Annotated in this window: 53 protein-coding genes, 1 rRNA gene and 3 riboswitches (1 of these 57 running past the window's edge); of the genes, 14 read left to right on the top strand and 40 right to left on the bottom strand. The window is 36.8% G+C overall.

Annotation, left to right across the window (positions count from 1 at the left end):
• Positions 1–949: the 5' portion of a hypothetical protein gene (locus tag RTP99_RS18305; RefSeq protein ID WP_000972831.1), read on the bottom strand. The gene continues 323 nt to the left of window position 1, outside the view; the window shows 949 of its 1,272 coding nt (coding positions 1–949); it begins with the start codon at positions 947–949; its stop codon lies off the left edge, out of view.
• Between the two features lie 92 nt (positions 950–1,041).
• Between RTP99_RS18305 and RTP99_RS18300 the strand changes: the two genes are divergently transcribed.
• On the top strand, positions 1,042–2,151 hold the full coding sequence (locus RTP99_RS18300) for a mandelate racemase/muconate lactonizing enzyme family protein (RefSeq protein ID WP_000704458.1): 1,110 nt from the start codon (positions 1,042–1,044) through the stop codon (positions 2,149–2,151).
• Between the two features lie 14 nt (positions 2,152–2,165).
• The gene (locus RTP99_RS18295; protein WP_000217568.1) at positions 2,166–2,861 is read left to right on the top strand and encodes a hypothetical protein; all 696 of its coding nucleotides are present in this window, start codon (positions 2,166–2,168) and stop codon (positions 2,859–2,861) included.
• A 163-nt stretch (positions 2,862–3,024) separates the two neighbouring features.
• On the opposite strand, the gene RTP99_RS18290 is transcribed toward RTP99_RS18295, so the two are convergent.
• Complete coding sequence (locus RTP99_RS18290) at positions 3,025–3,732, bottom strand: M48 family metallopeptidase (protein ID WP_000233731.1); 708 nt, start codon at positions 3,730–3,732, stop codon at positions 3,025–3,027.
• 95 nt (positions 3,733–3,827) lie between these two features.
• Positions 3,828–4,346 carry a YehS family protein gene (locus RTP99_RS18285; RefSeq protein WP_001251708.1) on the bottom strand — a complete coding sequence of 173 codons (519 nt, stop codon included), beginning with the start codon at positions 4,344–4,346 and terminating at the stop codon, positions 3,828–3,830.
• 229 nt (positions 4,347–4,575) lie between these two features.
• On the opposite strand from RTP99_RS18285, the gene RTP99_RS18280 reads away from it, so the two are divergent.
• Positions 4,576–5,487 carry an endonuclease NucS domain-containing protein gene (locus RTP99_RS18280; RefSeq protein WP_001108405.1) on the top strand — a complete coding sequence of 304 codons (912 nt, stop codon included), beginning with the start codon at positions 4,576–4,578 and terminating at the stop codon, positions 5,485–5,487.
• Positions 5,488–5,590: 103 nt separating this feature from the next.
• Here the strand turns inward: RTP99_RS18280 and RTP99_RS18275 are convergent, their stop codons facing one another.
• From RTP99_RS18275 to rlmD, 3 genes are all read right to left on the bottom strand, one after another.
• Positions 5,591–7,609, bottom strand: a complete 2,019-nt coding sequence (locus RTP99_RS18275) for a GAF domain-containing sensor histidine kinase (protein WP_312366785.1) — start codon at positions 7,607–7,609, stop codon at positions 5,591–5,593.
• A 221-nt stretch (positions 7,610–7,830) separates the two neighbouring features.
• Positions 7,831–8,820, bottom strand: a complete 990-nt coding sequence (locus RTP99_RS18270) for a tRNA dihydrouridine synthase (protein WP_000566692.1) — start codon at positions 8,818–8,820, stop codon at positions 7,831–7,833.
• Positions 8,821–8,916: 96 nt separating this feature from the next.
• Positions 8,917–10,293, bottom strand: a complete 1,377-nt coding sequence (rlmD, locus tag RTP99_RS18265) for a 23S rRNA (uracil(1939)-C(5))-methyltransferase RlmD (protein WP_000105046.1) — start codon at positions 10,291–10,293, stop codon at positions 8,917–8,919.
• 121 nt (positions 10,294–10,414) lie between these two features.
• A riboswitch (purine riboswitch) is annotated at positions 10,415–10,516 on the top strand.
• A 202-nt stretch (positions 10,517–10,718) separates the two neighbouring features.
• Here rlmD and RTP99_RS18260 point away from each other — a divergent pair.
• The 3 genes from RTP99_RS18260 to RTP99_RS18250 all read left to right on the top strand — a co-directional run bounded on the left by RTP99_RS18260 (position 10,719) and on the right by RTP99_RS18250 (position 14,518).
• Entirely contained in the window at positions 10,719–11,915 is a 1,197-nt protein-coding gene (locus tag RTP99_RS18260; RefSeq protein WP_001200497.1) for a NupC/NupG family nucleoside CNT transporter, read from the top strand.
• A gap of 174 nt (positions 11,916–12,089) precedes the next feature.
• Positions 12,090–13,172 carry a polysaccharide deacetylase family protein gene (locus RTP99_RS18255; protein WP_001233718.1) on the top strand — a complete coding sequence of 361 codons (1,083 nt, stop codon included), beginning with the start codon at positions 12,090–12,092 and terminating at the stop codon, positions 13,170–13,172.
• Positions 13,173–13,288: 116 nt separating this feature from the next.
• Positions 13,289–14,518 carry an aminopeptidase gene (locus RTP99_RS18250; protein WP_000007361.1) on the top strand — a complete coding sequence of 410 codons (1,230 nt, stop codon included), beginning with the start codon at positions 13,289–13,291 and terminating at the stop codon, positions 14,516–14,518.
• Between the two features lie 45 nt (positions 14,519–14,563).
• On the opposite strand, the gene RTP99_RS18245 is transcribed toward RTP99_RS18250, so the two are convergent.
• From RTP99_RS18245 to RTP99_RS18195, 11 genes are all read right to left on the bottom strand, one after another.
• Positions 14,564–15,055, bottom strand: a complete 492-nt coding sequence (locus RTP99_RS18245) for a DUF4352 domain-containing protein (RefSeq protein WP_000891129.1) — start codon at positions 15,053–15,055, stop codon at positions 14,564–14,566.
• Positions 15,056–15,187: 132 nt separating this feature from the next.
• Positions 15,188–15,511 carry a DMT family transporter gene (locus tag RTP99_RS18240; protein WP_000263253.1) on the bottom strand — a complete coding sequence of 108 codons (324 nt, stop codon included), beginning with the start codon at positions 15,509–15,511 and terminating at the stop codon, positions 15,188–15,190.
• A gap of 47 nt (positions 15,512–15,558) precedes the next feature.
• Positions 15,559–17,010 carry an NADP-dependent succinate-semialdehyde dehydrogenase gene (gene gabD, locus RTP99_RS18235; protein WP_000358113.1) on the bottom strand — a complete coding sequence of 484 codons (1,452 nt, stop codon included), beginning with the start codon at positions 17,008–17,010 and terminating at the stop codon, positions 15,559–15,561.
• The gene (locus RTP99_RS18230; RefSeq protein WP_000225163.1) at positions 17,003–18,370 is read right to left on the bottom strand and encodes a sigma-54 interaction domain-containing protein; all 1,368 of its coding nucleotides are present in this window, start codon (positions 18,368–18,370) and stop codon (positions 17,003–17,005) included. Before RTP99_RS18230 ends, gabD begins: the two co-directional genes overlap by 8 nt.
• Before the next feature lie 116 nt (positions 18,371–18,486).
• Positions 18,487–19,851 (bottom strand): 4-aminobutyrate--2-oxoglutarate transaminase, encoded by a 1,365-nt coding sequence (gabT, locus tag RTP99_RS18225; protein WP_001093016.1) that lies wholly within the window; start codon positions 19,849–19,851, stop codon positions 18,487–18,489.
• A 154-nt stretch (positions 19,852–20,005) separates the two neighbouring features.
• Positions 20,006–20,749, bottom strand: coding sequence for an HAD family hydrolase (locus RTP99_RS18220; RefSeq protein WP_000416676.1), 744 nt, complete (start codon positions 20,747–20,749; stop codon positions 20,006–20,008).
• A gap of 145 nt (positions 20,750–20,894) precedes the next feature.
• A complete protein-coding gene (locus RTP99_RS18215; protein WP_000977677.1) occupies positions 20,895–21,800 on the bottom strand; it encodes a diacylglycerol kinase in 906 nt (301 codons plus the stop codon).
• Between the two features lie 469 nt (positions 21,801–22,269).
• On the bottom strand, positions 22,270–23,697 hold the full coding sequence (gene gatB / locus RTP99_RS18210) for an Asp-tRNA(Asn)/Glu-tRNA(Gln) amidotransferase subunit GatB (protein WP_001047674.1): 1,428 nt from the start codon (positions 23,695–23,697) through the stop codon (positions 22,270–22,272).
• Positions 23,698–23,711: 14 nt separating this feature from the next.
• On the bottom strand, positions 23,712–25,169 hold the full coding sequence (gatA, locus tag RTP99_RS18205; protein ID WP_000051445.1) for an Asp-tRNA(Asn)/Glu-tRNA(Gln) amidotransferase subunit GatA: 1,458 nt from the start codon (positions 25,167–25,169) through the stop codon (positions 23,712–23,714).
• A gap of 15 nt (positions 25,170–25,184) precedes the next feature.
• Positions 25,185–25,475 carry an Asp-tRNA(Asn)/Glu-tRNA(Gln) amidotransferase subunit GatC gene (gene gatC / locus RTP99_RS18200; RefSeq protein ID WP_000086999.1) on the bottom strand — a complete coding sequence of 97 codons (291 nt, stop codon included), beginning with the start codon at positions 25,473–25,475 and terminating at the stop codon, positions 25,185–25,187.
• Positions 25,476–25,616: 141 nt separating this feature from the next.
• On the bottom strand, positions 25,617–25,853 hold the full coding sequence (locus RTP99_RS18195) for a YiaA/YiaB family inner membrane protein (RefSeq protein WP_001254396.1): 237 nt from the start codon (positions 25,851–25,853) through the stop codon (positions 25,617–25,619).
• Between the two features lie 231 nt (positions 25,854–26,084).
• Between RTP99_RS18195 and RTP99_RS18190 the strand changes: the two genes are divergently transcribed.
• The 4 genes from RTP99_RS18190 (at position 26,085) to RTP99_RS18175 (ending at position 28,536) form a co-directional block, all read left to right on the top strand.
• Positions 26,085–26,567 carry a MarR family winged helix-turn-helix transcriptional regulator gene (locus tag RTP99_RS18190; RefSeq protein WP_000942476.1) on the top strand — a complete coding sequence of 161 codons (483 nt, stop codon included), beginning with the start codon at positions 26,085–26,087 and terminating at the stop codon, positions 26,565–26,567.
• Between the two features lie 77 nt (positions 26,568–26,644).
• A complete protein-coding gene (locus RTP99_RS18185) occupies positions 26,645–27,826 on the top strand; it encodes an ArsA family ATPase (protein WP_002026876.1) in 1,182 nt (393 codons plus the stop codon).
• On the top strand, positions 27,819–28,010 hold the full coding sequence (locus tag RTP99_RS18180) for a DUF3926 domain-containing protein (RefSeq protein ID WP_000544085.1): 192 nt from the start codon (positions 27,819–27,821) through the stop codon (positions 28,008–28,010). Before RTP99_RS18185 ends, RTP99_RS18180 begins: the two co-directional genes overlap by 8 nt.
• A gap of 58 nt (positions 28,011–28,068) precedes the next feature.
• On the top strand, positions 28,069–28,536 hold the full coding sequence (locus RTP99_RS18175) for an HXXEE domain-containing protein (RefSeq protein WP_011039940.1): 468 nt from the start codon (positions 28,069–28,071) through the stop codon (positions 28,534–28,536).
• Between the two features lie 175 nt (positions 28,537–28,711).
• Here RTP99_RS18175 and RTP99_RS18170 read toward each other — a convergent pair whose 3' ends face one another.
• The 3 genes from RTP99_RS18170 to RTP99_RS18160 are packed head-to-tail and all read right to left on the bottom strand — an operon-like array spanning position 28,712 to position 31,261.
• On the bottom strand, positions 28,712–29,566 hold the full coding sequence (locus RTP99_RS18170; protein WP_000721608.1) for a MetQ/NlpA family ABC transporter substrate-binding protein: 855 nt from the start codon (positions 29,564–29,566) through the stop codon (positions 28,712–28,714).
• A gap of 20 nt (positions 29,567–29,586) precedes the next feature.
• Positions 29,587–30,252: a methionine ABC transporter permease gene (locus RTP99_RS18165; protein ID WP_001261879.1), complete on the bottom strand. Its 666-nt coding sequence runs from the start codon at positions 30,250–30,252 to the stop codon at positions 29,587–29,589.
• The gene (locus RTP99_RS18160) at positions 30,242–31,261 is read right to left on the bottom strand and encodes a methionine ABC transporter ATP-binding protein (protein ID WP_000622992.1); all 1,020 of its coding nucleotides are present in this window, start codon (positions 31,259–31,261) and stop codon (positions 30,242–30,244) included. Before RTP99_RS18160 ends, RTP99_RS18165 begins: the two co-directional genes overlap by 11 nt.
• A gap of 123 nt (positions 31,262–31,384) precedes the next feature.
• Positions 31,385–31,491: riboswitch (SAM riboswitch) on the bottom strand.
• Between the two features lie 242 nt (positions 31,492–31,733).
• Between RTP99_RS18160 and RTP99_RS18155 the strand changes: the two genes are divergently transcribed.
• Positions 31,734–32,297: a cysteine hydrolase family protein gene (locus RTP99_RS18155; RefSeq protein ID WP_000844890.1), complete on the top strand. Its 564-nt coding sequence runs from the start codon at positions 31,734–31,736 to the stop codon at positions 32,295–32,297.
• 230 nt (positions 32,298–32,527) lie between these two features.
• Here RTP99_RS18155 and RTP99_RS18150 read toward each other — a convergent pair whose 3' ends face one another.
• The 7 genes from RTP99_RS18150 to pcrB all read right to left on the bottom strand — a co-directional run bounded on the left by RTP99_RS18150 (position 32,528) and on the right by pcrB (position 41,596).
• Positions 32,528–32,677, bottom strand: coding sequence for a hypothetical protein (locus tag RTP99_RS18150; protein WP_000521648.1), 150 nt, complete (start codon positions 32,675–32,677; stop codon positions 32,528–32,530).
• Positions 32,678–32,848: 171 nt separating this feature from the next.
• Positions 32,849–34,396 (bottom strand): L-glutamate gamma-semialdehyde dehydrogenase, encoded by a 1,548-nt coding sequence (pruA, locus tag RTP99_RS18145; RefSeq protein WP_000259559.1) that lies wholly within the window; start codon positions 34,394–34,396, stop codon positions 32,849–32,851.
• Between the two features lie 153 nt (positions 34,397–34,549).
• Positions 34,550–35,320 carry a TSUP family transporter gene (locus RTP99_RS18140; protein ID WP_000343961.1) on the bottom strand — a complete coding sequence of 257 codons (771 nt, stop codon included), beginning with the start codon at positions 35,318–35,320 and terminating at the stop codon, positions 34,550–34,552.
• Between the two features lie 95 nt (positions 35,321–35,415).
• Positions 35,416–36,609, bottom strand: a complete 1,194-nt coding sequence (locus RTP99_RS18135; RefSeq protein ID WP_000717040.1) for a CamS family sex pheromone protein — start codon at positions 36,607–36,609, stop codon at positions 35,416–35,418.
• Between the two features lie 16 nt (positions 36,610–36,625).
• The gene (gene ligA, locus RTP99_RS18130; RefSeq protein ID WP_000031447.1) at positions 36,626–38,635 is read right to left on the bottom strand and encodes an NAD-dependent DNA ligase LigA; all 2,010 of its coding nucleotides are present in this window, start codon (positions 38,633–38,635) and stop codon (positions 36,626–36,628) included.
• Between the two features lie 15 nt (positions 38,636–38,650).
• Positions 38,651–40,894, bottom strand: coding sequence for a DNA helicase PcrA (gene pcrA / locus RTP99_RS18125; RefSeq protein ID WP_011039939.1), 2,244 nt, complete (start codon positions 40,892–40,894; stop codon positions 38,651–38,653).
• Between the two features lie 12 nt (positions 40,895–40,906).
• The gene (pcrB, locus tag RTP99_RS18120; RefSeq protein WP_000272110.1) at positions 40,907–41,596 is read right to left on the bottom strand and encodes a heptaprenylglyceryl phosphate synthase; all 690 of its coding nucleotides are present in this window, start codon (positions 41,594–41,596) and stop codon (positions 40,907–40,909) included.
• A gap of 335 nt (positions 41,597–41,931) precedes the next feature.
• On the opposite strand from pcrB, the gene RTP99_RS18115 reads away from it, so the two are divergent.
• The 3 genes from RTP99_RS18115 to RTP99_RS18105 all read left to right on the top strand — a co-directional run bounded on the left by RTP99_RS18115 (position 41,932) and on the right by RTP99_RS18105 (position 43,546).
• Positions 41,932–42,309, top strand: a complete 378-nt coding sequence (locus tag RTP99_RS18115) for a YgaP family membrane protein (RefSeq protein WP_011039936.1) — start codon at positions 41,932–41,934, stop codon at positions 42,307–42,309.
• A 210-nt stretch (positions 42,310–42,519) separates the two neighbouring features.
• Complete coding sequence (locus RTP99_RS18110) at positions 42,520–43,365, top strand: SPFH domain-containing protein (protein ID WP_000660683.1); 846 nt, start codon at positions 42,520–42,522, stop codon at positions 43,363–43,365.
• Between the two features lie 16 nt (positions 43,366–43,381).
• Positions 43,382–43,546, top strand: a complete 165-nt coding sequence (locus RTP99_RS18105; RefSeq protein ID WP_001085173.1) for a type II toxin-antitoxin system antitoxin — start codon at positions 43,382–43,384, stop codon at positions 43,544–43,546.
• Between the two features lie 37 nt (positions 43,547–43,583).
• Here the strand turns inward: RTP99_RS18105 and purD are convergent, their stop codons facing one another.
• The 13 genes from purD to rrf all read right to left on the bottom strand — a co-directional run bounded on the left by purD (position 43,584) and on the right by rrf (position 57,599).
• Positions 43,584–44,855: a phosphoribosylamine--glycine ligase gene (purD, locus tag RTP99_RS18100; RefSeq protein ID WP_001101988.1), complete on the bottom strand. Its 1,272-nt coding sequence runs from the start codon at positions 44,853–44,855 to the stop codon at positions 43,584–43,586.
• A gap of 221 nt (positions 44,856–45,076) precedes the next feature.
• The gene (purH, locus tag RTP99_RS18095; protein ID WP_000745401.1) at positions 45,077–46,612 is read right to left on the bottom strand and encodes a bifunctional phosphoribosylaminoimidazolecarboxamide formyltransferase/IMP cyclohydrolase; all 1,536 of its coding nucleotides are present in this window, start codon (positions 46,610–46,612) and stop codon (positions 45,077–45,079) included.
• 24 nt (positions 46,613–46,636) lie between these two features.
• Positions 46,637–47,224 carry a phosphoribosylglycinamide formyltransferase gene (gene purN, locus RTP99_RS18090; RefSeq protein ID WP_000088595.1) on the bottom strand — a complete coding sequence of 196 codons (588 nt, stop codon included), beginning with the start codon at positions 47,222–47,224 and terminating at the stop codon, positions 46,637–46,639.
• Positions 47,221–48,261 carry a phosphoribosylformylglycinamidine cyclo-ligase gene (purM, locus tag RTP99_RS18085; RefSeq protein ID WP_001262431.1) on the bottom strand — a complete coding sequence of 347 codons (1,041 nt, stop codon included), beginning with the start codon at positions 48,259–48,261 and terminating at the stop codon, positions 47,221–47,223. The genes purN and purM overlap by 4 nt, the downstream gene beginning before the upstream one ends.
• Positions 48,262–48,363: 102 nt before the next feature.
• Positions 48,364–49,779: an amidophosphoribosyltransferase gene (gene purF / locus RTP99_RS18080; RefSeq protein WP_000879037.1), complete on the bottom strand. Its 1,416-nt coding sequence runs from the start codon at positions 49,777–49,779 to the stop codon at positions 48,364–48,366.
• The gene (gene purL, locus RTP99_RS18075) at positions 49,764–51,983 is read right to left on the bottom strand and encodes a phosphoribosylformylglycinamidine synthase II (protein ID WP_000055587.1); all 2,220 of its coding nucleotides are present in this window, start codon (positions 51,981–51,983) and stop codon (positions 49,764–49,766) included. Before purL ends, purF begins: the two co-directional genes overlap by 16 nt.
• The gene (gene purQ / locus RTP99_RS18070) at positions 51,967–52,650 is read right to left on the bottom strand and encodes a phosphoribosylformylglycinamidine synthase subunit PurQ (RefSeq protein WP_000666779.1); all 684 of its coding nucleotides are present in this window, start codon (positions 52,648–52,650) and stop codon (positions 51,967–51,969) included. Before purQ ends, purL begins: the two co-directional genes overlap by 17 nt.
• Positions 52,647–52,901: a phosphoribosylformylglycinamidine synthase subunit PurS gene (gene purS, locus RTP99_RS18065; protein ID WP_000278826.1), complete on the bottom strand. Its 255-nt coding sequence runs from the start codon at positions 52,899–52,901 to the stop codon at positions 52,647–52,649. Before purS ends, purQ begins: the two co-directional genes overlap by 4 nt.
• Positions 52,894–53,613, bottom strand: coding sequence for a phosphoribosylaminoimidazolesuccinocarboxamide synthase (gene purC, locus RTP99_RS18060; RefSeq protein WP_001170542.1), 720 nt, complete (start codon positions 53,611–53,613; stop codon positions 52,894–52,896). The genes purS and purC overlap by 8 nt, the downstream gene beginning before the upstream one ends.
• A gap of 88 nt (positions 53,614–53,701) precedes the next feature.
• A complete protein-coding gene (gene purB / locus RTP99_RS18055) occupies positions 53,702–55,009 on the bottom strand; it encodes an adenylosuccinate lyase (protein WP_000625677.1) in 1,308 nt (435 codons plus the stop codon).
• Positions 55,006–56,157, bottom strand: a complete 1,152-nt coding sequence (gene purK, locus RTP99_RS18050; RefSeq protein WP_000196798.1) for a 5-(carboxyamino)imidazole ribonucleotide synthase — start codon at positions 56,155–56,157, stop codon at positions 55,006–55,008. The genes purB and purK overlap by 4 nt, the downstream gene beginning before the upstream one ends.
• Positions 56,154–56,639, bottom strand: a complete 486-nt coding sequence (gene purE / locus RTP99_RS18045) for a 5-(carboxyamino)imidazole ribonucleotide mutase (RefSeq protein ID WP_000839371.1) — start codon at positions 56,637–56,639, stop codon at positions 56,154–56,156. The genes purK and purE overlap by 4 nt, the downstream gene beginning before the upstream one ends.
• Before the next feature lie 110 nt (positions 56,640–56,749).
• Positions 56,750–56,851, bottom strand: a riboswitch (purine riboswitch).
• A 632-nt stretch (positions 56,852–57,483) separates the two neighbouring features.
• Positions 57,484–57,599: ribosomal RNA gene (gene rrf, locus RTP99_RS18040) — 5S ribosomal RNA — on the bottom strand.
• Positions 57,600–57,671: the final 72 nt, after the last annotated feature.

The raw sequence follows: 57,671 nt of genomic DNA, 5'->3' as shown, positions 1-57,671 counted from the left end.
GTTCTTTATCACTTGTTAGTATATAAAAACAGTGGTCTATTGGATTATTCTTCGCGAAACCTTGGGCGATTTTAGCATTTTGCTCCGCTTCTTTCACAGTTTTTCCGTAACCAAATCCAATAGCTATCGTTCCTTCTATACTCGCAAATAAATTATTTATCATATTTGTTTTTATAATGGATTCAATATCACCACGAGTTGTATACAAAATGAACGTCATTTCATCAATTGTTTTAAATGAACCACGTAGTTCTTTTGAAATGACATTTAATTGCTCAAGCAAAACATCTCGTAATTCTAAAGAAGAAATAATACAAGCACCAACAGTAGCTGAATGGCTTCTTGCTAACTCAGCTTTTATTTTTGCATCTTTTAACCCATGTATAATAGATTGCTTTGGATCTATCATACGTTCTGAAGGAATACCTATTTTTTGAAGTTCATCATAGACAGCATGAATACTAGTTAAAGCTAAATGAGCTTCTCCAGATTGATATTTAGCTACATGAAAATCAATAACTCTATTTATTTCATCTTTACTCCACAGCATATTTTCATAATCAAACACTTGTGGACTTTCTTTTATACCGATATCCTCGAGCACATTTACAATAAATGAGCGGTCTACTAAATCAATTGAGATTTGATGTGGTTGAATACCTTGGTGATACATGACAGAAAGAATGGAAGATGCGATGGTTGTCTCGTCTTGCTGTAAGTACGTACTCGGAATTCGTAATTGTTCTCTTATTTCTTTTGCCATATAATAAGGTAAAGCACCTGAGAAAAAGATGAAATCACAAGGCTTTAAACGCTTTAATAGTTCAGAAGATTCTGCCGGATGAAGGTAAATATATGGATCAATTTCTATTTCTTCTATTTTATGAGCAATAGGTAAAAGTGTCTCCATAAACTCTTTTGAACCGACAACTGCAATTTTTATCATCATTTCTCTAACTCCTTATCATTAATTAACGACTATTTAACGTCAACTATATCAAATGTACAAAACCATTGTAAACAGGAAGGGGTCTTTATTCAATGAAAATTACAGCTATTCACCTTTATGCAATTCGTTTACCGCTTCGCGATCCGTTTGTTATTAGTTATGGTTCTTATTCTGATATGCCTTCTATTATCGTCAAAATGGAAACAGATGAGGGCATTATCGGGTACGGTGAAGGCGTCGCTGATGATCACGTTACAGGCGAATCATGGGAAAGTACTTTTCATACTTTAAAGCATACACTAGCTCCTGCCCTTATCGGGCAAAATCCAATGAATATCGAGAAAATACACGATATGATGGACAATACAATTTACGGTGTTCCTACTGCAAAAGCTGCAATAGATATTGCTTGTTTTGATATAATGGGCAAAAAACTAAATCAACCTATATATCAATTAATTGGCGGACGCTACCATGAAGAATTTCCTGTCACTCACGTCTTAAGTATCGCAAATCCAGAAGAAATGGCTGAAGAAGCTGCCTCTATGATTCAGAAAGGTTACCAATCTTTCAAAATGAAAGTCGGTACAAATGTAAAAGAAGATGTAAAAAGAATTGAAGCGGTACGTGAACGTGTAGGAAATGATATTGCGATTCGCGTTGATGTAAACCAAGGTTGGAAAAATAGCGCAAACACATTAATGGCACTTCGTTCATTAGGACATGTAAACATCGATTGGATTGAACAGCCTGTCATCGCAGACGATATTGACGCAATGGCTCACATTCGTTCTAAAACAGACCTTCCACTTATGATTGATGAAGGATTAAAGAGCTCTCGTGAAATGCGCCAAATTATTAAATTAGACGCTGCTGATAAAGTAAACATAAAACTAATGAAATGCGGCGGCATATATCCCGCTGTAAAACTCGCTCATCAAGCTGAAATGGCAGGTATTGAATGCCAAGTTGGATCTATGGTCGAATCATCCGTTGCCTCTTCCGCAGGATTCCATGTCGCTTTCTCGAAAAAAATCATTACGAGCGTCGAGCTAACAGGTCCATTAAAGTTCACGAAAGACATCGGAAACTTACATTACGACGTACCATTTATTCGCTTAAACGAAAAGCCAGGACTCGGCATTGAAATAAACGAAGATACACTACAAGAACTAACTGTATTTCAAGACGTTGTACGCTAAAGGAGGACTAACGCATGACAGTTCTATACAAAGGATCATTAAAACAAAATAACGATCCATTTCATGTTACATTACTATCCAAAGAGCACATCGAACAAATTTTATTCCTACAGAACGTTGTAGTTGAAGGACTAGAAGATAAAAGCCGTTTACAACCACTTTCACAAGAAGAATTTCAATACATTCTAGAAGGAAATGGCATGATGATCGGTGCTTTTATCAAAAACGAACTCATCGCATTTCGCGCCCTACTCGTCCCTCCTATCGACGATGAACATTTAGGACTTGATATCGGCTTACCAGAAAGTGAACTACACCGCGTCATCTATCAAGAAATCTCAAACGTTCATCCGAACTGCCGCGGAAATGGGATGCAAAAAATATTAGCGACAGTCATCATGGACGAATTACAAAAAGAAAACGGCAAATATGATTATGTGTGCTGCACTGTTGCACCTTTTAACATTCCAAGTTTAAAAGATAAGTTCTCACAAGGGATGGAGATTGCTGCACTGAAGGAGAAGTATGGTGGTAGTATGCGGTATGTTTTTGTGAAGGAATTGCGTGAAGACAAGGAAAAAGATTGGACGGAGATTAAGAGCGTTCCAATGAACAATGCTGGTGGACAACAGGCGTTGCTTTCGGAAGGGTATCGTGGGTATGAAATGGAGAAGGTGGATGAAGATTTTGTTGTGAAGTTTGGAAGATAATTGCTACGCCAGAAAAAGGAGATGTCTGCTGTAACATCTCCTTTTGCTTTCTCTTCCTTGAACATATCAACCGCAACCCCAAATATATCAGCGGTTTTCCAAATATATCAGCGATTTTTGAAATAAATCGACTTACCAATAAAGATTGACAATAAGTGCATCACTAAACCGTCATCTTCCAACTAGATAACGCTAACCAGTTCTCCATTTCCTTATAATCAGGCATGATCTTCCCGACAAGACGCCAAAAAGAGCGATCATGATTTAAATGAACCATATGACACATTTCATGAACAACTACATAATCAATTACTCGCTGTGGTGCCATCGCTAGCTTCCAATTGAAGGTTAGTTGTAAATTCGAATCACAAGTACCCCACGTGCGACTACTATCTGTAATACGAATAGAACGTGGTTTTGTTTTAAAGTTACTTTGATGCGCTTTAATACTCTTCTCTACTAAAGTTTTACACTGCTTATAATAAAATCGTTTTAAAGCTTGCTGTATTTTCTCATCTTTAAGATCTTTCACATAAATATGTAGCTTATCTCCTTCAAACACTGCATTGTCTTGCGTAATATTTGTATCTTGAGAAATTTGTATCGGATACGTATTTCCTAAATACAAAAAGCCTTCTCCTTGATCATAATCCTTTTCCTGTGGTCCACGCGCTCGCTCCTCCATTTCCTTACAGGTTGTCTGAATCCAATCCCACTTCTCCTCTAGCAACTGGACTAAATATTCAACAGGTGTCCCTTTTGGAGCTTGCACCTCAACATTCCCGTAAGAATCCACCAAAAAACGCACCGATTTTTTCTTTTTATAAGTTATATGAAAATTAATTGTTTCGCCTAAATATGTATGTACCATTTCATCACCTAGCATATTATTTTTACAAATAAAAAAGAGTAGGATACAAACGTCCTACTCTACCTATTATATCATTTACCGCTTTAACGGAATCATTATCCTCTATACTTTACAGCTAATCCTTTAATGAAATTCCTTGCGTATCTATCGCCGCACTCTTTGTAATTTTTATGGCCTTTTTTTCTTAATAGAGCGCCTAATTCTCCTTTTGTCACCTTAACGCCTACGCTATCTAATATATCAAGTACATCTTCACTCGTTAATGAAAGTGCGATTTTCATTTTCTTTAGAAGAAGGTTATTCGCACTCTCTTTGCTTTGTACAGGTGCCGGTTGTCCTGGTTTCGGATCTTGCTTTCCTCTTTTTAAAGTAATAAATCCATTTAAAAATGCCTCTAACATCATCATATCGCATGTTTTTACGTACTCATCTTCTTCCACATCAGGGTTTTCGGGTTCATGCTGAGGAGCTCTCTTTATTTTTGTAAGCATATCAACTACGTCTTCTTTCGTTACTTCCATTCCGCCAAGTTTAAAAATTTCTACCATATCTATATCTTTTATATCTAAAGCATATCTTACTCTTTTTAATATATCGTTATTGCTCATTGCCATTGGGTTTCCTCCTGAAATGTTGATTATCATAATGCTTTTAGCATGTGTAAATGAATGTCGTCAAATTACTACTTTAACACTTTAGGGGAAGGTTTTGTAGTCTTAGATGGATTAATGCTTGTGGAGATGATTTTAAAACAGCAACATATGCTTTTAGGCACTTTAAATTATCTATTTAAAACCAATTGGATTATAATGATACTAGAGTTCATATAGGAGGGAATCAATAATGAATTATCTAATTGGTTATAAAGATGCTGAACGAAATTTCGGACATGAGGACCCGATGCTAACAGAATATACATATGGAGAGTCAGGGGCTAATACCGACAAACTCCAAAAAGTACAAAAGGGAGATTTTCTATTCTTTCATAAAACAATACATAACAAGCGCTATATAACCGCATATTATCTGGTCGAAGAAGTCGTGATTGTAAAAGATATCAAACAGAATCGTTTAATCATGAATAAATATGATAATCCCCACCTAAAGAAAGAGATACACCAACTAACACCAAGCGAATGTATTGCGTTTGGAAATCCTATTCAATCTAAAGTCCTTCAAGTTCCTTTGGAAATTACCCCTGAATTATTGAGTAAATTATCCAGACCTGCAAACCTTAATCCTAATCAATCTTTATTAAGTGCAATTTCTTCTGCTCTTCGTACTTGGAAAGAATTGAATCCATCTGATATCAATTTATTGTTAGATTTAATTGAGCAAAATGAGTCCAAGGGTAGACTTACTAATAGAGTTTTAACCGCTGAAGAAGTATTTCAAATTTTAGAAAGAGATATCGAGAAATTCATCATTTCTAACCCTTCAATACTTGATGTAAACTATAAAATTGAAAAATCACAACATATCTTCTCAGATGAATCACGTTTAGATTTGTTATTAAGAGATACTACTAATAACGAATTTATTGTATTAGAAATTAAGAAAGGACCTATTGATAGAAACGCTTTAAATCAAATTAAACATTATATTAAACTATGTAAAAAAGAATTAAAATTAAATACTGTAAAAGGTATTTTAGTTGGTAGTGGGATAGCACCTTCCTTTGAGGATGATATTAATAAAGCAAAAAGGGATGGAATAACCGTGCGAAATTATGGTTGGGGCTTTACTATTAATTAACACACTTAAAAATGGACAAATCTAATATAGGTTTGTCCATTTTTTTATACTACTCAAATATAAATATTTGTAATACAGTTCAACAAAACTAATCTAAATAAGATTAGTTTTTATTATTTTCATAATTAAATTTAACAAAAAAGGTAGTGCCTTCGGATCCTGTTTGAATTTCTATTTTTGCATTATGACGGGCAGCAATGGCATAACATACGCCTAATCCCAATCCAGTTCCATTATCTTTGGTTGTGTAAAATGGAGTCCCCAGTTTCTCTAATACTTCAGGCCTGATACCATTCCCTTCATCCCGCACTGCAAGCACCACACATTTTTGCCCTTCTTTATAGGTGCTAATGGTTAGAGTTTTCCCTGTACTCATCGCTTCTAAGCCATTACGGTATAGGTTCATTAATAATTGCCTGATCTCATTACGATTTAAGAGTAATTCTGGAACGTCATTTGTATCGACTTGAATATATTTATTTTGATTATGCGTATCAATCTTTATTAAAGGAATAATATCACGGATAATTGAGTTTAAATCTAACATCTGCAAATCTGATTTCTTTGTATTACCTATTGAGAGAAATTCAGTAATAATAGAATTGGCACGATCAAGTTCTTCAACCATTAAATTAAAGTAGTTATTATGTTTCTCATAGTTGTTCTCTTCTTTTAATAACTGCAAAAATCCTCGTACTGTTGTCATTGGATTTCTAATCTCGTGGCTAATACCTGCTGCCATTTGCCCTATTAACTCTATGTTGGATAACCTTTTCAATTCCTGCTCATATTGCTTTTTTTCCGTTATATTTTTACAAATACAACAAATACCATCATCATACGGATATGCAATAACTTCATACCAATATTCATCAGAGGTAGAAAGAAATTCGAAATGAACTGTATTTCGCTCTGACATTACACGATGAAGCTCCTTATATATAACTGTATCGATGCTACTTGGGAAGACCTCCCATATATTCTTACCTAATACATCTTTTGCTGTTTTTCTTTGCGGGAAATGTTGATGCTTATTTACGTACGTAAATTCCCATTTATTATTCAAAGTCAAGAATCCATCCGTAATACTTTCAATCACACTTGTAACTTTTTCATTAGCAACAGCTAGTTCTCTCGTTCTTTCTTCCACCATACTTTCAAGTTGATCCATATATAACAAGTTTGAAAACGTAGGAGCTGTAGCATCAACGATAGACTTTGCCAGTTGAATTCGGGAAGCATCGTAATTATGAGCTTTTGCCCCTTTACCAACGACGATTACCCCTAATACTTCTCCCATCGAAACTAATGGCAGCATCAGTAGGCCCTTACTATCTATATTTTTTGTTTGAATAACCTTTCGAAGCTTGGCTTCATAGGTTTTCTCCATCCAGTCAGTTTCTGCCCAATCACAGTCCGCGCTTAATTTCGTTGTTTTAATCGTTGTTTTATCTAGCCGGTCTAAAAGGTGGGCAGCCATGTTTTTACTCTCTAAAATCTGTCCTAAGTAAAAAAAACATTTATCAAAAATCTCCTGTACCGAGGAACACACTGATAAATCACGGGTAACATTTAGTAACAGCTGCTTCTCGGCAATAAGATTTTCTTTTTGGGTTAAATTTTTTGCGTTTTGAATGGCGACCGCCGCCATATTTACATAAGCTTCAACACTTTGAATTTCTGAATCTGTTAAGTTCATTGGAACTCCATAATCAAATAAAAAAACAAGACCAAATAACTCTTGCCCAAATGAGATAGGCAGAGCTAATAAAGACTTAATTTTGAACGCATCGACTGGTCTCGGATCCGGTCGATAATCCTTTGAGGTATCAGGAATATAGATCGTTTTTTTAGTTTCAATAACTTCTTTTGCCAGTAAGTCTATTCCAGGATCAATTACCTGCGTATCGAGCGTTACGCCATTTATGGTCTCTGGTTTTCCCGCAAACCCTCTAAATGTTCCATCTTCTTCAGGTAAATAAATTCCAACAGCGTCACACCTAACAATCTCCTCTGATATCGCCATTGTTACACGCTGCAATACTTCACGTAGTTCTAATTTTGTATTTATTATTTTTGTTATATTTGCGAGCCTAGAATATCTCGTCTGATCACTTAACATTTACATAGCCTCCAATTATAGGCGTAATAAAGTGAAACTTTATTTAATAAGTGGGGGTTTTGTTCATCCCCCACTTATTATTAGTTGAACCAATCAGGCTTTTATGGGCAGTCCGACCCCCACCTAACTTCTTTGCTTCCGCTGAATTTTGAGGTGGGGGTCTTACTGCTCGTTAATGCGGGATAAAATTGCTACACTCCATCCCTTCTAACTTTCAAAAGTTACACAGTTTCACTCCCCTGTGTCTCACTAACACTCGCCTCAAACTGATTAAGCAATGTACGCACTTCATCCGTCGACTTCGTACTCATCAACTGATTTCTCAATTCAGCAGCTCCAGGGAAGCCTTTTACATAAATTTTGAAGAAGCGATGTAGTCCTGTGATAGAGCGTGGTAATACTTCTGCATATTGATCTTGAAGATCGAGCTGTAGTCTTAAAAGATCTAGATGTTCTTTACTACTATGCTCTCTTGGTTCTTTTTCAAAGGCAAATGGATTTTTAAAGATGCCTCGTCCAATCATAACACCATCAATACCGTATTTTTCAGCAAGTTCCAGCCCAGTTTTACGGTCAGGAATGTCTCCGTTTATCGTTAGGAGCGTATTTGGTGCAATACGATCACGTAATTTTTTAATCTCCGGAATTAGCTCCCAGTGTGCATCTACTTGGCTCATCTCTTCTCTTGTACGTAAGTGAATAGAAAGGTTTGCAATATCTTGTTTGAAAATATGCGTTAACCAATCTTCCCACTCACTTAATTCTTTAAAGCCAAGTCTTGTTTTTACGCTGACAGGTAGTCCGCCTGCTTTTGCAGCTTGAATAAGTTCTGCCGCAACGTCTGGACGTAGAATAAGGCCACTACCTTTTCCTCTTGATGCTACGTTCGGTACAGGACAGCCCATATTAATATCAATACCTTTAAATCCTAACTCTGCCATACCAATACTCATTTGACGGAAATATTCAGGATTATCTCCCCAAATATGTGCCACCATTGGCTGTTCATCTTCTGTAAAAATTAAACGACCACGTACGCTTTTCATACCTTCTGGATGACAATAGCTATCTGAGTTTGTAAACTCTGTGAAGAATACGTCCGGACGACCAGCTTCACTTACTACGTGACGGAAAACAACGTCTGTCACATCTTCCATTGGTGCAAGTACGAAAAATGGTCGTGGTAAATCACGCCAAAAATTATCTATCATTTCAAATTCAAATCCTCTCACTATGAATACAATTTCAAACTCTCAATAAACCAAAAAGCAGATGGTATAGTTTTTCCTATATCAACTGCTTTCCTATTATACCAACTTCAGCCAAGCTACACACTCCACATGAGTCGTATGCGGGAACATATCAACAGGTTGTACTTCCTGCGTCTTATATCCGCCTTCTTCTAGTACTTTTAAGTCACGTGCTAATGTTGCTGGGTTACATGATACGTATACGACGCGTTTTGGTTTCATGTCGATGATTGTGTTAAGTAGTGCCTCATCACAACCTTTACGCGGTGGATCTACGACCATTGTGTCAGCGATTACGCCTTCTTTGTACCATTTTGGAATAACTACTTCTGCTTCTCCTACACCAAATTCAGCGTTTGTCATGTTGTTTAGTGCTGCGTTACGCTTTGCGTCTTCGATCGCTTCTGGGACGATTTCAACACCGTACACTTTTTTCGCTTTTTGTGCTAGGAATAAAGAGATTGATCCAATTCCACAATAGGCATCAATTACTGTTTCATTGCCATCTAATTTTGCATATTCTAACGTTTTATCGTATAACACTTTCGTTTGTTCTGGGTTTACTTGGTAGAATGAACGTGCTGAAATCGCAAATTTAATATCGCCGATAAAGTCATAAATATATTCTGATCCGTACAGTACTGTCGTTTTGTCTCCGAAGATTACATTTGTACGTTTCGGGTTTACGTTTTGAACAATTGATTTTACTTCTGGGAATTTCGTAGCAATTTCTTCAATGATTGCTTTTTTGTTTGGCAGTTCTGCTGTACGAGTAATGAAGACAAGCATAATCTCCCCTGTTACTTGTCCGTAACGAGCCATTACGTGACGAAGTGTTCCTTTGTTACGCTCTTCGTTGTACGCCGAAATACCGTGTTTTTCACAAATACGTTTTACTTCTTGAATCAATGTATCGTTTTCTTCTGCTTGAATTAAACATGATTCCATATTAATAATGTCATGCGTTCCTTGACGATAGAAACCAGCTACAAGTCCGCCTTCACGTTCTCCAATTGGTACTTGTGCTTTATTACGGTATACCCACGGATTCTTCATGCCGAGTACAGGGTGAACAGGAACATCGCTTAGTCCTCCGATGCGCTGCATAACGTCGCGTACTTGTTTTTCTTTCGCTTGTAATTGTCCTTCATATGTTAAATGCTGAAGCTGACAACCGCCGCACTGATTGTACACTGGGCATTCGGCATCTTTACGATATGGGCTCTCTGTATGAAGCTTCATTAAACGACCGAATGCGAAGTTTTTCTTCACTTTAATAATTTTAATTTGCGCTTCTTCACCTGGTAATCCGTTCTTAACGAAAATAGGATAGCCTTTTACTTTCGCAACACCGGCACCATCATGTGTTAAATCTTCAAATACTACATCTATAAACTCGTTTTTTTCAACTGGTGGCGTCATTTTTGTACTCATTTTCCGACCTCTCTTTTTCATAACACTGCGTTACATTTTATCATACTTATATGGTCTATTTCTATTGGAAGAAAAAAAGCTATTGACGATAGTTCTCTGTTAATGTTACGCTACTACTAATTTAATACGGACGATGTTACCTCATATATACTCGATAATATGGATCGAGAGTTTCTACCCGGCAACCTTAAATTGCTGGACTATGGGGAAAACTAATGAATATTAGCCTATGTGCAAAAAAGGACTCATATTGATTAGCTTTCTCTCATAGATGAAAGTGAATCCATATGGGTCTTTTTTTATTTCCATTTTTCTAAAAGGTCAGACATCTTACGTATGACATAAAGCCTCTTTGTTTTATTTTTAGTAATACAACGAGCGTTTTATGTACAAACTTTATACGAACTTCTGAAAGGGGCAACTACATGCAATATGTAATGAGCATTATCGGTATTCTTGTCGTTTTAGGTTTATGTTTTGCTTTGTCAAACAACAAAAGTAAAATCAACTTCCGTGCAATTGCTATTATGATTGGTTTTCAAATTTTAATCGGTTGGTTTATGTTTGGCACAAAGATTGGTCAACAAATCATTATTTTCATTGGTAAAGTTTTCAACAAACTAATTAAACTTGGTACGACAGGTGTTGATTTTCTCTTTAATGGAATTCAAAGAGACTTTGTCTTTTTCTTAAACGTACTATTAATTATCGTATTCTTCTCAGCACTACTTTCTATCTTTAGTTATTTAGGTGTTTTACCATTCATCGTTCGTGTTGTCGGCGGTGCGATTTCAAAAATTACTGGTTTACCACGCGTTGAATCGTTCCATGCGGTAAACTCTGTATTCTTCGGTTCAAGTGAAGCGTTAATCGTTATTAAAAATGATTTACAACATTTCAATAAAAACCGTATGTTTATCATTTGTTGTTCTGCAATGAGCTCAGTTTCTGCTTCTGTTACAGCATCATACGTAATGATGTTAGATGCAAAATACGTACTAGCAGCTCTTCCGCTAAACTTATTCTCAAGCTTAATCGTTTGTTCGTTATTAACACCAGTTGATACGAAAAAAGAAGACGAAGTGATTCAAAAATTTGATAGAACGCTATTCGGAGACAGCTTTATCGGTGCGATGATTAACGGCGCGCTTGATGGTTTAAAAGTAGCTGGTATCGTTGCAGCATTAATGATCGCCTTCATCGGTGTGATGGAAGTTGTAAACTACGTAATTAGTGCAGCTTCAGGGGCAATGGGACATGCTGTTACGTTACAACAAATCTTCGGTTACGTACTTGCTCCATTCGCATTCTTAATGGGGATTCCAGCTCAAGATATTATCCCAGCTGGCGGAATTATGGGTACGAAGATTGTATTAAACGAGTTTGTAGCAATCCTTGATTTAAAAGGTGTTGCAGCAACATTATCTCCACGTACAGTTGGAATCGTTACAGTATTCTTAATTAGCTTCGCGAGTATTAGCCAAATTGGTGCGATTGTTGGTACAATCCGTGCCCTTTCTGAAAAACAAGGAAGCGTCGTATCGAAATTTGGTTGGAAAATGTTATTTGCATCAACACTTGCTTCTATTTTATCTGCTACAATCGCTGGATTATTCATTTAATAAAAATCACCTTACTCGTTGAAGTAAGGTGATTTTTTTATCTATTGTTACTTTTCTCATTCCATCCATTTTATTCAAATGATATGATGAACAAGGGTATATCCCCACCTCTCTTACAGCGGTGGGGATTTTAAATAGAAGTATGTAACATAATACACAATAGAAGGTGATTTTATGAGAAAATATGCTGCAATCGCTTTATGTACATCTGCCATTTTAGCAGGTTGTAATACTAACAATGTAAGTCAAGAACCTAAAAAAGAGAAAAAAGTTCAAGAAACTAAGAAACAAGAAGAGACCGTGAAAGAACAAGGGAAAATTTCTTATAACCAAATTACACATGAATCTACAAACACTACTATTCATATGACAGATATAAAAGATGCTTTAACTGAAGTACAATATAAAATTTGGCGTACTGCTGATGGAAGGGAACACACTAAATCTTTTTCTTCTAAAGAAAAGGAGAAACAGTTTACACTTCCTTTTGATATAAAAGAATTTGAAGGAAAACGCGGTGAGTTTCAAATTGAAGCAATAGGTATAAAAGAAGATGGGAAAACCATTCCACTCACAAAATCTGCTATTACTTTCGAGCAAAAAGTTCCCGTTCTTATGTACCATGCAATCGATGATTATCACGGACAAGGCATTAAAGACTTATTCGTATCACCTGCTAACTTTGAAGCCCAAATGAAATATTTAAAAGACAACGGCTATACATTACTAACTTTTGAACGTTGGGGTGATATTAATAAAGTAAATAAACCTATCTTTGTTACATTTGATGACGGTATGAAAAATAATATGAATGCATTCCATGTTTTACAAAAGCTAAAAGACGATACATTTAAACCAACAGCAACAGAATATATGATTGTTGATAACGTTGATGTAGAAGGATCACTGTCTACTTCTGAAATAAAAGAAATGGTCGATTCCGGCATTTTCTCAGTGCAATCTCATACAGCGACGCATGCAGACTTACCGAAAATTACAAACTATGAAGAGGAATTAAAAGGATCAAAAGAAAAGTTAGAAAAAATAACAGGTAAGCCCGTTATCGCAGTTGCTTATCCATTCGGTCATGTAGATGATAAAGTCGTTGCAGAAACGAAGAAATATTATCAATTTGCGACGACAACAAAACCCGGAAAATTCATTACAAAAGGTGAACCCGATGAATTGTTAAAAATGAAGCGTGTTCGCATACACCATACGACGACCGTAGAACAGTTTGCTTCTTCGATTCAATAACGATGAGGGCTCAATATATTTTGAGCTCTCTTTTTACGCTATATTTATATATATTTTTTGAATTTTCTTGTATTATATATAGTAAGAAATCTTTCAAATTAAAGGAGATTATACATATGTCATTTGAACAAACGTTAGAGAAATATGCTGCCCTTGCAGTCAATGTTGGTGTTAATATTCAACCAGGACAAACATTATCAATTAGCGCACCTCTTGAAGCTGTACAATTTGTACGCCTCGTTACAGAAAAAGCATATAAATCTGGTGCAAAACACGTATATGTGGATTGGAATGATGAGACGTTAACACGCTTAAAGTTTGATCTAGCTCCTGAAGAAGCATTCGCTGAGTTCCCATCTTGGAAAGCACACGCTCGTGAAGAATTAGCAAAAGAAGGCGCTGCATTTATGTCTATTTATGCAGAAAACCCTGATTTATTAAAAGGTGTAGAACCAACGCGTATCGCAACAGCTCATAAAGTAGCTGGTGAAGCAATGAAAGTATACCGTGATTACGTACAAGCTGATAAAGTAAGCTGGTGTGTCATTTCTGTTCCTACGAAAGAATGGGCTGCGAAAGTATTCCCTGACGTTGCACCAGAAGAACAAGAAGCAAAACTATGGGATGCTATTTTCAAAGCTACTCGTGCTGATTTAGAAAATCCTGTGGAAGCATGGAAAGAACACGATAAAACATTACATACAAAAGTTGATTACTTAAACGAAAAGCATTATAAAGCTCTTCACTATACAGGTCCTGGAACAGATTTAACGATCGAACTTCCAGAAAAACATGTATGGGCTGGTGCTGGTAGCTTAAATGAAAAGAACGTACCATTTATGGCGAACATTCCAACTGAAGAAGTGTTTACAATGCCACTTAAAACAGGTGTAAACGGCCAAGTATCTAGTACAAAACCGTTAGCATTTGCAGGTAACATTATCGATAACTTCACGTTAACATTTGAAAACGGACGTATCGTAGATTATAAAGCTGAAGTTGGAGAAGAAGCTTTAAAACATTTAGTAGAAACAGATGAAGGTTCTCACTTCTTAGGAGAAGTAGCTTTAGTACCTCATGATTCACCAATTTCAAACACAAATATTTTATTCTACAACACGCTATTTGATGAAAACGCATCTTGCCACCTTGCAATCGGAAATGCTTATGCATTTAACTTAGTTGGCGGAAAAACGATGTCTAAAGAAGAACTTGCTAAAAATGGCGCAAACGCTAGTATTACACACGAAGATTTCATGATTGGATCAGCTGAGCTTGATATTGACGGTATTACTGCTGATGGCAGACATGAGCCTATCTTCCGTAAAGGTAACTGGGCGTTTTAAATTTATTACCATAAAGAAACACATTGGATAATCCAATGTGTTTCTTTATTTATTTGGTTTCAATTCAAATTTTATTGTTCTATTTTCACGCGTAAACTCTGGTCTATACGTAGCGATATACGTATTTTCTTTCGCTACGTCAAATAGCATGATATCTTGAATTTTTTCTTCTGGTGCTAACTTTTTACTAATAAAGCTATCAGGGTTATTATATTCTTTAAATCTTGTACCTTTCTTATCGGTAATCTCAAATTCATAAAATGCAAAAGGTATTTCCTTTTTACTATTATTTTCTACTTTGAAAATAATCCCCAAAATCTCCTCTTTCTTTTTATCCTCATCATAATCCGGATATCCTAATTTAACTGAATCGATAGTTACTTGCAAACCATCTACGTCTACTGTCTCCCCTATTTTATACACTTTATCTTGAACATCTTCTTGTTTACTTTCATTACTATCTTTAGTCTCAGTGCAAGCACTTAAACTAAAAGCTATGCCAAAAATTAAAACAATTTGACTTACCTTTTCTAACATACTCTTTCCTCCACATAAGACAAAATTCCATATATATCATAACAAAACGCTTTACTCTTTCTTGTCATATTTTGTCGTATTAATTGCTAACTGCACAAATAGAAAAAAGCTATCTTCTACAAAAGATAGCTTTCATGATGCCGATGAAACCTTAAGCCCAATTACTCCTAACACGATGAAAAGAATACAAAATGCTTGGAATAGGCTAATGTGCTCTTTAAAAAAGTACACACTAATAATCGTAATAAGTAACGTCCCAACACCAGACCAAATTGCATAAGCAATACTTAAATGAATCTTTTTTACAACGATGGCGAACACGCTGAAACAAATTCCGTAAAATACAAAAATAAGTACACTTGGAACGAACTTTGTTAAACCGTTTGATAATTTCATCGCAATTGTTCCAGCTACTTCAAAAATAATTGTTACAAGTAATAATAGCCAATATACCATACTAGAATCTCCTTCTCTGTTACCTTATAGAGATTCTAGTATACTACTTATAGTCCTAATGAAATATATTTAATTTCTAAATATTCCTCGATACCGAAATGACCTCCTTCACGGCCAATACCACTTTCTTTAAAGCCACCGAACGGTGCTTGTGCAACTGATGGAAGTCCATCATTTAATCCGATAATACCGTACTCTAACGCTTCGCTAATTTGGAATGCTTGACTAATATCTTTCGTGAAAATGTACGCTGCTAAACCGTATGGCGTATTGTTTGCACGTTCAATTACTTCTTCAACCGTTTTAAATTTCGCAACAGGTGCAACTGGTCCAAATGTTTCTTCATTCATACAAAGCATCGTATCGTTCGCTAATCCGATTACAGTTGGTTGCATAAAGTGTCCATCTAGCTCTGCAACCTTTTGGCCACCATATAAAACTGTTCCACCCTTTTGAATAGCATCTGCAATATGTTCCTGTACTTTCGAAACTGCATTCTCGTCAATAAGTGGTCCTACAGTCGTTCCGTCACCGAAACCGTCTCCTACTTTCAACTGCCCTACTGACTTTTGAAACTTCTCTGCGAATACTTCGTAAACTTCTTCCTGAACAAATACTCGGTTTGTACATATACACGTTTGTCCTGCGTTACGGAATTTCGAACCGATTACTGCCTCTACTACTTTATCTAAGTCTGCATCATTCATAACAATAAACGGTGCGTGACCACCTAACTCTAGTGAAACTTTTTTCATCGTTTGTGCAGCACTGGCCATTAACTCTTTCCCAATTTCCGTTGATCCTGTAAAGGAAACTTTTCGAACACGTCCATCTTCCATCCACGTATCAGCAATTGCTTTTGCACTACCTGTTACAATGTTTATTACACCTTTAGGAATGTCCGCTTCATGGGCTAATTCAGCTAATTTCAACGCAGTTAACGGCGTTTGACTTGCAGGTTTTACAACCGCTGTACAGCCTGCTGCAAGCGCCGGAGCTACCTTTCTCGTAATCATAGCAGCAGGGAAGTTCCAAGGCGTAATAGCTGCCATAACTCCGACTGGTTGCTTCATAACTAAAATACGTTTATTTGGATGAGAAGCAGGAATCATTTCACCATACACGCGTTTTCCTTCTTCTGCATACCATTCGACAAAACTATTTGCATAATTCACTTCACCAAGCGCTTCTGCAAACGGCTTTCCTTGTTCTCTCGTCATAATCGCTGCAATCTCTTCTTTATTTTCATCGATAAGTGTAAACCATTTTTTTAATTTCACTGCACGGTCTGCCGCTGTTAACTTAGACCATGATTTAAAAGCTTCATGTGCAGCATCAACGGCTTGCTTTGCCTCAGTTACCCCACCCTTTGGTACAGTCGCAAATATTTCCTTCGTTGCTGGATTATTTACTTCGATTTGTTCTTGCAATGTAATCCACTCACCATTTATATACATCGCCTTTTTCTCTACATTTACAAACGTCGCTTTTTTATCCAATGTTCTCTTCCTCCTCTATAAGTTTCTTTATTTTCCTCGTGGCAGCAGATTGACTTATTTTTAAAAACTCCGCTACTTTATAACTCGATCCATATGTTTTATATGCTTTCAAAATAATATTCCGTTCTACTTCTTCTAACATTTTATAGAGACTTTGACCAGACTGTTCAACTGTTGATTCTTGCATCGCTATTGGCAAATCCTCTATCGTAACGATATCATCAGCAGTTATAACAATTCGCTCAATCACATTTTCAATTTCTCTATTATTTCCTTCCCACGGGTAACCAACAAACATTTGCAATGTGCTAGGCGCTAATTTTACATTCCGACCATATTTCTCGTTAAAGTGTTGTAAATAATGATAAATAAGTGGCAAAATGTCTTCTGTTCTTTCCCGTAGTGGCGGGATTACAATGGGAATGACATTCAGACGATAATATAAATCTTTCCGAAATGTTCCTTGTTTCACCATCATACTTAAATCTCTATTTGTTGCCGCTACAATTCTAACGTCCACCTTTTTTAATTCTCTTCCGCCTATAGGGCGAAACGTTTTTTCTTGCAACACTTGCAAAAGCTTCGCTTGAATTTCAAGCGGCATTTCACCAATTTCATCTAAGAAAAGAGTTCCTTTATGCGCTGATTCTAATAGTCCCTTTTTCCCTTCACGATTCGCACCTGTAAAAGATCCGCCTGAGTATCCAAAAAGCTCTGATTCAATTAAATTCGTTGGCAATGCCGCACAGTTAATTTCATAGAAACTTTCATTCTTCCGGTTACTCACTTCATGTAAATGACGCACCAATCGACTCTTTCCTACTCCTGTCTCACCTAAAACGAGAACAGTACTATCTACCACGGATACTTTCTTGATTGTCTCGACTATTTTTTGCATAGCGATACTTTTAAAAATAAGTCCTTCATGTTCATATGTTTCTCTTAATTCTTTTTTATATGTTTTTAACTGATTATCCATTTCTTCTACCTTTTGACGTAATTGATAGAGTTCTGTAAGATCACGAGAGTAACTGATCACCCTTCTTAAATTGCCCTCTTCATCAAAAACAGGCCTTGTACGAACGTGTAAATACTCTCCTGATTTTGTCGTTTGAACGAGTTCAATCGGTCTCTTTTTTTCAATTACTTCTAACGTTGCCGATGGATAAAAGATACCATCCTTCTGCAATTCTTTTACATGTTTACCTACTAACTCTTTAGCAGCCAATTGATAGTGCCTTTCACATGTACTATTTACACGTACAACGATTCCCTTTTCGTCAGTCACAAAAATTTCGTCAAACGCATATTCAAATACATCTTGTAAATCCATTAACACTCGTTCCTTTTCTGCAACCATCCTAGCCACCCCTAACTTCCAATCCGTCGATTCACTTCACTACCTTTATTATAAAGTGAATTTTCTGGATTTTATATAGAGTCAGCTAGAATGTTTGCTGTTTTATTATTTAACTTTTAAACACGAGCAATATTTGCTTTCTCATAACAGACTTGCAATGATTCTTCAATGATTGTTAATCCTTCTTCAAGTTGCTCATCTGTAATCACTAATGGCATTAGCACACGAATAACATTACCGTATGTTCCTGCTGATAGTAGAAGTAAGCCGCGTTTATTTGCTTCTGCGCATAAATTAGCTGTTAACGTTTTATCAGGTGCTTTCGTCTTACGATCTTGAACGAGCTCAAATGCACACATTGCTCCTAAACCGCGCACATCACCGATGCAATTATATTTATTTTTCATCTCTTCGAATCGGTTTATTACGACCTTTCCTAATTCTATCGCTCTATCATTTAAATTCTCTTTTTCTATTACATCAAGTACTGCTAATGCTGCCGCACATCCTAGCGGGCTTCCTGCATACGTTCCACCAAGTTCTCCTGGTGCAGACTCATTCATAATTTCTTTGCGCCCAATAACACCACTAATCGGTACACCAGCACCTAATGATTTAGATACCGTAATTAAATCCGGAACGACATCATAATGATCAATGGCGAAATATTTTCCTGTACGGCTAAATCCAGTTTGAATTTCATCCGCTACAAATAAGATGCCGTGTTCTGAACAAATATTGCGTACTTCTTGCACAAACTTCTTACTTGGGACGATAAATCCACCTTCCCCTTGAACAGGTTCCATTACAACAGCTGCAATCGTTTCTGGTGCTACTTCTGATATGAAGAAATTCTTAAACTCTTCAATCATAAAGTTATCGTACTGCTCTTCCGTTAATCCTTCTGGGCGACGGTATTCATACGGAAATGGCGCTTTATAGACTTCAGGCGCAAATGGACCAAATCCAAATTTATATGGTTTTACTTTACTTGTCATTGTCATTGTCATTAATGTACGCCCGTGGAATCCTTTAGAAAATGCGATAATACCAGGTCTTTTTGTATATTTACGAGCGATTTTTACAGCGTTCTCGACTGCTTCTGCACCACTATTTAAAAATAGTACTTGCTTATCAAAACTTCCCGGCGCTAATGCCGCAAGTTTTTCTGCTAATTCAATATATGGCTCATACATCATGACATTAAAGCCAGTATGAATGTATTGATCTACTTGTTTATGGAGCGCTTCTTTAACAGCTGGGTGACAATGTCCTACGTTAATTGTTCCTATCGCTCCAGCGAAATCAATGTACTGATTACCATCAACATCAGTAACAAGAGCACCATTTGCAGATTGTACAAACGTTGGGATGCCGTTACTTACTCCTTTGGGTACTATATTTTGGCGGCGTTCTAGTAAAGACGCTGCTTTCGGTCCAGGAATTTGTTCATTTACTTTAGCAAATTTTTTTGTATTCATTACGTACCCCATCCTTTTCTTTACATTGTTTTCTCTTTTCATTGCAAAATGTATGCCAATATTCTTTTTCAGTATTCATCCTACACACCTTCTATTTCGCCATAAAAAATAAGTCTATAAAGACTCATTCAGAGTCTTTATAGACTTATTTTTCTTACACATTAGACTTTCCTTTTTCCCAAACAAACTCACCTGAATGAGAAATAAAGTCCCCAACAGATTGTACTACTAAATCAGCAAGTGGTTCTAATGTTTGACGATTCCCTGTACCAGATAGTACTCCAATTGCATAGCAATCACCATTTTTCGCTAAATATAAATCAGTCGGTGTATCCCCAACGACCGCTACTTCACATGCCTTTAAATGAAACCTCTCACAGAAGGATTCTATAATTCTTTTATCGGGTTTTTGTGCCGCAAATGTATCTGAAGCTACAACATAATCAAAAAAGGTCTCTAATTGATACTGTTTTAAAAATAATTCTGTCGGTGCGAAATCATCAGCTGTAACAACACCTAAAATAAATCCTCTATCCTTTAAGCTTTGTAAAATTCTCGGTAAATCTGCCGTCATTTTCATGTAAGAACGATGCTCGTACATAAGGGCAAACAGTTTTTCACTTACCCATTCATGCATTTCCTCTTCCTTAGATGACGTAATATACTTACAAAGCCCCTTTGCCACATCAAGGCTTGTTCCTGCCGCTATTGCGCTACGTGGGTGAACAAATACCCCATCCACACCGATCTCTTTTAATAAAGTCGGCTGCATTGACTGTGGCAGTTGGTATAATTTTATATATTCAGCCACAAGTTCTTCAGCCACTTTTATCCAAATTGAATGAAAATCCATTAATGTCCCATCTTTATCAAATAGTATTGCTTTTACTTTCTCCATAACACCCCACCTCTCATCTCTTATCTCTTATCTCCTCCAGTGTATCAATAAAGTATGGATATAAAATAAACGAATTGTAAAAATACCATAAAAATCAAACTAACTTCAAATTTACAATTCTTCTATATAATAAAAAAGGATGCCTTTACAGGGCATCCTCTTGATGTTCAGGAACAAATAGTTCCAGACAATGATACATATTTTCGAATTCCATCGGTGCATCTCCACCATATTCACCATCTAAATTAATCATTAGTTTATCTGGTGAATGCACTTTAATTCGGTTCGCTTGTGTGTATAGTACTTTTGGATTGTTAATATGTTCACCACGCTGCGCTTGTGTTGCAGCTTTAATTAAGTCGGCAATGGAACCTTTTTTCAGCACTAACAAATCAAATAAGCCATCATTAATCGATGCATATGGTGCTACCTTTTCGAAGCCGCCCACTGAACGAGTATTCGTAATTAAAAACATCGTAATTTCTTCTTGTAGTAATTTTCCATCATACTCAATTTCAACATATGTTGGATGGAGTGATGGTAGCATTTCGATACCTTTTAAATAATAAGCAAGTTGTCCTAATACAGTCTTTAGCTTACTTGGTACTTCATATGTTAATTCTGTAATACGACCGCCACCAGCGATGTTAATAAAATATGTATCGTTTGCTCTACCAAGGTCTAATGGCACAGTTTTTCCTTCACAAATAATATCCGCTGCCTCTTCAATAGAACGAGGTACACCGATTGCACGTGCAAAGTCATTTGTTGTTCCAACTGGAATAATTCCAAATTTCGGACGGAATTCATGACCAACTAGACCGTTTACGACTTCATTTAACGTGCCGTCACCACCAGCCGCAATAACAACATCAAATTTACGCTCTACAGCTTGCCTCGCCGCCACAGTTGCGTCTCCAGGACCCGTTGTCGCATGACAAGATGCTTCATATCCAGCTTGTTCTAATTTTTGTAATACTTCCGGTAAGCTCTTCTTAAATAGCTCACGCCCAGAAGTAGGATTATAAATAATTCTTGCTCGCTTCATCATTTATTAGCACAGGAAATTTCTTTATGTATCGACAAAGAACATACCGAACTTCTATTCAGTATTCCCGTGCCTACCTCCTCTCATCTTCCTATCCTTCTTTTATCTCGCTCAAACAGGCAGTAAGAACCCGATTCGTGTAGCCCATCAAAAGTAAATATTCATTTCAATGGTTTTGTTTTATTTGACAAAAAATTTATGTCCATCTATTTCTTCACAACAATTTACATATAACGAATAATAATTATCTATTATTTCATGAGATGAAAAAACCTCTATTTCTAGATTTATCATTATTCCCACCTTTTTGCAACTATCATACCATAGTTGCTATACAAACATTTTTCCACTTTTGACAGTTAATCAAACGTTTGTTTAAATAATTTTCTCTCATTTAAACAAACGTTTGATTAACCTAGAAAAACACCCATGTACGGGTGTTTTTCTGCTTAATCTTTAAAAGTTACTACTATTATCGCTTATTAATCTCTTCAAGTAAGATTTTGTTAACAAGCGGTGGATTTGCTTGTCCTTTTGTAGCTTTCATAATTTGACCAACTAAGAAGCCAATTGCACGGTCTTTACCGTTTTTAAAGTCTTCGATAGATTGCTCATTATTATCAAGAATTTCTGTTACAACTTTACGAAGTGTACCCTCGTCAGAAATTTGAACAAGGCCTTTCGCTTTAACGATTTCTTCTGGGTCTCCACCTTTTTCAATTAATTCGTTAAATACTTTCTTCGCAATTTTAGAAGAAATTGTACCTTTTTCAATTAATTGAACCATTTTAGATAAACCAGCAGGCGTTAATGCAACGTCTTTTAATTCTTTTTGTTGTTTGTTTAAGTACGCAAGCACTTCACCCATTAACCAGTTCGATGTTAATTTCGCATCAGCACCATCTGCAACAGTTGCTTCAAAGAAATCAGACATTTCTTTCGTTAATGTTAATACGTGTGCATCATAAGCCGGTAAGCCTAATTCTGCAACGTAGCGAGCTTTACGTGCATCTGGAAGTTCTGGAATAGAAGCACGAACTGCTTCTTTCCACTCATCGTCGATGTAAAGTTCAACTAAGTCCGGCTCTGGGAAGTAACGGTAATCATCAGATCCTTCTTTCACACGCATTAAGATTGTTTTCTTCGTTGCTTCATCATAACGACGTGTTTCTTGTTGGATGATACCACCAGATAATAATTCTTTTTCTTGGCGAGCTTGCTCAAACTCAAGACCTTTTTGTACGTAAGTGAAAGAGTTTAAGTTTTTCAGTTCCGCTTTTGTACCGAACTTCTCTTGTCCAACTGGACGAAGGGAAATGTTCGCATCACAACGCAAGGAACCTTCTTCCATCTTACAATCAGATACGCCAGTGTATTGAATGATTGATTTTAACTTCTCTAAGTATGCATATGCTTCTTCTGGCGTACGCATATCTGGCTCAGATACGATTTCAATCAAAGGCATACCTTGACGGTTGTAGTCTACTAATGAGCCGTCAGCTGTATGCGTTGATTTACCAGCATCTTCTTCTAAATGAAGACGTGTAATACCGATACGTTTCTTTTTACCGTCTACTTCAATTTCAATCCAACCATTTTCACCAATTGGCTTATCAAACTGAGAGATTTGGTAAGCTTTCGGATTATCTGGATAGAAATAGTTTTTACGGTCAAACTTCGTTTCTGTTGCGATTTCACAGTTTAATGCCATTGCAGCTTTCATTGCAAAGTTAACTGCTTCTTTATTTAAAGTAGGAAGTACTCCTGGGTATCCTAAGTCAATTACACTTGTTTGTGTATTTGGTTCCGCTCCGAATTCTGTTGGACTCGCAGAGAAAATTTTCGAATTTGTTTTTAACTCAACGTGAACCTCTAAACCAATAATTGTTTCTAAATTCATCTATGCTCGCCTCCTTACAGACTTGCTTTTTTTGTATGATGGTCTGTTGCTTGCTCAAACGCATGTGCAACGCGGTAAATTGTCGCTTCATCGAAGTGTTTACCAATGATTTGTAAACCAAGTGGCATGTTGTTAGCACCGAATCCACATGGAACAGAAATCGCTGGAACACCTGCTAAGTTTACTGGGATTGTTAAAATGTCATTTGCATACATTGTCATTGGATCATCAACTTTTTCGCCCACTTTAAATGCCGGAGTTGGCGTTGTTGGTCCAATAATAACATCGTAGTTAGCAAATACATTTTCAAAGTCGTTTTTAATTAATGTACGTACTTGTTGTGCTTTTTTGTAATATGCATCATAGTAACCAGAGCTAAGAGCAAATGTACCAAGCATAATACGACGTTTTACTTCATCACCGAAGCCTTCGCTACGTGTGTTTTTGTAAAGATCCATTAAGTTATTCACATTATCAGAACGAACACCATAACGTACGCCATCAAAGCGTGAAAGGTTAGCTGATGCTTCAGAAGAAGATAATAAGTAATACGTTGCTAGAGCGTATTTAGAGTGTGGAAGAGATACTTCCTCCCAAGTTGCGCCCATACCTTCTAATACTTTTAAAGCAGCTAGTACTGACTCACGAGCTTCTTCGCCAACACCTTCTCCTAAGTATTCTTTCGGTACAGCAATGCGTAAACCTTTAACGTCGCCTGTTAAACCAGCTAAGTAGTTTCCTACTTCAACGTTAGCAGAAGTTGCATCCATACGGTCAAGACCTGAAATAGCTTGTAATAAGTATGCATTGTCTTCTACTGTACGTGTAATCGGTCCGATTTGATCAAGTGAAGATGCAAATGCTACTAATCCGTAACGAGATACACGTCCGTAAGTTGGTTTTAAACCTACAACGCCGCAATATGCAGCTGGTTGACGGATAGAACCACCCGTATCAGAACCTAGAGAGAATAATACTTCTCCTGCTGCTACAGCTGCTGCAGAACCACCACTAGATCCGCCTGGAACGTAATCTAAGTTCCACGGATTTTTCGTAGCGTAGAAACCTGAGTTTTCATTTGAAGAGCCCATTGCGAACTCGTCCATATTTAATTTACCGATTGTAATTGTGTCAGCAGCTTTTAGCTTTTGCACAACTGTCGCATCATAAATTGGATCGAAGTTTGCTAACATTTTGCTTGCACAAGTCGTACGAAGACCGTTAGTTACAATGTTATCTTTAACACCGATTGGCATACCGAATAATAAACCGTTATCTTCAGCACCAATTTTCGCATCTAATTCTTTCGCTTTCGCGCGTGCGTTTTCTTCATCTAATGTAAGAAAAGCTTTTACGTTATCTTCAACATCCGCAATACGTTTGTAAGATTCTTCTACTAAATCCGTAACGGAAATTTCTTTGTTGTTTAATTTCTTATGTAACTCTGATACTGAATGATCAAATAATGACATCGAAATTCCCCTCCTCTATTCTAATACTGCTGGAACACGGATTTGATTATCTTTGTGATCCGGTGCATTTTTTAATACTTCTTCAACTGGTAAACCTTTTTCTGGTACATCTTCACGCATAACATTTTTCATAGTTAATACATGAGTTGTTGGTTTTACATCTGTTGTATCTAATTCATTTAACTGTTCTGCAAATGTAACAATTGCATCTAGTTGTTTTTGAAATTTTTCTGCTTCTTGATCAGTAATTGCAAGACGTGCTAAATGTGCTACGTGCTTTACATTCTCAACGGAAATTCTTGACACGGCTAGGCCACCTCCATAATATATCGTTCAATCTACAATACTATTGATGATACCAAATTTTCAGTACTTCAAGCAAGTCAACACACGGCACTTACAGCATTTTTACATAAAAAAAGAAAGGCAAACGCCTTTCTTTACGATTTACTCTTTATCTAACGGTTTATTTTTCGGAAATCTCTCGTTATCTTCTTCATTATCACGAATTGTTTTTTGTAATACAAAACAAGACATCGTTAAAAATAATGTTCCAAGTAAATAATATCCTTTTACACTAAGCGTTTCATCTAGCGTATAAATTCCAATTAGCATACCTGAAAGCGCGCAAACAAATGAAGTCCATGCTAAAAACGTGAACGCTTGCGTATTACGTCTTCTCATCGTTCTCCCCCTCGTTAGCTGTACATCCATTATAGATAAGTATATTTACCATGATGGATTTTTATGTAAATTCTAGTTTACTATTTATAAATCTATCACAAAAAAATATTATTTTAAAGATAGTTTTCTTTCTAATCTGAAAAAACAGTTAAAAACATTGACATTTATTTCAATTCTACATAAAATAAAAATAAATATTACGAACCTCGAAATATACGGGAGTGGAATTAATTGTTGCAATACGAACATTTTTTAGACTTACTGCTAGATAACGCCAAGAAACTTTTCTATCCTGAAGAATGGGTAAGCTTAGATTTAACACTTTCTAAAACTGAAGTATTTTGTTTACTTTGGATGGAGCGAAATACGGATATTACAATGACAAAAATCGCTGATCTTCTTGATATACCGATGAGTACAACGACAGGTGTTGTAAATCGCCTTGTAAAAAAAGGATATATTGAAAGATACCGTGATGAAAACGACCGACGCATTGTATTAATTCGTTTAACAGAAAACGGTGTAATGCTCGTTCAAGAAGTAAAACAAAATGCAGCCCATTATTTTAACCTAGTGACCGAAGCATTATCGGAAGAAGAAAAAGCATTTTTACTACAAATCTTCCAAAAGATTATGAATCACATTGCTACATCACAGCAAAAAACAGAAGAAAAGGTTTCTGCACCTAAAATGAAAAACATTCCGATTGAATAAAAACCTTAATAGGGTTTTTATTCAAAAAAATATTTCGTTACTCGTAATATTCGATGCTCGAAACAAAGGGGATATGAATGATGAGAATTATTTTGTATACAGGTAAAGGCGGCGTAGGAAAAACTAGCATTTCAGCGGCAACTGCACTTCAAAGCGCAAAACAAGGATTAAAAACTTTAGTAATGAGCACAGACCCAGCTCATAGTTTAGGAGATTCATTTGGTATAAAACTATCTTCTGAACCATTAGAAATTCGTGAAAACCTATGGGCACAAGAAATTAATACAATTTATGAAATGGAAAAGGGCTGGGGAAAGTTACAGAAATATATTACACTACTTTTCACTTCCAAAGCAGCTGATGATATTACAACCGAAGAGTTAACGATGTTTCCCGGTATGGAAGATTTAATTAGTTTACTTCGCGTACTCGATTATTATAAACAAAACACATATGACGTTATTATCATTGATTGTGCTCCAACAGGAGAAACATTAGCAATGCTCAGTTTTCCAGACATGCTCGGCTGGTGGATGGAAAAACTCTTCCCTATTAAAAGAAAAGTTTTAAAAGTTGTTCGCCCTGTAGCTCAACCACTTCTTGGTGTCCCCCTTCCAACCGATGATATTATGGACGAATTAACAAATACACTTGAACAACTTGGAGAAATGAGAGATATTTTATCAAACCGAGACGTAACAAGTATCCGCATCGTTGTAAATCCCGAAAAAATGGTCATTAAAGAGGCTCAGCGTAGCTTTACGTATTTAAATTTATACGATTATAACGTAGATGCGATTATGATTAACCGCGTCATCCCTAACACTGTCATCGATCCTTATTTTCAAGCTTGGAAAGATACTCAAAAGAAATATAAAACATTAATTCAAAATAGTTTTGATCCACTTCCTATTTACGAAGCTCCAATGTTTGAACAAGAAGTTGTTGGCTTACCTATGTTAGAACGCGTTGGAGATGCTTTATTTAAAGAAGATTATTGTCCTACTGAAGTAAAATTTAACGGTCGCACTCAATATGTAAAAAAAGATGGCGATGAGTATATTTTCGTTCTGTCCATTCCCTTCTCTAACAAAAGTGAACTTGCATTAAATCAAAAAGGTGACGAGCTTATCATTCGTGCTGGTTCTGTTAAACGAAACATCACATTACCCAAAACGTTAACACACCTTTCTATTCAAGGAGCAAAATTTGAAGATGATGTACTAAACATTCGTTTTGGAGGTGTCGTGCATGCATGAGGAATTAATAAGGAAGGTAATTCGTACAAAAATAAAAATGGGTATGCATATATTAGAAGAGTTACCTGCACCCATCCAGCAATCAGCTAAGCAAATACTAAATATTTTACAAGAGGAGCTAGCTGCTTATCCGAAAGAACAAGGGCATCATAAAAATAATTTAAAAAATATTATAATCGAATGAATATCTCTGGATAGAGGGCCTTTTTAGGCTTTCTATCTCTATATTGGAGCGATGTAAGTTGTTTAAAAAACATTCCACTATTATGCTTTGGATGATTCCCTTGTTATTTCTCATTCATAACCTTGAAGAATCTTTCCAAATGCCACAATATCTTGCTAATCAATTTTCAATTACTTTTATAACTAGCCAACAATTTTTCATTGCAATTTCTGTATTAACTCTCTTTGTCTTACTTATCGTCTTTCTATATCAACTAAACTTCTTGTCTTCTATATACTGGATTATTTTTATACAAGGAGCTATCTTCTTCAACTCTGTTCAACATATTATTTTGTTTTTTATTTACCGCTCCTATAATCCGGGCGTAATATCAGCTGTTTTCATTGTTATCTTTTCTATTTTCTTTTTTTCATCCCAAAAACACTTAATTCAAAAAAAGCAATTCGTAATTACACTCGTGTTCAGCTTATTTTCTTACCCCATTATAATTTGGATTACCTTACTACTTGCTAGTTGCTTTCAGTAATAAAAAAAGACCAGGAAAACTCCTGGTCCATTACTCTACTTAACAAACATTGGATTCTATGTTATACAGAATTGGAAGGTACAGAATTAGGGTTTGTTTTGTTTGTTAAGTAGATTATATGTTGAACGAACTAACAGCGGAGGGGTTCCTTCTGTTAGTCCATTAAACCCAATCATTATTTTACGATCTTTTCAAGCTCATCAAGTGAAAGATCTACTGAAATGGAACCATCATTTGTTTCTTTCTTAATTGCCTCTGTTACTTCTTTTGAATGATATAGTTCAATTACTTTTTTCAGTGTTGGATCATCTTTATCTTTCGTACGAGCTGCGAAAATATTAATATATGGCTTCGCATTTTCATTCTTTGGATCTTCTAAGAAAATTGGATCCTTAGCTGGATCTAATCCAGCTTGACCAGCAACACCGTTATTAATAACTGAAGCTGCAGCATCTTTTAATACACGAGGTGTTTGCTGTGCGATAACCGGTGTAATTTTTAATTTCTTCGGATTTTCAGCAATGCCGCTTGAATCTCCAAATAAGCCAAAGTCTTTCTTAAGCTTTAATAACCCAGCTGCATCAAGAAGTTTTAATGCACGTGCTTGGTTCGTTGGATCATTGGGAATCGCAATTTCAGAACCATCTGGAATTTCATTTGCTTTCTTATGTTTTTCAGAGTATAAACCCATTGGTGCAATTTGCGTTGTACCAACAGCTGTAATATCTAATTTATGCTCCTTTTTAAATTGCTCTAAGAAAGCAATATGCTGGAATGAGTTTAGCTCAATATCTCCATCAGCTAACGCTTTATTTGGCGTCGTGTAATCAGAGAACTCAACCAGTTTAACTTTAATTCCTTCTTTTTCAGCTTTCCTCTTCAAAATTTCCCAAGCGTCTCCATCCGTTCCAGTTACACCGACACGAACTACTTTTTCTTTCGCCCCTGCCCCCGTGTCTCCACTTGAGCAACCGCTTAACGCTGAAACCCCTACAATCGCTGATAATGCAAACGCTAAAATTTTCTTCATTTTCTTTCCCCTCTTTCTTTTTATGATCTGCGTAAAAAGACTTTCGCAAAGTAGTTTCCTAAATTTTGAGCTAACTGTACGAGAATAATAAGTAAAACGACCGTTACGAACATAACTGATGTATCAAAACGTTGATAACCATATGTCATTGCTAAGTCACCAAGACCGCCACCACCGACAAGCCCAGCCACTGCAGAAAATTCAATTAAACCAACTGTCATAAATGTAACACCTAAAATTAATGGCGCTAACGCTTCTGGTACAAGGATTTCAAAAACAATTCTAATTGGTGAAGCACCCATCGCTTGAGCTGCTTCGATTACCCCTTTCGGAACAGAAACAAGATTTGTTTCAACCATTCTAGCAATACCGATTGATGCAACTAACGTCATTGGGAAAATTGCTGCCGCCGTTCCAATTGTCGTTCCGATAACACTTCTTGTTAGCGGGCTTAAAGCTACTAAGAAGATGATGAATGGAATCGGACGAATTGTATTAATGATAATATTAAGAATAGAAAAGACCCATTTATTTTCTAAAAAGTTTCCTTTTCTCGTTACATATAGAAGTAAACCTAGAGGTATACCAAGAATTGTAGCAAATATAAGGGTTACAATTACCATTAAGAGAGTATCCCCCGTCGCATCTACTATGCGCGGCCAAAATATACTCCAATCAACTCGCATGAGCTTCTACCTCCTTCAGCTGCACTTGCAGTCTTAGATGTTGTAATGCTTTTTGAATTTCCCTCTGTTCACCTTGCAATTCTACAAGAAGATTTCCAAATAGCACATTTTGAAGTTCAATAATATTTCCGTACAGTACATTTACATCGACATTATAGTTTTTTGCGATATATGATAGTACTGGCTGTCCTGTCTCCTCGCCAGTAAATGTTAGACGATAAATCTGACCACCATTTTGAATTTTTGCTAAAACACTTTCCGGTAAATGATCATTAATAACAGAACGTACAAAGTTTTGAGTCGTCTTTGTTTTTGGTTGTGTGAAAACATCAAACAGTTTTCCTTCTTCAATAACTTTTCCTTTCTCCATTACAGCTACACGGTGACAAATTTCTTTCACAACATGCATTTCATGTGTAATAAGAAGAATTGTTAAGTTGTATTCTCGATTTACTTTCTTTAATAAGTTCAAAATTTCTGTCGTTGTTTCTGGATCTAAAGCTGATGTTGCTTCGTCACATATAAGAATATCTGGTGATGTTGCGAGCGCTCTAGCAATACCAACACGCTGCTTTTGTCCACCTGATAGCTGCTCTGGGTAATTGTTTGCTTTATCTTCTAACCCTACAAACTTCAGCAATTCATTTACTCTTTCTTTTATCTCATTCTTTGGTACTTTCGCTAACTTTAATGGATAAGCAATATTCCCAAATACTGTTCTTGAATTAAATAAATTAAAACTTTGAAAAATCATCCCGATTCTTTGTCTTAGCTTCCGTAATTCTTTCGTCGATAATGATGTAATCTCTTTATCATCTATTGAAATCGTTCCTGCCGTTGGTCTCTCTAACATGTTTACTAGGCGTAATAACGTACTCTTTCCAGCGCCACTAAAACCGATAATGCCAAAAATTTCGCCTTTCTCAACTGATAATGTTACATCCTCCACCGCATGAACAGATTGCCCACCTGTTTCATATACTTTACTTACATTGTTAAAAGAAATCATTTTTTCCCCTCCTATATGCTGTGAAAACTTGAAGCAGAGCTCTCGAGGTAAAATAAAAAGTGCTCTCCTTCTTATCAACCATAAAGATAAGAAGGAGAGCACTTATATGTACTCGTTCACATCTTCTCATCTTCCAAGCCTTTCATAGGCTTGCTGGAGTTAGCACGGTATTAAAAAAACCCGTTGCTGAGGTATCGTAGGGCCAGTCCCTCCACCTCTCTGGATAAGAATGTATCGATTTAATTGTCGTTTAATTAATTCTCATTATAGAACTCAGAATAATAAGAGTCAATACATTTTTTAGAAAAATATTAATTATTTCTTTATTAAAATTTTCAGATGAAAAATTCAAGAAAAAATAGTAATCTTTAAAGTTATGTAAAATTCTCCTCTTGCATATTTTTTAAAAGGATAATCTTCTCTACTAATTGAATACCATTATTTGAATATGAAATCGGAGGAAGATAAATATATGAAAACAGCTCTTTTACTCATTGATATTCAAAATGATTATTTTCCACACGGCAAAATGGAATTACGTAATCCAGTCGAAGCAAGCGCATATGCCCGTCGGCTACTACAGCTCTTTAGAAAGAAAAACGAACCTATTTTTCATATCCAACATGTAGCAATAAAAGAGGACGCTACTTTTTTCCTCCCCAATACAGAAGGTGTACATATTCATGAAAGTGTACGCCCACTTAGAGAAGAAACGGTTATACTCAAGCATTATCCAAATAGTTTTCGCGAAACTGATCTTCTAAAGCAATTACAACGTTTAGCTATTGAACACGTTGTCATATGCGGGATGATGACTCATATGTGTATTGATGCTACCGTAAGGGCTGCCTTTGATTTCGGCTTGCAATGTACTGTTATACATGATGCTTGTGCTACAAAAGACCTTTCTTTTAAGAATGCTACTATACCAGCCGTTTATATTCATAACACAATTTTAGCTAGTTTAAATGGTGTCTATGCAAATGTAATGAGTACAGAGGAGTTTTTAGCTACAAAAAAACACTCTCTTCAGTGAGCAAAACCGAAAAGAGTGTTTCTTGTCAAACCATAGATTTTCTTTCAAATTGTATTATACAGGAAATCCTTAAAATGAATACAAAAAAATGTGACTAATAAGTCAACTTTTCTCATTGTTTTGTTTCTATTTACATGTTTATCCTGATATGAATAGGGTTTAGCTAGTTCCACTTACCAAATAGTAATATATGGTAAGTGTTTTTTATTCAAATTAACTAGTTTCTCCTACTATTTATCTGTTTGTTTTTGTTTCTTTTTCAAATACTCCGCACGCAATTTTTCAATTTGCTGCTTTTTATCAAATTTGACAGGCGTCTGTTTTTCATGAAACTTTGCGACAGCTACCTGACCTTTATAATCCAATTGATATTTTCCCATTTTGTTCACCTACTTTTCTTATCTTGAAAGAGAATTTATTCAACCAATATAATATACCTTATTTTACTGAAGTAAACCTTATATTATTTTTTCTGCTTATATGTATCTTAATCCACATATAAGCAGAAAAAAGAGATCTTCGCATACTGCGAAGATCTCTCTTACTATTTCTTATAAAGTTTCAGAAGTAGTTTTTGCTTGCATGTGAAGTGCTAAGTAGTCAGGGCCACCAGCTTTAGAGTCTGTACCAGACATATTAAAGCCACCAAATGGTTGGTATCCTACGATTGCACCAGTACATCCACGGTTGAAGTATAAGTTACCTACGTGGAAGTCTTCACGTGCTTTTTCAATATGGTCACGGTTGTTAGAGATAACTGCTCCTGTTAAACCGTATTCTGTATTGTTTGCAATCGCAAGTGCATGGTCAAAGTCTTTTGCTTTACAGAATGCTACTACTGGTCCGAAGATTTCTTCTTTCATTAGGCGAGCATCTTCTGCAACGTCAGCAACGATTGTTGGTTGGATGAACCAGCCTTTAGAATCGTCTCCTTCGCCACCTGCTAAGATTCTACCTTCTTCTTTACCAATTGCAACATAGCTCATTACTTTATCGAATGCAGCTTGGTCATTAACAGGACCCATGTTTGTACCTAATACAGCTGGGTTAGCAACTGTTAATTCTTTCGTTAATTCAACAGCACGATTTAATACGTGATCGTATACATCTTCGTGGATTACTGCACGAGAACATGCAGAACATTTTTGTCCTGAGAATCCGAATGCTGATGCAACGATAGATTTAGCTGCTAATTCAAGATCTGCTTCTTTATCAACAACGATTGTATCTTTACCACCCATTTCAGCGATAACGCGTTTTAACCAAATTTGGCCTGGGTTTACTTTCGCTGCACGCTCATAAATACGGATACCTACATCACGAGATCCAGTGAAGCTAATGAAACGTGTACGAGGGTGATCTACTAAGTAATCACCAACTTCAGAACCACTACCTGGTACGAAGTTTACTACGCCAGCTGGTAAGCCAGCTTCTTCTAATACTTCCATGAATTTCGCTGCTACTACAGGAGTTGTACTAGCTGGTTTTAGTAATACTGTATTACCAGAAACTAAAGCAGCTGTTGTCATACCTGCCATAATTGCGAATGGGAAGTTCCAAGGAGAAATGATAACACCTACTCCTAATGGAATGTAAGAGAAACGATTATATTCAATTGGACGGCTTTCTACTGGAATTCCGTCTTTTAATTTCAACATTTGACGACCATAATATTCCATAAAGTCGATTGCTTCTGCTGTATCAGCATCTGCCTCATTCCATGGTTTACCTGCTTCTTTTACAAGAATAGCAGAGAATTCATGTTTTCTACGACGAACGATCGCTGCAGCACGGAATAAAATGTCTGCACGCATTTCTGGTTTTGACTTTCTCCAAGTTTGGAATGTTTCATCCGCTACTTGCATTGCTTTTTCAGCTAACTCACGGCTTGCTTTTGAAACGCGACCAACAAGTTCCTCTTTATTTGCAGGGTTTACAGAAACAATTTTGTCTTCTGTAGTGATTTTTTCTCCCCCAATAATTAATGGATAGTCTTGTCCAAGATAAGATTCTACTTTCTTTAAACCTTCTTCAAACGCTAATTTGTTAGCCTCTACTGAAAAATCTGTAAATGGCTCATGTTTGTATGCTACTACCATTATTTTTAGCCTCCCCTTAGAAAAACGTTTACATTTTACAACATTATTCTACACGATAATTTAGATTTATTCAAATATTCCTAGACTTATATTTTAAAAATTAATTAATTTTTAAAATATAATAAAAAAATAGAGTTATACAAATGTATAACTCTACAAAATATGAGTATATTCCAAAACGTTTTTGCTAATCAATAAAATAGTTACTAACAAGAATAAAGTTCTTACATATCCAACACCTTTTTGAACTGCAAATTTCGATCCAAAATAAGCGCCCAAAATCATCGATAATCCCATAATAATACCGTATTCAAAATGAATTACGTCTAAAAATAAAAAAGTGATTAACGATACGATATTACTAACAAAGTTCAAAAGTTTTCCAGATGCTGCTGCTTGAATAAAATCCAAACCAATTAATAAAAATGCAAAAATTAAGAAGGATCCTGTCCCTGGTCCAAAAAACCCATCGTAAAACCCTATCATTAAAATAACAAAGAAAAATATTAATGTTTTTCTTTTCGTCATCTTCTTATAGGTAGATACACTTCCCCAATCCTTTTTCGCAATAATATAAATGGCAATAAACACCAACATCACAAGCACTAACGGACGTAAAATATCCGGCGGAATAAACTTTACTACTAAAGCACCTGCGACTGCCCCTATAATAGTTAACGGGATTAACTTTCCTACAATTTTAAAATCAACCTTTCCCGATCGAATAAAGTAAATCGCACTCGTAAACGTCCCCATCGTTGCAGCTAATTTATTCGTTGCAATTGCCGAAGCTGGTGGTAAACCAACAAACATAAGTGCCGGAAGCGAAATTAATCCTCCACCACCAACAACTGAATCAATAAAAGCTGCTAAAAAACCGAATGCAATTAATAAAATAATGACTTGAAAACTTAATTCGTCCATGCGCTTTACCCCTTACCCCATTATTTACAACATTTTAAATTATAACAAAATTACCCAAGAAAAAAAGCCGTTCCATAAAGGAACAGCCCTTGTATTTAATCTAAAATTTTCACATACGGTTCATCTTGCTTCGCTTCACGTATAATAATCGCTTCTGGACGCTCTACAGATTTAATCGTTACTTGTACTTTCATATAATTCGGGAAGTATTCCATAACAAGCCCGGCTACATATTGTGTAAAGCCAATTATTTCTGCTTTCCCATTAAACTGGACAGGAATATCGAGCTTTATTTCTCTTAATTCATCGTCTCTATACATACCAGTACCGATAACAGCTGTATAGTCGCCTTGGAAATAATCGCTTAATTTTGCCTTGAAGTTTGATACTCTCGCCAGATCTTCACGTTTATTATCTGTTTTCGCTTGTTCAGATGGGAACAAATAATATTTCTCATTAATTTGTTTCCAATCCTCAACTGTTTCACTGCCTTTTTCAACATTCGCATAAGAAACAAAGTTACCTGGCACGAGCGAAGACTTTGGAGCCTGACGATAAATCGCAAATGTTATTGGAAGGTTTTTTGTCTCAGGATCTTGTTGATGCATAACTTTCAAGATTTCTGGCACCATTTTTTTCCCTTCCGCTAACATCTTTTCATTCGAAATTGCAGCCTCACGCGGATAACCATGCTCTTCCTCATAATAATGAACCGAATTCATCGCTAATCCAACTACAATGCCGCTACGCTCATTTTTTTCGCCTTTGTTCACATAATAATCATGCTCTAAAATATTTGAAATATATATTGGATTTTTTTTATTTTTCACTTCTAATGATTCGGATCCTGTACCTAATGCAGGATTCAACCCTATGTTCGGGAATTTAACCGCATCTTTTTTTAGTGTATCTTCTAGTTCCTTTTGTTCTGCATCTGTACGTTTTCTTTTAACAAGCATCTGTATATGCTGAGTATCTAGGGCCTTTCCGCCTTTTAAAACATTATCTTTCGTACTAAATGATTCTTTCGCAATACGCATTAATCCTGTTTCAAATTCATCTATATCAAGACGATTACTTACTCCTTGCACAACTAAGCCACGTGCGTTTCCTCCCTCAAATGGAATAGTCGTCTTATAATATTCATCCGAAATAGAGTAATTCGGGACGATTGCTTGCTCTTTTGCTTTCCCCGATTTCTCAACCACTTTTTCATCTTTGTCGGCACCTGCACTACACCCACTTACAAGTAGGCCAAGGCTTAATACCGCTAATGCTATTTTTTTCATGGTAAGTTTGCACCTCTTACTTATTTAGCTCTTGTAAGAACCTCTCTTCATTCCAAACCTCAACATTATGTTTCTCCGCTTGTGCTAATTTCGAACCTGCCGCTTCACCTGCAACAACTAAATCCGTACTTTTACTAACACTTCCTGTTACTTTTCCACCTAATGCCTCAATTTTCTTCTTCGCTTCACTACGTCCCATAACTTCTAATTTCCCTGTTAAAACGACAGTTTTTCCTGCGAAGTACGACTCAACGTTTTGTAAATCAGCAATTTTCATGCCTTTATATGTCATGTTCACGCCGTATTCTTTAAATTGTTGTAATAACTCTAATACGTCTTCATTATCGAAATACGTTACTACGGATTGAGCCATTTTTTCACCAATTTCATTAATTGCTTTTAGTTCTTCTTCCGTTGCCTTCACAAGCGCATCCATCGTTTCGAAATGCTCTGCAAATGTACGTGCTGCTTTCGCTCCGACATGGCGAATACCTAGACCGAATAATAATCGCTCTAATGAGTTTTCTTTAGAATTCTCAATTGCTTTTACTAAATTCGTTGCTGATTTTTCTCCAAATCGTTCTAGCTGTAATAATTGCTCTTTCGTCAACGAATATAAATCAGCAAATGTACGAATATAATCTGCCTCAAAGAGTTGTGTAATGACACGTTCTCCAAGTCCATCAATATTCATTGCATTTCTTGAAACGAAATGGATTAACCCTTCTCGAATTTGAGCAGGACAAGTTGGATTTATACAACGAAGTGCTACCTCTTCTTCTAAACGAACTAGTTCACTCTCACATGCTGGGCAATGCGTTGGCATATGATATTCTTCTTCCTCACCAGTACGCTTATCGAAAATAACATTCACAACTTCAGGAATAATATCTCCAGCCTTCTTCACAACAACGTAGTCACCAATTCGAATATCTTTTTCACGAATTAAATCTTCGTTATGTAAAGAAGCACGACGAACGATCGTACCAGCCACTCGCACTGGCTCTAGCTCTGCAGTCGGTGTTACAACCCCTGTACGACCAACACTTAATTCAATCCCTGTTAATCTTGTTACAACTTCTTCAGCTGGGAATTTATAAGCAATTGCCCATCTTGGACTCTTTGCTGTAGTGCCTAGACTTTCTTGAAGAGCAACATCATCTACTTTTATAACGATCCCATCAATCTCATAATCAAGATGCGGACGTTTTTCTTGCCATTCTTCTACATAAGCTATAACTTCTTCAATTGTTTCACATGTGCGTCGATTTGGATTTGTTTTGAATCCAAGTTCACCTAAGAAATCAAGCGATTCACTATGTGATAGGATTGTTTTTTCTTCTACATTCGCAAGACCGTATACAAACATAGATAAGTTACGCTTCGCTGCAATTTTCGGATCAAGTTGGCGGATTGAACCTGCTGCCGCATTACGCGGATTTGCAAATACATCTTCACCATTTTGCTCTTTTTCTTCATTTAACTTAACGAATGAACGCTTCGGCATATAAGCTTCGCCTCGTGCTTCTAACGTTACTTCTTCATTTAAACGAAGCGGGATTGCTTTAATCGTTTTTAAATTTTGAGTAATATCTTCACCTGTTACACCATCACCACGTGTTGCCCCTTGAATGAAGCGTCCTTTTTCATAATGAAGTGAAACAGCAAGTCCGTCAATTTTTAATTCGCATATATATCTTACATTCACATCATCAATTCCTTGACGTACTCGTCGGTCAAAATCACGTAAATCTCCTTCGTTAAATGCATTTCCTAAACTTAACATCGGTGACTTGTGTGTTACTTTTTCAAATATATCAAGAACCGTTCCCCCAACGCGAACGGAGGGAGAATCTTCACTCATAAACTCTGGGTTCTCTGCTTCTAATTTTATAAGCTCCTGCATATTACGGTCATACTCCGCATCAGAAACAGAAGGATTGTCTAACACGTGATATTGATAGTTAAATGTATTTAACAAATCACGTAGTTCTTCTATACGTTTTTTTGCTATCTCTTTTGACATATCCTCATTCCTTTCCTATTGTTTCGTCACAGGTGCAAATTTTGCTAACAAACGTTTAACACCAATTGGGCTTGGGAACGCAATATCTAATTCTTTTGCATCACCTTCACCTTTTACACTTACGACTGTACCGATTCCCCATTTTTGGTGGGAAGCTTTATCGCCTACCGCCCAGCCGATTTGTTCGCCGCCTGTCGTCTTAGCTGCAGGACGCGCGAAAGCTGAGCGAGAACGTGTTGTAGTTGTCATTTTACTGCTACTTGCCGTTCTTCCTTTTGCACCAAACGAAGTTTCACGCTTCGGCGCTGTTTCATTTAATGATTCCACTAGTTCTGTCGGGATTTCTGTAATGAATCGGGATGCGGCATTCATACTTGTTCTACCAAATAAAGTACGCATTTGTGCATTTGATAAATACAACTCTTCTTCTGCACGAGTAATACCTACATAAGCAAGACGACGCTCTTCTTGCATTTCATCTTCTTCCATTAGGGAACGAGTATGCGGGAATATTCCTTCCTCTAAACCAACAATAAAGACAACTGGGAATTCTAATCCTTTCGCTGAGTGCATCGTCATTAAAATAACTTCCTCACCAGCAGTCGGGTCTTCATCTACACGATCAATATCTGCAACAAGTGCTAAGTCTGTTAAGAATGCAACAAGGCTCTTATCTTCGCTTTGAGATTCAAATGTTTGCGTAACAGATAAAAACTCATCTAAGTTCTCTAGACGACCTTCCGCTTCTAACGTACGCTCGTTTTTCAACATGTCGCGATAGCCGGTTTTTTCAATAACTTCTTCTACCAATTCTGTAACAGATAAATACTCTTGCATATTTACCCAGTTGTGTAATAAACCTGCGAATTCTTTTACTGCCTTTGTAACCTTTGCACTTACTCCAACATGCTCAATCTCATCGAATACAGCTGTTAATGAAATTCCATTTTGTACACCGTAATTAATAATTTTATCGATAGAAGTCGCACCAATTCCGCGCTTTGGCACGTTAATAATACGTGCGAAACTAATCTCATCATCTGGATTCCCAATTAAGCGTAAATACGCCAAAATGTCTTTAATCTCTTTACGGTCGTAGAACTTCGTACCGCCGACAATTTTGTAAGGAATATTAGATTTCAGGAAAATCTCCTCGACCATACGAGACTGCGCATTTGTACGATATAACACCGCAAAATCAGTATATTTTCGTTTTCCCATTTGAATATCGTCGCGAATTTTTTTCGCAACAAAGTATGCTTCGTCCTTTTCCGTTGCAGCACGATAGTAAGAGATTTTGCTTCCAACTTCATTATCTGTCCATAATTTCTTCGGTTTACGATTCGTATTTCTTTCAATAACAGCATTCGCTGCATTTAAAATATTTTGTGACGAACGATAGTTTTGTTCTAACAGAATAACTTGCGCATTCTCATAGTCTTTTTCGAATGACAAAATGTTAGAAATGTCCGCACCACGCCAGCGATAAATTGACTGATCTGAGTCACCTACAACACATAAATTTTTAAAACGTGCTGCCAAATGTTTAACAAGAAGGTATTGCGCTTTGTTCGTATCTTGATACTCATCCACGTGAATATACTGAAATTTACGCTGATAAAACTCTAGTACTTCTGGAACACGTTCAAATAGTTGAATCGTCGTCATAATTAAATCATCAAAGTCTAGTGAGTTATTTTTCAAAAGACGTTTTTGATATTCTGTATATACATCGCTCGTTAATTTTTCATATGGATCAGCAATTGTAATTTTCTTCGCATATTTATCCGCAGATAACAATTCATTTTTCGCATTACTAATACCAGCTAAAATAGAGCGCGGCTCAAATTTCTTCGGATCAATATTGCGCTCTTTCATAATTTTTTTAACTACAGTTAACTGATCACCTGAATCTAAAATTGTAAAGTTACGATTAATACCAATGCGATCGATATCACGTCGTAAAATACGTACACACATAGAGTGGAACGTAGAAATCCAAATATCTTCAGCTTCTGGTCCGACAAGTGTATCAATACGCTCGCGCATTTCACGAGCCGCTTTATTTGTAAAGGTAATAGCTAGTACGTTCCATGGTGCTACTCCTTTTTCACCAAGTAAATACGCAATACGATGTGTTAACACTCGTGTTTTACCACTACCTGCGCCTGCCATTAATAGAAGTGGTCCGTTCGTTGTTTGTACTGCTTTTTGTTGCTGCGGATTTAAACCATTTAATAATCTATCTGTCATACTCATATACGCCTGCACCTACTCTCCTTTTACTGCTTTAACCGTTTTTAACGCTGCTTTTATATCATCATAAATAATATTTCCAACAACTACTGTATCAGCATGCTGCGCCATTTCCTTCGCCTGTTCCGCATTAGAAATACCACCGCCATAATATAACTTAGCTTGTTTCAATTGTGCTTTTACATTTTTAACAAGTTCAACATCTCCATACGTACCGCTATACTCTAAATAAAATATCGGTAAACGTAATAGCTTGTCTGCTAAACGCGCGTATGCAATCACATCATCTTCTGTTACATCACACTTTGCATCTGTAAGCTGGGCTACTTTCGCTTCAGGATTTAAAACACAATATCCTTCCATAAAAATTTCGTCCCAATCCATAATATCCCCAAATTCTTTCAAAGCCTCATGATGAACGCCTGTTACCCATTCCACCTTTCGGCTATTTAAAACGCTTGGGATATAATAAAAATCGAATCCTGGTGTAATTGCTTCCACATCAGAAACCTCTAACACACAAGGAACTGCATATCTACGAATGCTAACTAGCATGTGTAGTACATTATCAATTGTCACCCCATCACTTCCGCCTACAATAACAGCATCTGTTCCAGACTCACAAATCATTTCTAAATGTTCTTCACTTAATTCCTTATTCGGATCAAGCTTAAATACATGTTTCCATCCGGAAATATCGTACATGAAAACACCCTTTCTTTTCTCAAGTTGTATATATTTCTGTTTAAAATAACAGTTTATTTTCATTAGGATTTTTTAAGTTCACCTTAAATATTTGTTTAAAGCGGAGAATTAAGTTTGAAATCCCCTCTTCGACATTTTTTAAACGAGAGGATTTAATTTTGAACTTCCTTTTATGCATTCTTTCATTATAACAAAAAAAGCTACTTACACACACGCACAATCCAACATCTTTTTCCACGTCAAATGTTGGATTACATATCCGAAAAATCAAAAGGGATACTAATAAAAGAAATAGTATTATCTATTTCAACTTTCATAAAAGGAGTGTTTTTCTAATGAAGCAAAATATCGGTACAATAAATGCCCTAATTCGAATTACACTCGGACTTGTCCTCTTCGGTTGTAGTGCAACGAAACTCGTGCGCAAACCTTGGTGCACTTGGTCTAACATTTTGCTATGGATTGGTGCAATGAAAGTTGCAGAGGGAATTGTTCGTTTCTGCCCTATTGTTGAAATGTGGAAATTCGGAAAATACATGAACATGGGGGCATTTAAAATGTCTAGCATGAATTTTGCTGAGAAGGGACATACTAAAGAAGAAGCGAATCAAACTTCCAAGCACGACAAACCACAGTCAAATGGAAGTTATGACGCTTCTGACAAAGAGATTGAGTCAGCGATTGAAGATATAATCCTGGCAAAACCGCTTTGAATCATTTGTCACGATGCAAGATGCTCTCAAAGGGACTTAGCTGCTGCAGTGGGCGGTTAAGTCTTCTTTATTTTATCACAAAAATAGAACATATATTCTCATTTCAGACATTAAAATATACATAATCAATAAAATTCAGAAAATTAGGTGTAAACCTCTTGCTTAAAATGATATAAAAGTGATATCATTTTTATATCAGGAGGCGATCATATGAAAGAAAAACAAGTGTTTTATGTTAATGGTTTTCTTGGGATTATTGGAATTTTGATTTTAGCCGCTATCGGTGTATTTTTCCTCGTGCAAGAAATTTTCATAGGAGCAGCATTAACTATTATTTTAGCTGCAGTTCTTGCTACAGGTATTGGTATTGTTCAACCAAATCAAGCAAAAGTCATTACGTTTTTCGGTAATTATTTAGGAACAATTCGTCAAAACGGTTTATTTTTAACGATTCCGTTCGCGTTCCGTCAAACTGTATCATTACGTGTTGAGAACTTTAATAGTAAGAAATTAAAAGTAAATGATGTTGACGGAAATCCAATTGAAATTGCAGCTGTTATCGTCTATAAAGTTGTTGATTCTGCAAAAGCGATGTTCGGCGTTGAACATTATGATCGATTTGTAGAAATTCAAAGCGAAACGGCAATCCGCCACGTTGCAACGAAATATCCTTATGATAATTTCCAAGATGAAACTTGCATTACGTTACGTGGAAATACTGAAGAAATTTCTGAAGAATTAAAACGTGAATTAGAAGCACGCCTTGAAATTGCTGGCGTAGAAGTGTTAGAAACTCGTTTAACACATTTAGCTTATGCAACAGAAATTGCCCATGCAATGCTACAACGCCAACAAGCAAAAGCAGTATTAGCTGCTAGAAAAGAGATTGTTGAAGGTGCTGTGAAGATGGCAAAAGATTCAATCCATATGTTAGATGAAGAAGGCGTACTTGAATTAGATGACGAGCGTAAAGCGAATATGGTGAACAACCTATTAGTTGCCATCGTTTCAGATAAAGGTGCGCAACCAGTTATTAATACAGGAAGCCTATACTAAAAGGTTGTAAATCACTATGGCTAAAAAGAAAAGCTTTCCATTACGTATTGATCCTGAATTACACGCAGTCATCGAAAAATGGGCGAATGATGAGTTTCGTAGCGTCAATGCACACATCGAGTATTTACTTCGAGAAATGGCAAAGCAAAAAGGGAAATTGAAAAAAGATAAAGATGTATAAAAAATCTCGCTGATTTCTCAGCGAGATTTTTTACATATTAGCTTCTCATCATCTCATGCCCAATTGCACGATATCCTATATCACTTCGGTAAAATAGAGCATCACTCTCAATTTTACCAATTTCTTTATACACCTTATCTTTCGCTTCTTGTAAACTATTCGCCTTACAAGCAACAAATAGTACACGACCACCGTTTGTTACAAAATCACCATGTTTCATCGCTGTACCTGAATGAAACACAATTACATCTTGCAATGCATCTAACCCGTTAATAATATCACCTTTTTTATATACTTCTGGATATCCTTTCGAAGCAAGTACAACGCCAATAACTGCTTCTTCTGACCATTGTAACGTTAGTTCACTCTCATCTAATACAGCGTTACATACATCAACTAAATCATTTTCTAGGCGTGGTAATACAACTTCCGTTTCAGGATCACCAAAGCGAGCATTAAACTCAATTACCTTTGGACCATCATTTGTTAAAATAAGTCCCGCATATAAAATACCTGTAAACGATCGATTTTCTGCAATCATCGCTTTAGCAGTTGGATGCAATACGTTTTTTATCGCCTCTTGAACTGCTGATTCCGGAATTTGTGGTACTGGAGAATATGCACCCATTCCACCTGTATTTGGACCTTTATCTCCATCAAAAGCTCGTTTATGATCTTGCGCGATTACCATCGGATGCACATTTGTTCCATTCACAAATGCCATTAATGAAAATTCTTGTCCATCTAAGAACTCTTCAATAACGACCTTCTTACTCGCTTCGCCGAACTTTACATCTTGTAGCATTTCTTTTGCAGCTTGTAATGCCTCTTCAAGCGTCATCGCTACTGTTACACCTTTTCCAGCAGCTAATCCATCTGCCTTAATAACAATCGGTGCACCAACTTTTTGAATGTACTGTACTGCTTCTTCATAATCTGTAAAAGTTTCATATGCAGCAGTTGGAATATCATATTTTTTCATCAATTCTTTCGTAAAAGCTTTGCTACCTTCAATAACAGCAGCCGCTTTATTCGGACCAAATACGCGAAGTCCCTCTTCTGTAAAACGATCAACAATTCCATTCATAAGCGGAATTTCTGGTCCAACGAAAGTTAACTCAACATGATTCTCTTTAGCAAATAAAACTAACGCATCAAAATCATTTTCATCAATATCAACTGGTGTTGCAATATCGCGCATACCTTCATTGCCCGGTGCTACATACACCTTTTTCACTTTTGTAGATTGTGCAAACTTCCAAGCTAAAGCATGCTCACGCCCACCGCGTCCAATTACTAAAACATTCATATTTCATCCCCCAATACTTAAATAAGTACAAACTAGAAGCTATGCTCCTAGTTTGTTTTCATATCACTGTAAGTTTAAAAAGGAGGATTAAGAGAACCGAGCAGGTCGAGGCGCATTTGCCAGGAGGACACGGAGTGTAGTTTTCCTACATGAGTACCGCACTGGCAATGCAACGACGACATGCGAAGGTTATCTTAACCGGACTTTTTAAACACCCTCTATTAGTGTTTGAAATGACGTACGCCAGTGAACACCATCGCAATCCCATACGTATCCGCCACTTTAATAGAATCTTCATCACGGATTGATCCGCCTGGTTGAATGATTGCTGTAATTCCTGCTTTTGCTGCTTCTTCTAATGTATCTGGCATTGGGAAGAAAGCATCAGATGCAAGCGCGCTACCTTGTGCTTTTTCACCAGCTTGTGTAATTGCAATTTTTGCAGAACCTACACGGTTCATCTGTCCCGCACCGACACCAATTGTCATATCATCTTTCGCTAAAACAATTGCATTTGACTTCACATGTTTTACAACTTTCCAAGCTAGTTTTAAATCTTTCCATTCTTGCTCTGAAGGTTCACGTTTTGTTGGAATTGAAATTGTACTTTCATCTAATGATAACGTATCTTCCTCTTGAACAAGAAGTCCGCCTTGTACAGAAGTTAGTTTTTTGCTCGCACTTGTCGATTTTTCAATATTTACAGTTAGTAAACGTAAGTTTTTCTTATTTTGCAACACTTCCAAAGCTTCTTTTGAGAAAGAAGGTGCAATAATAATTTCTAAGAAAATTTCATGTAACTTTTCAGCTGTAGATTTGTCGATCTCACGATTCGCTGCAATAATCCCTCCAAAGATTGATACTGGATCCGCTTCATAAGCACGTGTGTATGCTTCATGAATATCAGTTCCTACTCCAACACCACATGGATTCATATGTTTTACTGCTACTACTGCTGGCTCTGTAAATTCTTTTACGATGCTAAGTGCTGCGTCTGCATCATTAATATTGTTATATGATAATTCTTTACCGTGTAATTGTTCTGCGTATGCAACAGAAGAAGTTGCTGCGAATGGCGCTTTATAGAAAGTTGCCTTTTGATGTGGGTTCTCGCCATAACGTAAGTCTTGCTTTTTCTCAAATGTCACAGTTAATGTTTCTGGGCTTTCTTCACCCATTTGCTCTGTTAAGTAGTTAGAGATTAACGCATCATATGCTGCTGTATGGCGGAATACTTTCGCTGCTAATTTACGTTTCGTTTCTTCTTTTACTTCACCGTTCTCTTCCAGTTCTGCTAATACAACATCGTAATCTACTGGATCTACAATTACCGATACAAATTTGTGATTTTTCGCAGCAGAGCGAATCATTGTTGGGCCACCAATATCAATATTTTCAATTGCATCAGCAAATGTTACATCAGGCTTAGCGATTGTTTCTTTGAATGGGTATAAGTTAACGATAACAAAATCAATTGGCTCTATACCTAACTCATTCATTTGTGCTACATGCGTTTCATTATCGCGAACTGCTAATAGACCACCATGAATATTTGGATGTAATGTTTTCACACGACCATCCATAATTTCTGGGAAACCAGTTACTTCAGAAATACCGATTACTTGTAAGCCGTTTTCTTCTAGTAATTTTTTTGTACCGCCTGTTGATATAACTTCGATCCCTTGTTCTAGTAAACCTTTAACAAATTCTACTACTCCTGTTTTATCTGAAACACTTACTAATGCACGCTTTTTCATTTACCCTTCACCCCTGGTTGTATGTTAGTTGACAGTTGGTTCTTTCGTAGATTGAACAATTTGATTCACTGTATTTACGTATAATTTATGTTCAACTTGTTGAATTTTCTTTTGTAAGCTTTCTCTCGTATCCCCTTCAGAAACAACTACTGCTTCTTGTGCAATAATTGGCCCTGTATCCATACCTGCGTCTACATAATGAATCGTTACTCCAGTTACTTTCACACCTGCTTCTAACGCTTGACCAACAGCATCTTTCCCTGGAAAACTCGGTAATAGTGATGGATGAATATTAATAATCCTTCCGCCGTAAGCTTCTAGTAAAGTTGGTCCAATTAAACGCATATATCCAGCTAAAATAACATAATCAATTTCATACTCTTCTAGCTTCTTTAATATCTCTTTTTCAAACGCTTCTTTTGACTCATATGCTTTCGCTGAAAAAGCGAAACACGGGATATGATGATAATGTGCTCGCCCAACAGCGCGTGCTTCTGGTTTATCACATACTAATAAACTAATTTCTGCACCCAATCTTTTTTCTTCTACTGCATTAACGAGAGATTGAAAGTTAGATCCGCTTCCAGAAGCAAAAACTGCTAATCTACTCATAGCGCTGTGCCTCCATTAAAAGTAACGCCAGCTCCTTGTACAGTGCGTCCAATAATACGAGCAGTTTCTCCTTGCTCTTCAAGAAGACGAACAACATCTTTTGCATCTTCTTCCTTCACCGCTACTACCATACCAATACCCATGTTAAAAATATTGAACATTTCTTTCTCTTCCAGCTTGCCAACTTCTTGAAGTAAACTAAAGATCGGCTGAATTTCCCAAGATCCTAATTCAATTTCTGCACCGATTTCTTCTGGTAACATACGTGGAATATTTTCAATGAATCCGCCACCTGTAATATGTGCCATACCGTATACTTCATATTTCTTCAATAGTTCTAAAATAGGTTTGACATAAATTTTCGTTGGTTTTAATAATTCTTCACCAAGAGGTAGCTCTAAGCGTCCGTAAATGCGATCTAAAGATAGTTCTCCATCTTCTAGTAATACTTTTCGTACTAAAGAATAACCGTTACTATGAATACCGCTAGATGCTAAGCCAATTAATACGTGACCAGCTTCAATTTTTTCACCTGTTACAATTTTCTTTTTATCAACGATCCCAACTGTAAAACCAGCTAAATCGTATTCTTCTGTAGAATACATTCCTGGCATTTCAGCTGTTTCTCCACCAATTAAAGCACAACCTGCTTGGCGACAGCCCTCTGATATACCTTTGACGATGTTTTCAATTTTACTAGGTTCAGCTTTACCACAAGCAATATAATCAAGGAAGAAAAGCGGCTCTGCTCCTTGGACAACAATATCATTTACACACATTGCTACCGCATCAATACCAATTGTGTCATGTTTATCTGCCATAAAAGCGAGCATCAATTTCGTTCCCACGCCATCTGTTCCAGATACTAATACAGGTTCTTCTAATGCAAATTTTGATAGGTCAAACATACCTCCAAAACCGCCTAAACCGCCTAGTACTTCTTTTCTCATTGTTGTTTGTACGTGTTTTTTCATGCGAGATACCGCTTCATATCCAGCTTCAATATCTACTCCTGCTTGCTTATATGCATTCGCCATCGTTATCTACACCTCGTCTTTTAATTTCTCCCTATCCTGTGCGGGCCGTTTTAAGAAAGAAGCTAGCTTCTACATCAAAAAGAAGTAGAAGCTTTTTTCTTCTTATTTCATACTTTCTAAAAGCTCTTGCTCATAATCATAAAGAGCTGTTGGATAATCTCCATTGAAGTACGCCATACATAGGCCACCGTATTTCCCTTCATATGGACGTCCAATTGCATCTACTAATCCATCTTCACTTAAAAATGTTAATGAGTCTGCACCGATCATTTCACGAATTTCTTCTACCGTATGATTTGCTGCAATTAATTCTTTTCTCGTTTGAATATCAATGCCATAGAAACATGGATATTTCAAAGGTGGTGAAGCTATTCTTACGTGAACTTCTGTCGCTCCAGCCTCGCGAAGCATACGAACAATTCGTTTACTCGTTGTTCCTCGTACGATAGAATCATCAATCATAACAACTCGTTTTCCTTCAACTACACCTCTTACTGCTGAAAGCTTCATCTTAACCCCTTGCTCTCGCAGTTCCTGAGAAGGTTGAATAAACGTACGTCCAACGTAACGATTTTTAATTAATCCTAACTCATATGGAATACCTGTCGCCTCCGCATAACCAATTGCTGCTGAAATGCTAGAGTCTGGTACACCAGTAACAACATCAGCTTCAATAGGAGCTTCTGCCGCCAAACGTTTCCCCATGTTTTTACGTGCTGCATGGACGTTAACACCAGCGATATTTGAATCTGGGCGTGCGAAGTAAATGTATTCCATACTGCAAATTGCATGTTCTACATCATTTGTAAAACGATCTACGTGAATTCCATCATCATTAATGATAAGTAATTCACCCGGTTCTACATCACGAATGTATGTTGCACCTACTACATCAAAAGCACATGTTTCTGATGCTACAACGTAAGCATCTCCCATCTTTCCAATTGAAAGGGGACGGAATCCATTTGGATCTAGCGCAACAATCATTTCATTTCCAGTTAGTAAAAGATATGCAAACGCACCTTTCACTTTATTTAGAGCTTCTTTTACACTTTCAATTAACGAACCTTTCGTACTACGTTTAATAAGGTGTAAAAGTACTTCTGTATCTGAACTTGTTTGAAAAATACTTCCCTCTGCCTCTAATTCGCGGCGAAGCATTTTTGCATTAATTAAATTCCCGTTATGAGCTAATGCCATACTATGATCAGAAAAACGGAATAGTAATGGTTGAACGTTAGCCACTTCACTTCCACCAGCCGTCGCGTATCGTACGTGTCCGATTGCTGATTTCCCGTTCAATCCTTCTAGCTCTCCTCTTGAAAACACTTCCGATATTAAACCTAACCCCTTGTGACCGACGATTTTTTCTCCATTATTTACGACAATGCCTGCGCCTTCTTGCCCACGGTGCTGTAAACTGTGCAATCCGTAATATGAAACTTGTGCCGCATTTTCATGCCCCCAAATTCCGAAAACGCCACATTCTTCGTTTAACCCCTTTATTTCAGCAAGCATGGGATTGCCCCTTTCCAAGCCTTTCTCATTTCATCTACATTTGCTGTAAGTAATACTTCATTTTCTTCATTATGAATTGTCACTTCATTTGTATTTGTTACTTCTCCAACTTGAATTGCTTCTACCGCTTTCTCGAACGCTTCTTTATTTTCACGTTTTACAGTTATCACGAAGCGAGATTGCGATTCCGCAAATAATGCCGCTGTTGCTTCCCCGTCTAATTTCACAGTAGCACCTAAGCCGTTAGCACCAATTGCACTTTCTGAAATTGCAACTGCTAAACCACCTTCAGCAACGTCATGTGCAGATTGAACAAGGCCAGCTTGAATTGCTGCTAATACTTGTTTTTGACGTTTTAATTCTACGTCTAGATCGATACTTGGTGATTGGCCGAAAATTTTGCCGTGAAGCATTTTCTGTAATTCACTTCCACCAAACTCAGCTTTCGTCTCTCCGATAACATAAACTAAATCGCCAGCTTGCTTAAACTCTTGTGTTGTTACATGTTTTAAGTCATGTACTAGTCCGACCATCCCAACTGTCGGTGTTGGATATACCGCTTCACCACTACGTTCGTTATACATTGATACGTTTCCGCCTATAACTGGTGTTTGTAATGTGCGACAAGCTTCACTCATACCATCTACTGATTTCTCAATTTGCCAGAAGATTTCTGGTTTCTCTGGATTACCGAAGTTTAAGCAATCTGTAATTGCAAGTGGCTCTCCTCCAGAACATACGATATTACGTGCTGCCTCTGCTACTGCAATTTTACCGCCCATTTCTGGATCTAAATAAATGTAGCGAGAGTTACAATCTGTCGTCATTGCTAATCCTTTTTCTGTACCGCGTACACGTACAACTGCTGCATCTGAACCCGGTGTAACAACTGTGCTTGTGCGAACTTGATAATCATATTGATCATAAACCCACTCTTTACTTGCAATCGTCGGTTGTTGTAATAGAGCGAATAACGTTTCTTTATAATTTTCTACTTTTGGTGTTTCCATTTTCATCTGCTGGAATTCAGCAAAGTATGCTGCTTCTTGTGATGGTTTATGATAAATTGGCGCTTCTTCTGCAAGAGCATCCGCTGGTACTTCAGCTACCATTTCACCTTTATGGAATAAACGAAGCATTTTGTCTTCCGTTACTTTCCCCATCGTAACGGCTGCAAGACCATACTTCTCAAATAAATCTACTATCTCTTGCTCTCTACCTTTTTTCACAACAATTAACATACGCTCTTGTGATTCAGATAGCATCATTTCATATGGTGTCATTCCTGTTTCTCGTTGTGGTACATCATCTAAGTACATTTCAATACCCATTCCTGCTTTACTTGCCATTTCTGCAGAAGATGATGTTAAACCAGCTGCACCCATATCTTGAATTCCAACAAGTGCATCCGATTGAATAAGTTCTAAACAAGCTTCAATAAGAAGTTTCTCCATAAATGGATCTCCTACTTGAACTGCTGGACGCTTCGCTTCTGAGCTTTCAGATAACTCTTCAGATGCGAATGTAGCACCGTGGATACCATCACGACCAGTTGATGCTCCTACGTACATTACTGTGTTTCCAGCACCGTGCGCTTGCCCTTTTTTAATGTCTTCGTGGTTAATTAAGCCTACGCACATTGCATTTACAAGTGGATTTCCTTCATAACATGGATCAAACTGTACTTCGCCGCCAACAGTCGGAATACCGATACAGTTACCGTATCCCGCAATTCCTGCTACTACTTCTTCGAATAAGTATTTCACACGTGGTGATTGTAATTCTCCAAATCGAAGTGAGTTTAATAGAGCTACTGGACGTGCTCCCATAGAGAATACGTCACGAATAATACCGCCAACACCTGTTGCTGCTCCTTGATATGGCTCAATAGCAGAAGGGTGGTTATGACTTTCCATTTTAAATACAACCGCTTGATTATCACCGATGTCTACAATTCCAGCACCTTCCCCAGGCCCTTGCAAGACTCGCTCACCTGTTGTTGGGAATTTTCGAAGTACTGGTTTTGAATTTTTATAACTACAATGTTCAGACCACATAACAGAGAATAATCCTGTTTCTGTATAATTTGGCAGACGGCCTAAAATCTTTTCAACCATGGCGAACTCTTCGTCTGTTAGCCCCATTTCCGCATATATGCGCTCTTCTTTAATTTGTGTTGGATTTGGTTCAAGCATTAACGACATATGTTTCCCTCCACTGTTTTAAGATAGATTGAAAGACTTTTAACCCTTCAGCACCGCCAAGTAATTCATCTACAGCACGCTCTGGGTGTGGCATCATACCCAGTACATTCCCTTTTTCGTTTACAATACCAGCAATATCTGAAACGCTTCCGTTCGGGTTTTCTACGTAACGGAATGCGATTTGATTATTCTCTTCTAATTGTTTAAGAGTCTCTTCATCACAATAGTAATTCCCCTCACCATGTGCAATTGGAATATTGATTACTTCATCTTTTTCATATTGTGATGTAAACATTGTTTCATTATTTTCAACACGTAACTGAACTGTTCGACACATAAATTTTAAGTTTTCATTTCTCATTAATGCTCCTGGTAATAATCCTGATTCAACAAGAATCTGGAATCCATTACATACACCTAAAATTGGCTTTCCTTGCTCAGCAGCTTTCTGTACTGCTTTCATTGCATTCGCAAAGCGAGAAATAGCACCGCAGCGTAAGTAGTCACCATAAGAGAAACCACCTGGTAGTAGAATTGCATCATATTCATCTAAATTCTCTGTATCGTGCCAAACGTAATCTACTTCTTCGCCAAGCTCATCTTTAATTGCATGGAACATATCGACATCACAGTTCGAACCTGGAAATACTATTACGGCAAATTTCACTGTGCGACAACCTCCTCAACTTCATAACGGAAGTCTTCCATTACAACGTTTGCTAATAGTTTTTCACACATTTCCTTTACCTTGCTATCTAAGTCGGTTACCGATTTATCAATTGTTAGTTCCATGTACTTTCCAATTCGAACATCCTGTACTTCTGTGAATGAAAGGCTATGAAGTGCTCCTTTTACTGCTGTTCCTTGTGGATCTAATACGCTTTCTCTTAATGTTACATATACCTTAACTTTATACATGTGAAATTCCCCCTAAACGTTTTAAAATCTCTTCATAAGCATCTGTTAAATTTCCAAGATCACGACGGAATACGTCTTTATCAAACTTCTCATTGCTCGTTTCATCCCATAAACGGCAAGTATCTGGTGAAATTTCATCTGCTAAAATGATTTCTCCTTCATCCGTTACACCAAACTCTAATTTGAAATCTACTAATCTTACACGACAGCTTGCGAAATGATCAATCAACACTTGATTGATTTGTAGAGCCATATCTCGTAATACGCTTACTTGCTCTGGCGATGCAACGTTTAATACACGAATATGATCTTCCGTTACAAGCGGATCTCCTAAATCATCATCTTTGAAGTAAAATTCTACGATTGGTTCTGCAAGTACAGTTCCCTCTTCCATTCCTAATCGTTTTGAAAGACTTCCTGCAATTACATTTCTTGTGACAACTTCTAAAGGAATAATACTCACTTTTTTAACAAGTTGTTCTGTTTCAGATAGCTTCTCAACAAAGTGTGTTTTAATTCCTACTTCTTGTAACTTTCTGAACAATAAAGTTGTAATCTCATTGTTCAAACGACCTTTTCCTGTAATCGTCTCTTTTTTCTCCCCATTGAAAGCAGTCGCACTATCTTTGTACTCTACCCAAACCATATCTGCTGATTCTGTACGATAAATTCTTTTTGCCTTACCTTCATACAGCAATTCTAGCTTTTGCATTTCGCAAGCCCCCTGTAGTTTGAAAAATGTGAATAATGTTTTTATAAAGAATGGCACAGAATGACTCTATTCTGTGCCATATGAAATTTTACGCTTCGTTTAATCCAAGGCGTTCAAAGATTGTATCAACGTGTTGCATATGATGCTCATAGTTGAAGCATTCATTAATTTCTTCTTGTGTTAACTTGCTCGTAATACGCTCATCAGCTTCTACAAGCTCTTTAAATTGTACTTGTGTTTCCCAAGCTTCCATCGCTTTAGGTTGTACGATATCGTAAGCTTCCTCACGTACCATACCTTTATCGATTAATGTAAGCATTACGCGCTGAGAATAAATTAAGCCGTATGTTCTTGTCATATTACGTTTCATATTCTCTGGGTATACAGTTAAGTTTTTAACAATATTACCAAAGCGGTTTAGCATGTAATTTAACGCGATTGTAGCATCTGGTAAAATTACGCGTTCTGCTGAAGAGTGAGAAATATCACGCTCATGCCATAATGGAACATTCTCATAAGCTGTCATCATATAACCGCGGATAACACGAGCTAAACCAGTCATATTTTCAGATCCAATTGGATTACGCTTATGCGGCATTGCAGAAGAACCCTTTTGACCTTTTGCGAAAGCTTCTTCAACTTCACGTGTTTCACTCTTTTGTAAACCACGAATCTCAACTGCCATCTTTTCGATAGACGTTGCGATTAATGCAAGTGTTGACATGTAATGTGCATGGCGATCACGTTGCAATGTTTGTGTTGAAATTGGTGCTGCTTCTAATCCTAAGTTTTCACAAACATACTTTTCTACGAATGGATCGATATTTGCATATGTACCAACCGCACCAGATAATTTACCAACACGAACTGTATTAGCAGCTTGTTTGAAACGCTCTACGTTACGTTTCATTTCTTCATACCAAAGACCAAGTTTTAAACCGAATGTTGTTGGTTCTGCATGAACACCGTGTGTTCTTCCCATCATGATCGTGTATTTATGCTCTTTCGCTTTGTTAGCTAAAATACTTACAAAGTTTTCTAAGTCTTTTAATATGATTTCATTCGCTTGTTTTAAAATGTAAGATAACGCTGTATCTACTACGTCTGTAGATGTTAAACCGTAATGAATCCATTTACGTTCCTCGCCTAATGCTGGTGTTTCTGATACAGCACGAGTGAATGCAACTACGTCATGACGTGTCTCTTTTTCAATTTCATAAATACGATCAATATCAAATGATGCATGCTCACGAATTTTTTTAACATCTTCTTTCGGAATATCGCCAAGCTCAGCCCATGCTTCACAAGCTAAAATCTCAACTTCTAACCACGCTTTAAATTTGTTCTCTTCCGTCCAAATTGCACCCATTTCTGGGCGTGTATAACGACTAATCATCTTTTTCCCTCCAACAGTTGTTCTTGATGGTCCCAAATATGCAAACTCTTCGCTTTTTCTAGAGCGACTTCAATATTATCATTTAAAATATTAACATGCCCCATTTTTCGCTGCGCTTTTGCTTCTTCTTTTCCATACAAGTGTAAATAGCACCCGGTTAATCTATTCACTTGTCTTAGGACCCCTTCTATATGTTCGCCTAAAATGTTTACCATGACAACTGGTTTTAACAAATTTGTTTCTCCAAGAGGTAAATTACAGATTGCTCGAATATGTTGGCCGAATTGACTCGTTTCACATGCATCCTGTGTATAGTGTCCTGAATTGTGAGGTCTTGGTGCTAATTCATTAATGTAAATCTCACCATCAGCTGTAGCAAACATCTCTACCGCTAGTGTTCCCACAAGTTCTAGTTCATCCGCAAGCACTTTTGCATAAGCAATAGCTTTTTGAGAAAGTTCTTCTGTAATGCGAGCTGGAACGATGGATTCATGCAAAATGTTATTTACATGAATATTTTCCGCTACCGGAAATACTTTCGTTTCACCACTTACACTACGAATGACAATAACTGATACTTCTTTTTCAAAAGGCACCCATTTCTCTAAAATACACTCTGCTGCATTCGCAAGCTCTCGCGCTGTATCAACGTCATCCTCACTTCTTAAAACAACTTGCCCTTTCCCATCATATCCACCTGTCGTCGTTTTTAAGACAGAAGGATATGATAACTCAGCGATTGCTTCAGTAAGCTGACCTTGATTTTGAACTAATCTATACGTTGCTACTGGTAATCCTGCTTTCTCAATCGCATTCTTTTCTGTAAAACGATTTTGCGTTTTACTTAACAACTGACTGCCTTGCGGTAAGTAAGCATGTTTTTCAAGCCATTGTAAACATCTATAATCAATATTCTCAAATTCATATGTGACAACATCACTGATCTCTGCTAAATGCTGAATTGCTTTTAAATCGTCATATGATGCAACAATTTCAATATCAGCAACTTGTGCACATGGTGAGTTTTTTGTAGGATCTAAAACAGCAATTTTATATCCCATCTCCTTAGCCGCCAATGCCATCATTCTTCCTAGCTGGCCGCCTCCAATAATACCGATTGTTTTTCCAGGTAAAATGATTCTCGTCATACTAGCTCACTACCTTCGCGCACATCTTTTTCAATTGCTTCTCTTCTCAATTCTAATGCATCATATATGTCATCATGGAATGATCCAAGTATTTGTGCAGCAAGTAAACCAGCATTTGTTGAACCAGCCTTACCAATTGCAACAGTTGCAACTGGAACCCCTCCTGGCATTTGGACGATGGATAATAATGAATCTAAGCCGTTTAACGCTTTTGATTGAACTGGAACTCCGATTACAGGAAGATTCGTCTTCGCTGCAACCATTCCTGGTAAATGTGCTGCTCCACCAGCTCCCGCAATAATAACTTTCAATCCACGTTCACGAGCCGTCTCTGCATATTCAAACATATAATCCGGAGTCCGATGAGCGGATACAACCTTTTTCTCATACGGTATATTTAATTCATCTAAAATGTCACAAGCATATTTCATTGTTTCCCAGTCTGACGTGCTTCCCATTATGACTCCAACTAGTGATTTCATATTAGAATCCCCCCGATTCAAATAAAAAAAGCCTGAAATAGAACAGTTTCTCTTTTACTATGAGAGAAAGCGCTCTACTCAGGCATACGTATCCCTTGTGAATAGAAAAATACCGAGTGACTTTCCCTCATAGTCTAACGAATAACGGTCGTTAGGTAGAGACTTGCAGGCCATATCCCCGCGATTATATGAGGTCTTATATATTATTCTTTCTATGGCTATATTAACAATATTTCATAAACAATGTCAACAAATAATCGAATGTTTTTTTATTACTCATCAATAACGTTCGTGTTTTAGTTATATTCAAAAGAATAATTGTAACTATATGCAAGAAGGATAAGCAATTAGAATATATATTTCTAGAGATCTACCATACACAAAACGGTTTGTATATTAATTCCGTACGCTTTTATATAAAGTGAAACTTTAATCAACCCTCACCAATCGGGCTTTTACGGGCAGTTGATCCCCCACCTAGCTTCTTTGCTTCCGCTGAAATTTGAGGTGGGGGTCTTACTGCCCGTTAATGCGGAATAAAGCATATCGTTTCTATTCCTTTGTATCGCATTCATTACTGTAAGGATTGAATACTTATTTTCATCCCGCTTTTCTTACTCTCATTATGTAAAATATATACTTGTAGTAAGAAATAACAGTTCCTATCATAAGGATTGTTTGGGAGCACTTAGAAAGCCTGAAAAGCAAAAAAATCATTACTATTACCCTCAATAGCCTCATTTTCATTCTTTTCTCTCATTAAGATTACTAAATTTACGGATTATGACATTTGATATATAAAAATAAACACAAAAAAACCTAAGTCGAAACGACTTAGGTTTTTGCTTGGCGACGTCCTACTCTCACAGGGACAAGGTCCCAACTACCATCGGCGCTAGAGAGCTTAACTTCCGTGTTCGGTATGGGAACGGGTGTGACCTCTCTGCCATCATCACCAAACTATGAAGGCATATTCCTTCAAAACTAGATAACATTTGCTTCATATTATATGGTTAAGTCCTCGATCTATTA

Source organism: Bacillus sp. (in: firmicutes), from assembly GCF_031983925.1.
GTDB lineage: Bacteria > Bacillota > Bacilli > Bacillales > Bacillaceae_G > Bacillus_A > Bacillus_A pacificus.
The sequence above is the reverse complement of the archived record's forward strand: the minus strand, read 5'-3'. Positions and strand labels throughout refer to the sequence as shown.

Bases quoted from the DNA above. Each gene is read 5' to 3' on its own strand.
- RTP99_RS18300 (WP_000704458.1), top strand. From the start codon at position 1,042: ATGAAAATTACAGCTATTCACCTTTATGCAATTCGTTTACCGCTTCGC.
- RTP99_RS18295 (WP_000217568.1), top strand. From the start codon at position 2,166: ATGACAGTTCTATACAAAGGATCATTAAAACAAAATAACGATCCATTT.
- RTP99_RS18290 (WP_000233731.1), bottom strand. From the start codon at position 3,732: ATGGTACATACATATTTAGGCGAAACAATTAATTTTCATATAACTTAT.
- RTP99_RS18285 (WP_001251708.1), bottom strand. From the start codon at position 4,346: ATGGCAATGAGCAATAACGATATATTAAAAAGAGTAAGATATGCTTTA.
- RTP99_RS18280 (WP_001108405.1), top strand. From the start codon at position 4,576: ATGAATTATCTAATTGGTTATAAAGATGCTGAACGAAATTTCGGACAT.
- RTP99_RS18275 (WP_312366785.1), bottom strand. From the start codon at position 7,609: ATGTTAAGTGATCAGACGAGATATTCTAGGCTCGCAAATATAACAAAA.
- RTP99_RS18270 (WP_000566692.1), bottom strand. From the start codon at position 8,820: ATGATAGATAATTTTTGGCGTGATTTACCACGACCATTTTTCGTACTT.
- rlmD (WP_000105046.1), bottom strand. From the start codon at position 10,293: ATGAGTACAAAAATGACGCCACCAGTTGAAAAAAACGAGTTTATAGAT.
- RTP99_RS18260 (WP_001200497.1), top strand. From the start codon at position 10,719: ATGCAATATGTAATGAGCATTATCGGTATTCTTGTCGTTTTAGGTTTA.
- RTP99_RS18255 (WP_001233718.1), top strand. From the start codon at position 12,090: ATGAGAAAATATGCTGCAATCGCTTTATGTACATCTGCCATTTTAGCA.
- RTP99_RS18250 (WP_000007361.1), top strand. From the start codon at position 13,289: ATGTCATTTGAACAAACGTTAGAGAAATATGCTGCCCTTGCAGTCAAT.
- RTP99_RS18245 (WP_000891129.1), bottom strand. From the start codon at position 15,055: ATGTTAGAAAAGGTAAGTCAAATTGTTTTAATTTTTGGCATAGCTTTT.
- RTP99_RS18240 (WP_000263253.1), bottom strand. From the start codon at position 15,511: ATGGTATATTGGCTATTATTACTTGTAACAATTATTTTTGAAGTAGCT.
- RTP99_RS18230 (WP_000225163.1), bottom strand. From the start codon at position 18,370: ATGGTTGCAGAAAAGGAACGAGTGTTAATGGATTTACAAGATGTATTT.
- gabT (WP_001093016.1), bottom strand. From the start codon at position 19,851: ATGAATACAAAAAAATTTGCTAAAGTAAATGAACAAATTCCTGGACCG.
- RTP99_RS18220 (WP_000416676.1), bottom strand. From the start codon at position 20,749: ATGGAGAAAGTAAAAGCAATACTATTTGATAAAGATGGGACATTAATG.
- RTP99_RS18215 (WP_000977677.1), bottom strand. From the start codon at position 21,800: ATGATGAAGCGAGCAAGAATTATTTATAATCCTACTTCTGGGCGTGAG.
- gatB (WP_001047674.1), bottom strand. From the start codon at position 23,697: ATGAATTTAGAAACAATTATTGGTTTAGAGGTTCACGTTGAGTTAAAA.
- gatA (WP_000051445.1), bottom strand. From the start codon at position 25,169: ATGTCATTATTTGATCATTCAGTATCAGAGTTACATAAGAAATTAAAC.
- RTP99_RS18195 (WP_001254396.1), bottom strand. From the start codon at position 25,853: ATGAGAAGACGTAATACGCAAGCGTTCACGTTTTTAGCATGGACTTCA.
- RTP99_RS18185 (WP_002026876.1), top strand. From the start codon at position 26,645: ATGATGAGAATTATTTTGTATACAGGTAAAGGCGGCGTAGGAAAAACT.
- RTP99_RS18180 (WP_000544085.1), top strand. From the start codon at position 27,819: ATGCATGAGGAATTAATAAGGAAGGTAATTCGTACAAAAATAAAAATG.
- RTP99_RS18170 (WP_000721608.1), bottom strand. From the start codon at position 29,566: ATGAAGAAAATTTTAGCGTTTGCATTATCAGCGATTGTAGGGGTTTCA.
- RTP99_RS18165 (WP_001261879.1), bottom strand. From the start codon at position 30,252: ATGCGAGTTGATTGGAGTATATTTTGGCCGCGCATAGTAGATGCGACG.
- RTP99_RS18160 (WP_000622992.1), bottom strand. From the start codon at position 31,261: ATGATTTCTTTTAACAATGTAAGTAAAGTATATGAAACAGGTGGGCAA.
- RTP99_RS18155 (WP_000844890.1), top strand. From the start codon at position 31,734: ATGAAAACAGCTCTTTTACTCATTGATATTCAAAATGATTATTTTCCA.
- RTP99_RS18150 (WP_000521648.1), bottom strand. From the start codon at position 32,677: ATGGGAAAATATCAATTGGATTATAAAGGTCAGGTAGCTGTCGCAAAG.
- pruA (WP_000259559.1), bottom strand. From the start codon at position 34,396: ATGGTAGTAGCATACAAACATGAGCCATTTACAGATTTTTCAGTAGAG.
- RTP99_RS18140 (WP_000343961.1), bottom strand. From the start codon at position 35,320: ATGGACGAATTAAGTTTTCAAGTCATTATTTTATTAATTGCATTCGGT.
- RTP99_RS18135 (WP_000717040.1), bottom strand. From the start codon at position 36,609: ATGAAAAAAATAGCATTAGCGGTATTAAGCCTTGGCCTACTTGTAAGT.
- ligA (WP_000031447.1), bottom strand. From the start codon at position 38,635: ATGTCAAAAGAGATAGCAAAAAAACGTATAGAAGAACTACGTGATTTG.
- pcrA (WP_011039939.1), bottom strand. From the start codon at position 40,894: ATGAGTATGACAGATAGATTATTAAATGGTTTAAATCCGCAGCAACAA.
- pcrB (WP_000272110.1), bottom strand. From the start codon at position 41,596: ATGTACGATATTTCCGGATGGAAACATGTATTTAAGCTTGATCCGAAT.
- RTP99_RS18115 (WP_011039936.1), top strand. From the start codon at position 41,932: ATGAAGCAAAATATCGGTACAATAAATGCCCTAATTCGAATTACACTC.
- RTP99_RS18110 (WP_000660683.1), top strand. From the start codon at position 42,520: ATGAAAGAAAAACAAGTGTTTTATGTTAATGGTTTTCTTGGGATTATT.
- RTP99_RS18105 (WP_001085173.1), top strand. From the start codon at position 43,382: ATGGCTAAAAAGAAAAGCTTTCCATTACGTATTGATCCTGAATTACAC.
- purD (WP_001101988.1), bottom strand. From the start codon at position 44,855: ATGAATGTTTTAGTAATTGGACGCGGTGGGCGTGAGCATGCTTTAGCT.
- purH (WP_000745401.1), bottom strand. From the start codon at position 46,612: ATGAAAAAGCGTGCATTAGTAAGTGTTTCAGATAAAACAGGAGTAGTA.
- purN (WP_000088595.1), bottom strand. From the start codon at position 47,224: ATGAGTAGATTAGCAGTTTTTGCTTCTGGAAGCGGATCTAACTTTCAA.
- purM (WP_001262431.1), bottom strand. From the start codon at position 48,261: ATGGCGAATGCATATAAGCAAGCAGGAGTAGATATTGAAGCTGGATAT.
- purF (WP_000879037.1), bottom strand. From the start codon at position 49,779: ATGCTTGCTGAAATAAAGGGGTTAAACGAAGAATGTGGCGTTTTCGGA.
- purL (WP_000055587.1), bottom strand. From the start codon at position 51,983: ATGTCGTTAATGCTTGAACCAAATCCAACACAAATTAAAGAAGAGCGC.
- purS (WP_000278826.1), bottom strand. From the start codon at position 52,901: ATGTATAAAGTTAAGGTATATGTAACATTAAGAGAAAGCGTATTAGAT.
- purC (WP_001170542.1), bottom strand. From the start codon at position 53,613: ATGCAAAAGCTAGAATTGCTGTATGAAGGTAAGGCAAAAAGAATTTAT.
- purB (WP_000625677.1), bottom strand. From the start codon at position 55,009: ATGATTAGTCGTTATACACGCCCAGAAATGGGTGCAATTTGGACGGAA.
- purK (WP_000196798.1), bottom strand. From the start codon at position 56,157: ATGACGAGAATCATTTTACCTGGAAAAACAATCGGTATTATTGGAGGC.
- purE (WP_000839371.1), bottom strand. From the start codon at position 56,639: ATGAAATCACTAGTTGGAGTCATAATGGGAAGCACGTCAGACTGGGAA.